The sequence below is a fragment of the Enterococcus sp. AZ163 genome, assembly GCF_050498925.1.
GTDB lineage: Bacteria > Bacillota > Bacilli > Lactobacillales > Enterococcaceae > Enterococcus_A > Enterococcus_A ferrettii.
The window spans coordinates 2298014-2355497 of record NZ_JBIPAO010000001.1 but is presented as its reverse complement, the minus strand read 5'-3'; the positions used below and the strand labels follow the sequence as shown (position 1 = coordinate 2355497).

Genomic DNA, 57484 nt, shown 5'->3' with positions numbered 1-57484 from the left:
GTAGTGATATCGCCATTTTCCCGGTAGCCATGAATATGGATGTTGTGATTGCTGCGATCAAAGAAGATGTCACGAACCATTCCTTCATACCCGTGGAAAGCAAAGACAATTGGTTTATCAGTCGTAAACAAAGCATCAAATTCATCATCGCTTAACCCACGAGGGTCTACATCTGGGTGACGCAGCTTCAAAATATCGACAATGTTGATGAAGCGGATTTTTAACTCAGGGAACTGCTTGTTCAAAATTGACACGGCAGCTAAAGCTTCTAAGTTTGGTTCTGTACCAGCTGCAGCGATAACTAAGTCAGGTTCGCCGCCATTATCAGTACTTGCCCAATCAATCACCTTCAAGCCCTTTTCCACTAATTCTTCCGCTTCATCAATTGAATAAAATTGCGGACGTGGATGTTTGCTGGAAACAATCAAGTTAATGACTTGTTCGTCTTGCATTGCTTTATCCATAACCGCCATCAGGCTGTTAGCATCTGCTGGTAGGTATTCACGAATAAATTCAGGTTTCTTTTCTGCTAAGTGAGTTAACACACCTGGATCTTGGTGTGTGTATCCGTTATGGTCTTGCTGGAAAACAGTTGAAGTAGCAATAACATTCAAGGCTGGATACTTTTTACGCCAAGCATGGGCACTAGCTTTACGCATCCATTTGAAATGCTGTGTCAACATTGAATCAACTACACGCAAGAAAGATTCGTAGCTGGCGAAGAAACCATGACGTCCTGTTAGTACATAGCCTTCCAAGAATCCTTCAGCTTGATGCTCTGATAATTGACCATCGATTACCCGACCGACAGAAGATTGCCATTCGTCGGTGCTGTTTTTAGGTTCTAGCCATTGGCGATCAGTGACTTCAAAGACTTTATTCAAACGATTAGATTTAGTTTCATCTGGACCAAAAATACGGAAGTTATCAGGATTTTCAGTAATCATATCACGAGCTTGTTGACCAAAGATAATCATATCTTGAGCCATTACCGCACCTGGAGTTGTCGTATCGATTGCATATTGTTTCCAATCTGGCATCTTCATCGGTTTTGGATCAATACCGCCGTTAGTAATCGGGTTGGTCGACATACGTTTGTCACCTTTAGGAGAAATTGCTTTTAGTTCCTCAACAATTTTGCCATTTTCATCAAATAATTCTTCAGGACGGTAAGATTTCAACCATTCTACGAATTTGTCAATGTGTTCCATATGTTCAGAATCCACTGGGATTGGTACTTGGTGAGCTCTGAAGGTACCGGCAATTTGTTCGCCATCCCAAGTTTCAGGGCCAGTCCAGCCTTTTGGTGTGCGGAAAATGATCACTGGCCATTTTGGCATATCAGCATCCTTAGCGTCACCTTTACGTGCTTCCGCTTGGATCGCTTTAATTTCTTCAATCACGGCATCCAAAGTTTCTGCCATCATTGGGTGAACTTTTTCCGGATCAGTTCCTTCCACAAAATATGGCTTCCAGCCCATTCCTGCAAAGTATTGGGTTAATTCCTCATTGGTTTTACGAGAAAGAATCGTTGGATTTGAGATTTTTCCACCGTTTAAGTAAAGAATCGGTAAAACAGCGCCATCGTTAACTGGATTAATAAATACATTCGAAAACCAGCCAGCTACTAATGGACCAGTTTCAGCTTCGCCATCGCCGACTACTGTAGCTGCAATTACATCAGGGTTATCTAAAATAGCGCCGGTTGCGTGTGACAATGCATAACCTAGTTCGCCACCTTCATGGATGGAACCGGGTGTTTCAGGAGCAGCATGTGAAGCAATACCTCCTGGAAAAGAGAAAACTTTACATAACTGTTTCAAACCAGCTTCATCTTCTGTGATCTCAGGATAAATTTCTGTGTAGCTTCCGTCAATATATGAGTTCGAAACCATTACTTGCCCGCCATGTCCAGGCCCTTCGATATAAAACATATTTAGATCAAATTTATTAATTGCTCGATTTAAATGCGCGTACAAAAAGTTTTGTCCAGCAATCGTGCCCCAGTGTCCAATTGGATGAGTCTTCACGTCTTCTTTTTGGATCGGTTTTCTTAGTAAAGGGTTATCTTTTAGATACATCTGAGCTACTGAAATGTAGTTTGCTGCCCGCCACCAAGCATCAACTTTTGCTAAATAATCTTCTGAATCAAATTGGGTTGTCATATAAAAACTCCTTTTTAAATTTTTATTACCAGATGACTATATCGTGAAAATATGAACAAGTAAAGGGGTTTTTGGTATTTTTTACATATTTAATCGATTCAAACGTTTTCAAATTGTTTTTTATCGAAATTGATATATATCAATCAATATCCGGTTTTTTTAGGCTTCGTTCAACAGCAAGAGCAATTGTTTGTTATTGATTCCGATATATAACGATAGTCGAAATTCTTTCTAAAAAAATCCCAAAAGGTATAATTGAAAACTGAATAATCCGTTTACAATTTATATTCCTTAATAAACAATGATGCTGCTCAAAAAGATTGGTTATTGTTTTCCCATCCTTGAAATATTTTGGTAGCAACCTACATAGCATTTCGGTATTTTGTTATTAAAATTCAGCAACACGCTTTCTTTTAGATTAATAGGATACTCGGCTTCTTTGACCGCCGACGCTATTGTCCGACATCTGTTCTCGGAGAAATAAACTTCGAATCGCAGTGTCTCACGACAAAAAAGAAGAGACCAATCGCCTCTCCTTAATTGATAGATATTTATATTTACAAAACAGTGGTTTATCGCTCAAAAGAACGAAGGCGTCATTTCGACTTTCTACCCAACAAGAACAATAGATTTTTTGCCGTGATTGCAGCTTTTTCTAAATTACTGTGAGCCTGTGAAAGAGCAGTTTCTAAGGTGGTTATTTTAGAAATGATCGAAACTACAGCATCGATACCAGCTTCCTTGAATAAACTTAAATCGCCATCAAACATTCCGACAAAAGCAACTACAGGAGTGCTTCGCTGTTTTGCAAGCATACTGATTCCGACAGGAACTTTGCCTTGTAAACTTTGTGCGTCCATTTTCCCTTCACCGGTTATCACTAAATCTGCGTTTTCCAATTCTTTCGTAAGCCCAGAATACTCAGAGATGATTTTAAAACCCGATAAAACTTCAGCATTGAGTAATACACGCAACCCAATTCCAAGACCACCAGCTGCGCCATCTCCGGCAACTTTACCTTTGCCACTACTTCTTAAAAGTATTTTCTCATAGTGACTCATCATTGCTTCGTAAGAATCTTGCTCGTTCACATGAATGCCTTTTTGCTTGCCAAACATTTTTACAGCACCAGAATCACCGGTCAGGTAACTATTAACGTCAGTTGCTAGCAGGAACTCTACACCATTTATTAGAGGACTAACTCCCGCATAAGATATTTCAGCTACCTTACCAATATTCTTTCCTATTGGTTCAAGATGTTGCCCATCAGAATCAATAAAAATTACACCTAGAGCAGCCATCGCGCCGATTCCGCCATCAACGGTTCCAGTTCCACCTAACCCAATGATTACTTTTTTAGCACCTTTATGCAAAGCTGCTAAAATGGTTTCGCCAACGCCAAAAGTATTCGTATTGCTCGGATGTGTGGTGCTTTCCTCCGTCAAAAACTGGATGCCCGCAGTGTCAGCAGATTCAATAACAGCCAGCTTCTCACTCGCTATCCATACGTAAGAAGCCGTTAGCTCATTTCCAGATAAATCATGGGCAGGTATTTGCTCTAGCTTTCCCTTGTAGTTCTCCAGAAATGCTGCTAATGTTCCTTCGCCGCCATCAGCAATCGCAATCTTTTTTACCTCAGTGTTTTCATCAGCAAAAACCTTTTCAATAATGTTATTCGCCTCAATACTCGTCATCGACCCTTTCATTGAGTCAATCGCAGTTACAATTTTCACTTTTCACCCCTTAGTGGAAACTATATATGGCTACTCGTTGCCAGCTTCCTAGTTTACTGATTCAAAAATGAACAAATAGCTCCGTAAGAATCTTTTGCATGCTGTTCTCCAGAAATTGTTTTTGAAGTAATTTCTTTAAACTCTGAATCTGGAATATATTCATGCAGCAGTTCAGCATAGCTATAAGGATGTAATGGATCTAAATGACTACCCAAAATTAGCGTTGGCATAGAAAGCTTGCGCCACTCATTCCTATCAGTATTTGGAGAATCTCCAGGCATACAGATTAATTTTGGCGATGCCTCGCTAGCGTAAGCATAATCAAATTGGCTTAACAGGGTCTCACCAGCATAGCTAGATAAATTGTTCATTTTTTGATAGATGCCGCTTTTCTTGTACTCAGCCTTCTTATCCTTTATTTCCGGGTTATTTAACAGCTGATAAATCACTTTAAATGCCTCACGAATATCTGCTGGCTGGGGACAATCTTCCCAAGCTGGTCGCGAAAGAACGAGACGCTTCACTCTTTCTGGATATCTTAGAGCGAAGTTTAACGAAACTCCAGCTCCCGTTGAGATTCCTCCCAAAAAGAACTGATCTAGCTTTAGATAATCAGCTAACGCTTTGACATCATCAGCAAATTGATTGAAGCTAAGCAGCGACTCGTCACCAAAATATCTGGTTTTACCATGACCTCTGAAATCCATCACAATTCTTCTGATGCCGGCTATTTTCTTCATTAATCCAGATGTTTGCCCCGTATCGCCACCTAATCCGTGTAAAAAGATAAAAGGAGTCCCTGAATTCGCATCGTCTTCAAAGTAAAAATCAATGTCGTCTTTTTTAAAAAAAGCCATTTTACTCCTCCTATAACTCTCCTGAAACAGAATCAACATAGACCTTTTGGCCAGTTTTTACAGACTCTTGCACTGCTTGCATCACTTTCATTGCTTCGATTCCATCCTTAACAGTTGCGCCTCTACCGGCTTTTCCTGTCAAAATAGCCTGAGCGAAATCTTCAATTTGACGACGATAAAAATGTCCATCTACTGCAATTGGGCGGTGGAAACTATCGTCAGCAACTTTGAAAATCTCTACATCGCTACTTCTGAAGGTCCAAGGATTATACGTTTTAGCCAATATTGATCCATTTTCTCCATAGACTTCAAAGCCTTCGTGCCAATCCATTCTAACCTGCAATGTTAAATCTAACTGCGCAACAAAACCATTTTCAAATTCTGCCGTAACAAACCAAGAATAAGAACCGTATTTTTCAGTTAGCCAAGCCGTTACAGCTATAATGTTTCCGCCAAGATATCTTGCCGTATCAAACAAATGACTTCCGTGACCTCTCATATAATAGCGACGCTTATCCGCTTTTGGATCTCCAGCAGGTTTTTTCGCATTAGGACCTGTAAGAATCACTGGTTGGACATTGTCAGTAGTTGTGTAGCGATACGTATTATCACAGTACCAAGCTTTTAATGCCAGCATTTCTCCCATTTCATTGTCAATAAAGTCTTTTGCTGCTTCAATACCTGGATCAAAGCGTTTCATGTTTCCTACCTGTACATGAACCTTTGCTTGCTCTACAATTTTACCAAGGTTTTCCACTTCTTCAATAGACATGCCTAAAGGTTTTTCAACTAATACGTGCTTTCCAGCTTCGATTGCTTTGATTGACATTGGCACGTGGAAATTATCTGCGATCCCAATAACCACTGCGTCAACTTCTGGATCTTTTAGCATTTCATCAAAGTCTCTGTACAATTTCGTTGGGTGATAGATACTATTCATTTCATTCAGTAAGTACTCATCTACATCACAGATTGCATACAATTCAGCATTTTTAGATCGTCTAATTGAATCAAAGTGGGCAGCCTGTGAAATTTGTCCCGCTCCAAGTACCCCAATTTTCACTAATTTGTCATCTTTTTTTATATTTGTCATCTTACTTTTCCTCCATTAATCCTAAATTTTCTAGTGCATATTCAATGTCTTCTTCTTCTAATCCATGCATAATAATTGGCCCGTCATAAAACTTAGTTAGTTTCCTTAAGTATTCCACCAATGGAATGGTACCTTTTCCAACGGGAGCAAATTTGATTTCTTTATCAGTCACAAGAGCGTCTTTGCAGTGAGCTAGCGAGATTACATCTTTGAGTTGCTCAAGTGTACGTTCTATTTTTTCTAATTGATTGTCAGCATCTTTTATTGTCACGATGTTAGCCGGATCATACAGCACTCTTAGATGTTTAGAGTCGAATAGATTAATCAAGCGCAAAGAATCTTCTGCTGAGCTAACGACATTTGCCTGCTCTGGTTCAAAAACGATGGTGACGTTGTTTTCTTCAGCTACTTTGAGCATAGCTTCGATAGACTTGCTAAGTACCTCCCAAGCTTTCTCAGTATGATTATCAGGATGAGGACTCCAAAAGTCTTCTTGATTAAAGCTACCTGTTGATATAGAAACAAAAGGAACGCCTAGCATTTTTGCAGATTTTACAACCGTTTCAAATCCAGCTAAATTTTCTTTCCTTTTGGTCTCATCTAACTCTAAAGTGTTAAACGTACCGGATATGACGGCAATATCAACCCCATTTTTTTCACAAGAGTCCTTAATATTCTCTAAAATATGTTTCTCTACAGACTGTGGTAAACTAGGTAGACCAACATTAGCAAAATTAAATTGAATGCTCTCAAAACCCAAACCAGCAATTTTCTTCAAAGCGTCGTCCAACGGGTACTTCAGAAAAACTTTTGAAAATATTCCAAACTTCATAACTGCATCATCCTCCAAGTTGATTTCTTTTAAGCGCTAACATTAGGTGTACAACAAAAGAAATATGGATTAAAATAGCACGTGTCAGTAATTAATCGATTTCTTTATGCTATCATTATACAATGGAAAACGATAAAAATCAATAAATTTCGATTAAAGGAGAAAATAATGTTAAAAAGCGAACGCCACAAATATATTTTGAGCAAAATAGAGGCAGAAGGTAAAGTTTTAGTAAACGATCTCACCAAAGAATTAGAGGTAACGGAAGATACAATTCGAAAAGATCTTCAAGAACTAGCTAAGCTTGGACTTGTCCAACGCGTTCACGGTGGCGCGCTAAGATTGGATAACACCAACCTGCCATTTGAGCACCGAATTGATCAACACTCAGTCAGCAAAAAAATGCTAGCCAAAAAAGCAGCATCACTAATTGATGGAAAAAAAGTAATCTACATTGATAGTGGTACAACGAATCTTTTTTTCGCAGAGAACATTCCTAACGATTATAGTGGGATAGTTATCACCAATAGCCCTACGATTGCATTAGCATTATGCGATCATGAGCATATTACCATCAATTTGTTGCCTGGTGAGTTGGATAAACATTCTAAAGTATTAAAAGGCTCTGCTACATTAAAAGCAATTGAAGGTATCAATATCGAGCTGTGTATACTGGGTATCTCTTCAATCGATATTGAAAAAGGGATCACTGTCCCATCATTTGAAGAAGCTGCAATAAAAAAACAATTGCTTCAACAAAGTTCTCATAAAATCGGTATTGTAACGAAAGAAAAAATTGGCACAACTTCAACTTTCTTTGTTGATAGTGCTACTTCTTTAGATACTATTGTTACGGAAAAAGGAATTAATAATGCTATCTTGGAACCTTATTACAATCTAGATCTAGACATTCATCAAGTATAAAACAAAAATGATTAAAACCCGTTTATCGTTTTTAATCGTTTTTTGTTTTACTGATTTTCAAAAGTATGTTGACGAACAAATCAAAGAAATGTATTATTAAAAACAATTAAATAAAGATGCAGGGGGACGCACAAGCGTTGAGAAGGTTAAAAACCTGACCCTTTGAACCTGTTGGTTAAGACCAGCGTAGGGAGCATGTCAAAAAAAAGAATCATTTTTGGTTATTTTAGGCATTTTCTCTATTGGGGAAAATGCCTTTTTATTTTAATTAATTTCAAGAAAAGAGGAAGAAAAATGGAAGCAGGTATCGCAATTCAAGTACTACCAAAAGTAGAAGGTGAATCAGAAGTTGTTCGTGTTGTTGATGAAGTAATCGCTTATATAGCAAGCACAGGATTGACTTATCAGGTTGGGGCGTTTGAAACAAGTATTGAGGGAAATTATGATGAATTGATGGAGATCGTCAAAAACTGTCAACTGATTGCAATTAAAGCGGGATCTCAAGGCGTATCTGCTTATGTAAAAATCACTTACAAACCTGAAGGAGATGTGTTTGGGATTGAAGAAAAGACGAAAAAGCACCAGCATTAACCTCTACTCTGGTGTTTCGGTACTCGTCCTTCTTATGGTGTGGCAAGGTGTTAGTTCGTTAGGATGGATTCCAACGTTCATGCTCCCTTCTCCTTTACAGGTTGGTCAGGCCTTTATCAATGATTTTGATTTACTATTGTTCCATTCCAGAATCACATTGATCGAAGCGTTATTAGGTTTATTTTTAGGAATGTCACTGGGGATCGCAGTTGCAATTTTTATGGATAACTTCGAAAGAGTGAAAAAAGCTATCTATCCCCTGCTGATTTTAACGCAAACTGTTCCCACTGTTGCTATTGCACCCTTATTGACAATCTGGTTTGGTTTTGGCGTTTTACCAAAGGTTGTTTTGATTGTCATCACTGTGTTTTTCCCAGTATCCGTTGCTATGTTGAATGGCTTTTCTTCTGTTGATCAGGATGAATTGCGGCTATTACGTTCGATGGGAGCAAATCGCAGACAAATTTTCTGGCATATCAAGATTCCCGCAAGTCTTGGTGATTTTTTTTCTGCTCTAAAAATCGCTGTGACTTATGCAGTAATTGGTGCGGTTATCTCAGAATGGCTGGGCGGCTTTGAAGGATTAGGTGTCTATATGACACGAGTACGAAAATCTTATGATTTTGACAAGATGTTTGCAGTAATTTTTTTGATTTCATTAATTAGTTTATTACTGATGGCATTGGTCAATTTGGCAGAAAAATTGGCTATGCCCTGGAAAAAAGAAGTATAGGAGGAGTAAAAATGAAGGTAAAGTGGAGAGCATTAGTTGCTTTGAGTAGTTTATTGGTTCTAGGAGCATGTAGCAATGAGCAAAGCGCAACAGAAAACAAAGAGTTGGAAAAAATTACGTTTGTGTTAGATTGGACACCTAATACCAACCATACAGGACTATACGTAGCACAACAAAAAGGTTATTTTGAAGAAGAAGGATTGGATGTTGAAATTGTGCAACCCTCTGATGGAGATGCCTCCGCAATCGTAGCGAGTGGCAAAGCTCAATTTGGAATTAGCGCTCAAGATTCGCTAGCACCGAGCTATGCTTCAGATGATTCACTACCAATCACAGCTGTAGCGACTATTTTACAGCATAATACGTCTGGTATCATGTCTCTTAAGGGTGAAGGTATTGACCGACCTAAAGGATTGGAAGGCAAAACCTATGCTACATGGGATTCACCTGTTGAGCAAGCCACTATCGCCAACGTAATGGAAAAAGACGGCGGTGATTTTGAAAAAGTTAATTTGATTCCGAATAATATTGTGGATGAACCGATGGCATTGAAGGAAAAACAAGCGGATGCTATCTGGGTTTTCTACGGCTGGGGTGGCGTTTCTGCTGAAAGCGAAGGTGTCCCAATTGATTACTTTTATTTTAAGGATTTGAATCCGGTGTTTGACTATTATACGCCTGTAATTATCTCAAACGACAACTTCTTAAAGGAGCATGGAGATGTGGCGAAGAAATTCCTAAAAGCCGCTGAAAAAGGTTACGAGTTCGCCATTGAGTCGCCCGAGGAAGCTGCCGATATTTTAGTCGAAGAGGCACCTGAGTTGAACAAAGACCTAGTTCTGGCAAGTCAAAAATGGTTGTCCGAACAATATCGTGCCGACGAAGATAGATGGGGATATATTGATTCGCAGCGCTGGAATGATTTTTATACCTGGTTAGGAAAAAACCAACTAATTGATAAAGAAATTCCTGAAAATACAGGATTTACCAATGATTATCTACCGAGTGAGCAGAATGATTAAGCTAGAAGTCAAAGATGTGTCAAAATATTTTTCAGAAAAACTAGTCTTGCACCATTTGAATCTCCATGTGCTCGATCATGAAATCATCAGTATCATCGGTCCGAGCGGAGTTGGAAAGTCAACGCTTTTTAACATTATTGCCGGTCTTTTAACCCCCAGTAGCGGTGAGGTCTTGTTAGATGGAGAATCCGTCATTGATATGCCAGGAAAGGTTTCCTATATGCTCCAAAAAGATTTACTTCTTCCATACAAAACAATCGAAGAAAACATCACTTTGCCATTGATTTTACAGGGAGTCAAAAAGAAGGAAGCCCTTCAAAGGGCCAACCAACTTCTGGAAGAATTTAACATGGCAAGTGTGAGTAAATCTTATCCGAAAGATCTTTCCGGTGGAATGCGTCAGCGAATCGCTTTACTAAGAACCTATTTATTTTCGTCTAATTTGATTTTACTAGATGAACCGTTTAGTGCCTTAGATAGCTTTACTAAATCTGAAATTCATGAGTGGTACCTCAATATCCACAAAAAATTATCATTAACGACACTATTTATTACCCATGATATTGATGAAGCTATTAAATTGTCTGATCGAATCTATATCTTGAAAAATCAGAGCGATGACCAGCTAGACATGATCGAGTTGAGCAAAGAAAAAAATGCGGATTTTCAGCTTACAAAAGAATTTCTTGATTATAAAAAGCAAGTAATCGAGAATCTGAATACTAAGTTTGAGCCCTAAGTCACCACCATATAGTATATGGTTTCCAATACAAAAAAAGCATCACGTCTGCTAGGTGAACAATTTACATCTCAGCAAAATATGCCAATTTCTACCTGAGAGTTTTAATCAGCATTTTCAGCAGAATTCTTTTTCGTAAGTCTTAACATCAACGATAAATTTGGTCTAATACAACAAATTAATAATGTTTTTAAGAAGGAAGAAATCGCCGAATCAACTTTTTGCTAGCATACTTTCAACCGATAAAAAGCCTTGTCATTGCTTTAAGACACTGTGGTGATTCCACACTCGGCACATCTTAAAGCGGCTAAGATAAAAACTGCGGTAAGCCTTAAATTGGACTAGGTCATCGATAAAAATGCTCAGACTGTTTTGCCATTAGCGATCAACGATCATGATCATACCCAATCCTTCAGCATTAAAGAAGCGAGTATCTCTTTGTTTGACAACGTCAATATATCTCAAGAACTACTGGGGATGAAAATCTTTGAAGAATTCCTCTAGTGTGTTTTTGCGAAATTCTCCACCTACTAAAAACTCCCCATACATCCTGCGAAACAAGGTTGTATGGGGAGCATTTTGCTTGGTCAACTTTTGTTTCCTGGAGATAACATCACAATAAGGATAAAGGAACAAAGCAATAAAGCGATTTTCGAAAGGGTAAAGTTAGGAGTGACAATCGCAAATAAGGCAAGCGCTATTATTATAAGATACAACCAAACAAATGTGCGTGCATTTTTTACCAAAGGTCTCACCTCCTTGATTTTCACTGTAGTAAGTACTAACTAGTCGATGATTTTCCATTTTATAACTTTCGTCCGATGAATGGAAGTTTTTATAAAAAAATTCGAAAAAAGACATCAGCTGGTAACGATAAAATCAACTATGGCCTAGCGTATACAAATTAAAGTCTTATCACAAAAAAATAACTGATCGAACTCAATTCACTTTATAATAAACCTCAAAATGATAAACGATCCGATACAAAAAACAAGTGAAAGAAACAGAATTAATCCGTTTACCAGTAACCATAATAATGTACTTTTAGTTCTTTTCATTATCTTATAAAGGACAAAATCGATAATCCCGACTAGTAGCCATCCGATACAAAAAGAAATAGTCATCTTTTAATCACTCCTTTGTTTTCTTTCTATTTTATCAGGACTAAAATAAGTTGTAAGCCTAAATCCCATCTAAAATAACCCAATTCTTTTGATTCTTTTTCAAGACTAACTCATAATCAAAAACTAGTGTAGCCTTTGTATCGGGTGACAAGTAGGAAACGGCCGTTTTCACTTTCACGCCCTCTTCATCCTCAAAATAGTTGATTGACTTAAGTTCAGAGAAGATATAGTTCTTGTTGATTCCATGAATCGTTGTATTTTCAACATAATAAAGTAACTCCGTTTCACTAGCAGACGGATAAGCAGTAAAGAAAGTGGTCAGGAATGTTTTGATCTCTTCTTTTGTTTCTTGCGTGGTGGTTGAATCATCTTGTAATGGATCATTTTTGACTTCTAATTTTGATGGAAGAGAAGCCATTACTGGGTTTGTAAGTAAGGATAATTGATCTTGTTTATTGATTCGTACCGTTACTGAAAATGCTGATTCAACTGTGCGGTTTTCAACAGCTTCTCCGATGCTTTCTTCAATCACTTGGTTCACGGAATACAAAACTTTATAATCTGATTCGTTGATTGGTTCCACTTCCCAAATTTGAACGTTGCTTACATTAGACTTCGTAGGAATATCGGAACGAATCATGTCTTGATTCATTTGTTGTAGGTTTTCTGGTAAATAGTTTTTCAATCGTTCCATTCGAGCATCTAACTGCTCCTGATTCGGTTCCCAAGTGTAAAAATCTTGCGCAAAGTTTTGGACAAAACTTTCAATTTTGTTGGTGTCCACTAGCTTCATTTCAATGACTTTTTCTTCATGAACAGTATGTTGATCAATCGCGGTAAAATTCTTGTAGACACCAAAAAGGACACTACCGATTAGGAGTGTCCATAGAACGATCGTTGTATTCTTTCTTAAACCAATATGTTTTGCTTTTTCTTTCATCGTATTCATTTCCTCTCAAATTTATTGTACTCTTCCAGCACCAATTAAATGTGCTTGCCAATAGGCATCCGTTAAGTCTGTGTACCCAATGGGATCTCCGGCATGGTACATTCGATTATTTCCAACATAGATACCAATATGTGTCACGTAATCTGAAGTAGCGTAGGTGGAATGGAAAAAAACTAAGTCACCAGGTTTTGCTTCACTTAATGAGATGTGTTGCGTTACGCCGTACTGTGCTTGAGCCGTCCGTGGTAAGTTGATACCTGCTTTGGCAAAACACCATTGCGTAAGTCCGCTACAGTCAAAAGAGGTTTGGGGATTGCTGCCACCGAATACATACGGGTAACCTTGGTATTTTAATGCTTCATCCATGATCATTTGAACGGTTGCGTCATCGAACGTGGCGCTGATTAAATATTGTTCCACTAATTTCACGTAAAATTGATTGCCATAGTTGTAGCGCCAACCGCCATTGATCGGTATGGCAATCGGGTTGGTATACGTCACACGTTGCCCACCCGATTTTTCATTTGAAAAACTTTCAGCCAGTTCATAGCTGTAGTTTTTTCCTCGTGTAGCCACATACCCAATAAAACCTCCGCCGTAATTATAAGACTGGATGGCTGTATTCAAATCGCATCCTTGTGCTTCGATGCTACGGATTAATTCAGAAAAGTATTTGCATCCTTGCCGAATCGACTCTTCTGTACTCAATGAGTTCGGTGGCAATCCTAAACTTTCGGAACTTTGCATCACATCTTCGGTTTTGCCACCACTTTCGACCTGCATGATGGCAAGAATGGTCTTGACGTGATCGGGTATACTAAACTCCTGACAGTATTTCTCAACGAGTGATTGGTAGCGCAAAACTTCTGGCGATAGGTTCAAGCCAATTTCTCCAGAAGAAGATGAGTTACTATCTTCTTCCCCCATAACGATGACGGCAAAAAGCAGAAAGAAAAAGAGACAAAAGAATCCCAATAATGGAGCCGTGAACTTTAAGATGTTCTTCATCGGCGTTTCGTTCCTTTGCCACTTAATTTCTTGGTTTCTTTTCCTTTGCTAGTCACTGTTGTCTTTTGCTTTGAAGTCAACACTCGCTGATGCGCACGTCCTCTTGGTACCGATTGGTTTTGTGGTCCTTTCTTAGTTACAGGCGATGGATTTTGACGTTTCACTGTCTTAGATTGATTCAAGTCAGATGGTACTCGTTGGAACTTTTTATTGTTATTGACTGCTTTATTGGACGAATCAGCTAACACCTTGTTTGTTGGTACCGCTTTACGATTCGGTGCCGCAAGACTTCGTGCTTTTGCCATCCTGCGTTGCGATTGCTTTTGGTTTTCTCGTTGTTTTTTGGTTAAGGGTTGCGTATTGTTTCTTCTTTGCTTTTTAACTGGATTGGACTCTGGTCCTTTTCTGTTTTTCGAATTTGCCTGTTTTTGTTGTGGCTCTTTACCTACAGGATCATTGATTGTTCTTCGGACTGGGAGGCCTTTTTTCTGTTTCGTTTGTTCCGTCTGATTTTGCGTATTGGTTCGAGTATTATTCCGCTGCTGGTTCGAACTATTCCGATTAGAACGATTTTCGGAATTCTCCTTGTTTTCAGGATTATTGGTTGCCTTGTTCTTCTTCTCGTTTCGCATAGAACCTAATCCTTTTAATGCTAATCCACCAACAGCCAATTTCCGAAGGGCTCTTCTTGCGGTTTGTTTTGGTCGACGCATGACGCGACTACCCGTTCCTTGCGAATCTGCACTATTCAAGGCCATCATGCCCATCAAATCATTTAGTTTGAAGTAGATACCGGCAAAGATGACAATCTGCATAAAAGCGACAATGAAGAACGGTTGAGAAGCCGTTAGGGAATAAACCATTGAGGATAGTGAAAAGGCAACGGTTAAAACAAGTGTGATTCCAGCTCGCATCATGATCACATTAAACAAACGCATGATAGTCGTCTTCATCAAATGATTGAAGCTTGGGATCATGGATAATAAGAAGCTGATAGGAAGAAAAACCGCAAAGATGATAAACAACAGCTGCGAGAAAATCATGATCCCCGTTAAGATGAAGACAAAAACCGATATCAAGAGATTGAAGAAAAAGATAAAGACCGTGACACCTAAACGATTCACTGTTTTGGTGATGGTCATATTGTCATTTTCCAACTCATTGATCTCGGTTTTGATAATCTCAGTACGATCTTTCCCTTTGTTTTGAAAGGGACTAGTGGCTTCTAATTCCGCGACACGATCCTCACCCACTGTTTCAAGATTGGAATCCCCATATTGTAAAATCATCCAAGGCTGTTTCACTTGGATCTCAAACAAAGAATCACGAATCGCATCGACACTGCTTTTGCCAGATGCGTTGGTACTTGGTGTCGTCATTCTTGAACCCACATCCAATGCCGCATTACTGATATCGGCACTGAATTCATTGATTCGTGCAATGTAACTGCTTGAGTAGGCAATAAAAGAAGCCGACAAAACGAAGATGGTCAAGAAGCTCACCAATGCACCCGCTGCTCGTGTCGTTTCTCGCTTGATCAATCCGGTATAAGTCACATAAATTCCCATAATCAGAATTAATAACAGGATCAATCCAGGATAAAAACCGGTTGCCATAAAACCATTTTCATTGATTCCTGCTAAGGTTTGAATGTTTCGCCCAATCGCTTCGGTTGTATCGCTGATAAAATCTAACGAATAGGCTTCACCGACTAAGTATCCTGTAGCGTTTGATAAGTAGATACTGATCAGCCAAACAAAATTAGTCAACGAATAAAGTCCAAACATGACGGACTTTCCAATCCCATCACCCCAGTTCCACGGTAGCCAATCCCAACTAGAATCCACAAAGTAATCCAACTGGTAATTGTCGATGGGATAACGAGAGTAGTTGTTTGCCGTATCAATCGTGTCATCAATCAATCCAGTGGCTTGAGCTGAAATGGAAAGAACAGCCAAAAGAAAGAAGACACCGATGATTCCAATCAGTATCTTCACGAATCGTTTCTTCTTCACTTACTCACCCCCAGTGACAGATGGTCTTGTATCGAAGGCTTCAAAGAGATGTTCAAAGATATAGTCAAATTGAATCACACCTGTATGTCCCCAAATATCTTGGAACAATGCTTGACCATTTTCGAGGTTACGCAAACGGTTCTGGTTGCCTTCATCTTCTTTGTCCAAACTGAAAAACTCCAAGGTATTCTTAATCTCATTGATATCCGTTGAACGAAAGGCAAACTTCATGCCGATATTGTTCTTCATTTTTTCATCCAGTAAGTCATTGGCATTTTGGGTGACAAAATAAACGCCGGCGTTCATTGCCCGACCTTCACGTACTAATTTCATCGATAAAGTCTTCCCTTGTGCCACTTGCAAGAAACTCCAAGCTTCATCCAAATCGACAATCTTAAAAATGGAAGTATCAGAATGAATAAAATCCAATGCAAAGGTACTGATGACCATTAACATCGAGACACTTAACATTTCCATGGTGGTGTACTCCTCCATGGTTGTATTGGCATCCGGTAAGACCAAATCGGCAACTTGGATGACGTTTAGTAGTTTGTCTAAGCTAATGGTATTCTCAACTTTTCCATCACTAAACAAAAGTTGGGCAAAATCATAATCGACAAAGGATTCGATATGATCCGCAATCCCATTGGCAATCATTGAATCCTCATTTCTCAATTCATCAATGACACAAAGCAACCCGCGTTGTTCCGATTGTGCCACCGTCCGAATTGCTTTACGTAGTGTTGGGAATCGCTCACCATCTCGTGAAGAAATACCGGTTAAAAAGGTCAAGGTATCAATGGCTAGACTTTCAGAGTCTTTCACGTTTTCTAGAATGACAAAGGGATCGAGTAAACCACGGTTTTTCTCCTCACTAGTCAGGTTGATGATGTTGACTTCATCGGCAATATGCACTAAGTCGTCTTTCCAATTGCCACGTTCTGATTTTGGATCAAGAATGACGGCTTTGCCCCCAAACAATACAGCATAGTAAACGAGTAAATTATTGGAGAAGGATTTCCCACCACCAAGACTTCCTAAAAAAGCCGCAGCTAATGCATTAGTCGTTGTCCCCTTGATCCCTTGTGCGGCCAAGTCGGGTTTGATAAAGACATTTCGTCCAGTATCGACATTGAAGCCGACATAAATTCCTTCTCGTTCTCCTAAACTTTGGGTCGCACCAAAACCCAAAGAAGAAATGAAATCACTGGTGACATATTGGATATAGTCATTCATGAAGCGTTTAGCAGACGGAATGAATTCTCCGTGTAGTCCCAGCATATCGCCAAAAGGACGAACCAACTTCACATTAAAGTCATCATAAAAATCCCGCACTTCATTGCAACGTTTCTTCAACTCATCCAAAGTAGGAGCTGAAACACGGATCACGTAGCTTAGTTTGTACATAGATTCTTTGGTTTGGTCTAAGGTGTTTTCTAGCTCATTGACGGAGTCCAAGGCTTCCACCACATTATTAGCTGTTTCATTGTCACTTTCCCAGGCGTGGTTATCTAAATCTTTTAATTCTTTCTTCTTATTACGAACCGTAGACAAGGCTTTCCGATTCGGCACTACTTCAATATTCATGGAGGTATCGATGGGAAAAGAGAATTGTTGTTGCTGGTAGTAAAACAGTTCGCTATGTGGAAAGTCTAACTCACCAACAATCGAATTGATGGTAAAGTATGAAACAAAAAGTTCTGTATCTTCATTCGTTAGTTTCAAATACCGTTGTTTTTGTTCAATCAGGCAGCGAGTGGGTTTGATTAAGTCATAACGCTTGATTCTTTTCTGTCCATCGACTTCTTCGCTAGGTAGATGATAACTATATTCCTCATAAGCTACACCATCGTTCCCATGCAAGTGTTCTAAAATATAGCCAAAGTCATCTTTGTCTAACGGACGAAACTGAAATCGACGCAACAATTTGTTTTCCAATAGTTGTTCAAGCTTTTGGAAACGTGCCACTTCATTTGCCGGCATCTGGACAAAGTCACCCATCAATTGATGATTGACCCCATGAACAAAATCTTGGATACCTAACACAAACTCATTCCAGATATTTTTCAGATTGACTTCTTGATCCGTTAAGATCAACTTGAAGCCAATAAAGAAGCGGTAATCGACTTGATGTTCCCCGATCAAATCAATCAACGCTTCCGTTTGCCCATCAATATGTTGCAGAGCCGCCTCTTTTAGTTTGCCTTTTACCACCGCCTTCGAGCGTTCTTGCACTTCTTTGATACTGGATTCCGCACTGAGTTGTAATGCGTGGATTTTTCCTTCTCGATACTGGGCAACTAATTGGCGGAAATTGTCGTTTACTTTGTATTTTTCATCGGGACTTAGAAAAGAATAGTTAAAAGGAATCAGCTCATAGTAAGCAAAGCATTCCCCGTCTTCATTAAAGACCAAGTTATTTTCTAAGTATTTAATTGGAAAGCTCAATCGCTTCACTCCTTACATACGTAATGCTTTCTTGAATCGTTACCGTTTGTTTTTTGACTTTCTTCTCTGCAAAGGTAACTTTTGGTGCGGAATAATAACGGAAAATGGATCGGATAAATCCCACTGGTTTCTTGCCGTCAAAGGATTTTTGTGACATGAACCAAGCCACAAATCCAGGAATTCCAAGATATTTCAACAGCGCACCCTCAATCCACATCAAAGGCGGTAACTTCGCAAAGAAAATGACAAAGAATAACGTGAGGACAAACCAAGTCATTTGGTTAAAGGTAATCGGAAACGGTAGCTTCAAATCATTGACGGCATAAATGACTTTTTCGACATTCCAAATACTCGTATAGCTACGAATCTTTTTCATGATACGCCTCCTATTCTAATGTGATAAGAATCTCTTGACGGTTATCCGCTAAGACACAGCGATAAATGACAAAAGTGTCGTAGCGTGCGATGTTCTTTTTAAACTCCGGATAGTTGACCGTGTGAAACCAGACACCATATTCCTTTTCTTCAAACAACTTTTCAGGTGTTAAGTAATCACAATTTTCTTTGGCATCTGAAACAATGGTTTCAAAGAGTTTCTGCTTGATTTGTTCTTTCAATAACGGGAAAGAAAGCAGATTGACGATTTCTTCGGTCAATCGTTCTTTGTTCAGTATTTTGTATTGATACATGTTGTCCTCCTTATAAAAACGGCAGACCGATAGTCGATCTGTCTAGTGTTTAATTATTGTATTCAAATATGCCATGAGAGGTAACGAGATAGTTGCCCTCAATTTCCATATCTCGACCCAGTGCTTGGTAGTCGAAATAATAGCGCAAATTTTCAGGCAAGGCACTCAGTGCACCCGTTTCTTCGATGTAGTGCTGCGCCAGCTCACTCATGGAATCACAATCGGCATAGTGAATGATATCGTCGCTATGCTCAACCAATTCATCAATGTCTGAGAACCAGCTACGTTGAATTTCTGTTAATTCCTCATAGATGGGTGTGCCTTCAATCTCTTGGAGCTTTTCATAAAGTTGGTTCAAGCGATCAATCGAGGCGTAGTCATTAACGGGAAACGGCAATTCGTAATCATGAATCGCATATTCTTCGTATTCCGCGTTCAGGCCAATTTTTTCTTGAACTTCTTCTTCATCAATGGGAAAGGAGAACCAGGCGCCAACCAGTTCTCCTTCGTTGTATTTGCCAAGATTGGCAATGTAGACTTTCATTTCATCGGTACTGATTGCCATATTAACCACCAATCACCGTGTTAAAGATGTTTAATAAGACATCCTTTACACCAGCCGTATTGAATACTAACCCTACGGCAATCGCAGCGACAATCAAAAAGCCAATCAGTTTTGAGAATTCACGTTTGAATCCTAAGTACACACCAATCACGGCAATTGCTAGTAATACCAATGATTGGGCGTTCGTAGCAAACCAGTTAAATAAATTTTGACCAAAATTCATCTTGTTCCTTCTTTCATCAATTTTTTGTGTTTGTTTTCCTTTCCCAGAGTTTGATTTTTCTGCTCAGGTAAACCAATGACCTGTCTTGCTTTTGTTGTCTTTCAGATACAAGGCGTAAGACTCAACACGCCGGACAACCGTGAGGACATCCACATGATCACAATAGACTTTGAAGCTCGATTTTCCATTGGGAAAAGCACGCATTTTGTAGAAGCTGTAGAGAATCTTTTTGGTAGCAGTATCTTTCTCACCTTCGACATAAAGCGTCGTGAAATGACCGATGGTACGGTAATAAACATAGCTTTCAATCCCACACAAGAAACCGCATTTCCTTAATCGACGTGTTAAGTTACTTTCACGCACGATTGTGCCACTTTCGAATCGGTATATTCTCAGCCTGCGCTACCTCACTCAAATAGCCGCGATAAAACTTGAATCGCGGATGATCTTTGAGGAGTGGTTTTCCATGAATATCTAGTAAGCTGCCAAAACCTGTTTGGGTTTGTCGCCAATTAAAGTAATCAGTTGGTGTACCATAGGGCATCATTTCTGATAGTTGTCGGTACTTGGGATCTTCTTCGATACCGATCAATGCGCCTTGGTAAAAGTAGATATTGAATACATAAGGATTATCCTTTTCTTCAAACCTTCTAAGAAGCAGGTCAATCACCTTCCTTCGTGACGAGTTCTTGAATCAAGGTGGTGTGCTGTTCAATCAGTTTTTCATGCTTTTTTGATAAGCTGGTCGTATTCAATAAGTCATTGATCTTGTTTGTCGCATTTTCATGATCGATCAGTAACAGCATCTTCAAAGTAGGAGCGACTTGGCGTTGTAGCCAAAGCATGGTTCGGCTAAGTTCGACAGGTTTTGGTTGTGTCGTTAGCTTGATTTTCTCTCGGTTCTTCCCGATGAAAACTTGCCAAGAAGTATCTATCGGCCAGTTAGATTTCTTTTTTGTTTTGTTCGGTTCTAGAAACGTGAGATAGGAAGTAATGATATTAAAAATGGTTCGCTCACAATCTCGATAAATGAGTAAATCTTGCATAGCGTGATAGGCACGATCATTTTTTAAGCGAATCTCGTATCGATTTTTTATCACTGCTTCTTCGATTGGCGCCCCACGTTTAATCATTTGTTCGATATCTTTTTCGTAAAAACAAAAGTAGATATCACTTTTCAATGAACCAAGATACAGCGTATTCCCAACAAAGGAGGGTTCATCCTCACTCGCAAATTTTCCTGAACCCAACGCTTGAAAGGAACGGAATTTGGACGTCATTTCCCGTCGCTTACACTTTTCAGCTAGATAAGGAATCGAGAGGAGTCCAACTCGATCATTAATCGCTAAATCAATTCGTTTGTAGTGCACTTTTTCTTTTTCGCAACGCATGAAGAAATCAAACCAAGAACGATTTTGCGCCAAAAGAAGGCTCTCGAATTCACGACAGCCCTGACCTTTTAATTCAATTAATGTTCCTTTGTCATCTTCTTCGGGAGAGATCATCACTTGAATATGACCAAAAACGTACTTGGCAATATATCCATAAAAGGCATAATCTTCATACAGCATATAGTTCATTTTGATTTTTAGTACATTCTCGATGATATGTTTCTCATCATGCGTATCAAAGCGTAAGCGAACATAGTCGAAAACTAAGGATAGTTCGTTGTCAGGGTTTAATTGTTCCAATGCTTGAAGCAACACTTTTTTCGTTGTATCAGACGGTTCTTTTTGACCGGTTTCAATCATACTGATATAGCGTCTTGATTTTTGACTAGCCACCGCTAAACGTTGTTGGGAGACCTCATAAAGTTCTCGTTTCTCACGTAAATAATTTCCAAAGTTCACTATTTTCCTCCAAATAAAAAAGATGAGAAATAAATGACGTTATTTCCCATCTGTAAAAAGCAGCTGAAAGTCTTGGTAATCCTAACTTTCAAGCGATTATTCAATTGTTTGTATTGTCTTTACTACCCCCCTAGTTAGATACTGGGGGTTTTTACTTTGCGGCGCGCGAGCGCGCCACAAAGGCAAGCTTCCAGCTCGCCGCTTGGCACTGGGGTGCAGCGGCGGCTGTTGCTTGGTTTTAATTGCAGTTTAAAGAACGAACGTTCTTTAAATTTGGTATAATAGAAGAAAATGGATAAGGATGATGAATTTGAGTTTTACTACAATCAATGATTTTTTAGGATTCTTAGGTAACATTATTGGTATTGGAGGCTTTCTCTATACCGTAATTAAATTAGTAAGAAAGAAAGTTTCTACTGAAGAAGTAGATATTGAGCGCTCTAATAATTCCACAACTACAAAATGGTATAGGAAAAAAACTACTGTTAGAAAAAGAACTACCCGAACAACGACTTCATCAAGTAACGAGCAAATGATTATGCAATTAATTCTATACACAATAATTTTTGTTATTTCCTTTGCTATATACTCTCAAACATACAATCTAATCCCTACACTATGCGCAATAGCATTAATAGCAAATATCATTGCTGTTGGGAATAAAAAAATTGTGTCAAAGCAAGCTAAAAAAGCTCTACTTGTTGAGTATTTCAGTTATCTAATAATTCTTTATTTTGTGTTGGAAATTCCTGTTATTATCCAAGACTTATTAAACAAAGTACCTGTCATAAATATTTCTTCTTGGTCGAATTTTCAAGTGTGGTTTGGTTCAGTTATTGACGTTTTGAAGGGAATTCCTATTGTTGAGGAGCACTCCACATTTCCCTTAACATTTGCTACCCTCACGTTTAGAATCGCAGGCTCTTATATCTTCGTTTTTTTACTAATGAACAAGTTGTGGAAAAATACTAAAAAGGGTTACATTGATAAAAGTTTTACTCAAAGCAAAATCGCGTCAACAATACAAGTAGTTCTATTTTTTGTTTTTCTTAATCTAAATGAGTTTGTAAAACTATTGACTCCTCTGAAAAATTTCATTTGCTCTTGGTTTTCATCTTGAGGATTTTTCAAACTTATATTCTCTGAAAATTACTTCCCTTAAGAGGTGTGCAGTATCCTGTTTCTGTTGCACACCTCTTTTGAATTAAAGGAGAAAATAGAAATTACATTATACTAGTTAATAAAATTTCCCGAAATAACCGTCAATCCCCTGAGAGGCCAGCGTGTCCGTTAAGTCTTTGATTGAAATCTTATCCACTAAGTCTTTTGCTTGTTCAATCAGCTCCTCTAATTGACGTAGTAATTCTTTAAAATGTATTTCTTCATTTGGATCTTCGCTTTCGTCACGAATACCACACTTTTTAACAGTCCAACCTAAGTCAAGTAAAGCACTTTGCAATTCTTCATCCTTTGTCTCTCTCGCCAGTTGATAAAGGGAGCTAATCAGTTCTTCATATTCCAATAGTCACACCTTCTTTCTATTAATGAAATGCAACCAGGGCAATCTGATAAACAACTTCCTGTGCAACACTATTACCCGCTTGTTTGTATAATTGACTTGCAGAGACAACTTTTTCTGCTCGTTCAAAAGCCCAATCTGGAAAACTTTGCAGTCGCCAACATTCCCGGGGTGTTAATTTCCGTATTCGCATTTCCTCCGTCACCACACCTTGTGAATCACTTGTGACAATGGTGTTGGCAAGCTGCTTACCAACCCGACCACGACGGTTCTTAGATGTTGGAAAAGCGATGTTGATGCTATCACCAGGATGCGCTTCTGCGTAACCCTTCTTAGTTGCCTCTTTGACAAAAAGAGACTGCCTCTCTTTTGATGACAAGGCAGTCTCTACTTTTGGATGATTATTCAATTTTTTCAAATTATCTGAGGATAAAAGAATCTTAGGCCCCTCTCCTGTTCCAGCGGTGAGGGTGGGGCTAAGGCCCTCACTACGATAAACTTTCCCACTCATTCCGCGTTCGCTAGGATTGAGGTTCCCAACCACTAGTATTTTTGGCTCTTCTCGGGTCGTAAGGGTCGGAGAAATACCCGAAACATCATAAAATCGTTTTGTCGTGTCATAGCCAGGAAGCTCTTTTGCTTTCTCGGCAGTATTCATTCGTTTTATATCGTTCGTAACAGCTGCTGAGTCTTTTCGTTGGACAGGAAATATTTCGGATCGACCACTTCCTCTAAGACGTGCGATAATGAAGGTACGTTCTCGATTTTGCGGAATTCCAAACCACTTATTGTTACATACACACCATTCGACATCATACCCCAGTTCATCAAGCGTGGAGAGGATTGTACGAAAGGTGTTCCCTTTGTCGTGATTGAGTAACCCCTTGACGTTTTCAAGGAACAGAAATTGTGGTTGGATTTGTTGGGCGGCACGGGCAATCTCGAAAAACATTGTTCCTCGAGTGTCCTCAAATCCTTTTCGTTTTCCGGCGATACTAAATGCCTGACACGGGAAGCCTCCGCAGATGATATCAACTCTTCCATGTAATTCCTTCCATTCTTCATTTGTAATTTTAGTGATGTCATGTCGCGTCCATTCATCTTTGACTTGATGGATCGCTTCATAACTTTTCCGGGCAAATTTGTCCCATTCTACATAACCAACACAAGTGTGCCCGGCGCGCTCCATCCCAAAGCGAAACCCACCGACACCTGCAAATAAATCAATAAATCTTATGGTTTGTTCTCCTGTTCTTCATGTCGAAACATGAGGGTATTTTGTTGTTCGTAAATTGTTTGGATTGTTTGAATAAAGTCATGATCCTTTGGTACTAAAGGTGTGTAAAACTCACTAATGACACTATTGCCAGAATCCACATAACCGCGACCTCGGATTCGTTTTTGAAAGAAGTCCTTGTTGGTCTCACCAAACATCATGCCGTAGCCCAGCTCACTCATTCGTCCCAATGCGACGCGGAACATAAATTGATCACGAATCCCATCACCTAGATACTTCGCATCGGGACGCTGACAAGACAGGATGATAAAGAAGCCCATTTGCCTACCGAGCATTACGATTTGTTTGATTTTGTTCATGACTTCATTGCTTTCGCGACCCAACATATCCATAAAAGCCACGTATTCATCAAAGATAAGAAAATGTGGCTGAAGACCTAAATAGGCATAGTTTTCACCTGTCTTATAGCCTTCCATTTGTTTCATCGTTTCTGTTCGAGCCATCATCTTTTCGTAAAATTCATTGAGAGCTGAAAGCATCTCCTCTTTGCGATAATAAACATGTGGTAAAACAATCGAGAGATCAGCTAAATCGGAATTCTTCGGGTCCAAAATATACAACTTCGCATTCGTTTGTAAGAGTGTCTCAATGAGGGTAAGGATGAAATAGGATTTCCCTCCACCCGTACCACCTGCAATCAACATATGCGGTAATTGATCATAGCCCCAATAAACATTCTTCATTAGACGCAAGCGACCATTCGCCGCTTTGACCTCATCAATACTGATGCGATTGGCAATCGTGTCATAAAGTAAGGTATACACAACAAAAGATTCTTCCAGTTCCTTATCCACCAGTTCGCAATACAGACCACTTTCCAACTTCTTTTCTAAATGAAGTAATTGGTCTTGATAGCTGTTCAAGGAAATCTCAACTGAGATAATCAAATAGCCGTTCTTCATCTGGTAGAAGATTTTAGGAAAGTAAGTAATCTTTTCTTTGCTTTTTGTTGAGGAGAGGTCTTTAAAGAACCCTTCCTGCTGCACCGTTTCGACTTCGTACCAATGATTTTGTAGAATCATTCGAGCAAGCTTTTGTCGATGCTTCAATTGTCGGTACCAGTCTGGAAATAAGATGAATAGAAAATAGGCGGCTAATAGACAACTCGTTACAGCAAAACCACTTACTAGAAGTAGTTTTTGCCAATGGACTTGTTGGATCGCTTCATTGATTCGCTCAAATAACGGCAACGCACTATTGATAAATTGAAGCACTTGTTTTTGATAAACAAGGAATAGTTCCCCAACAAATAGGGGTCCTAAGATACTGATAAATGTGGAGAAAACTAGGCTCTTATCTCTGGGGCGAATTCTTTTTCCACGATTTTTTATATAAAGAAATGGATTGATCCATTTTAGCCATTTAGACATCAATCCAACCGTCATACTGCATAGCGTCTTGTTGGTCATCTTTGACAAGGTAAAAACGAAACATCCGAGCTTGACCATCTACGCTTAGTTCTTCAGCAACTGAAAGGACGAAAAATTCAACTTTATCATCTAGCTCACTGAACTTTTCTAAAATCTCTGTTTCACTTTTTTGATATTCTGGCCTAGTGTAGCGCCTGTAGGCATCTAAAAATTGATCAAACCAAATAATAGTTACTTGTCTCATAAATCACGCAAAAAGAGCGTAGATTTTACACTACGCTCAGGGTCCTTTCTTTTATGCATTTTTTTGATTCGGTTGTTGATTCGATTGTTGGTTAGGTTTCTTTGCTGGGACAATATTTGCACTCTTGATATACCAATCAACATCAGCTCCTCGAAATGTAGGATTTGCTACCGTATCGATAATAGGATCGACAAGGACAACTTCATCATTGTAAGCAAACTCCTTTAATGGAATATCGGCTGGCACGCTGGCTTGAATCATTTGCTTTTGACCCGAACTTTTCAAGTCATACGTTCGTTCTTTGACTTGTTCGGTGACTTCACCATCTGATCCTCGTTCAAATACTTCTCGACGTAGAGCGGAAAATTTCAACGTACCAAATGTTTTTTCGTTATCGACAATAATTCCTTCTGCTAATCTCATTCTATTTCCTTCTTTCTTTTAGGCTTTCACAATATTTTCGGCGGTCAAAACATAATTCGTAAAGGCACTCTCACCAATTTTATAGCCGACCGCTGAAATCTTTGGTTCAACTAGTCGTACCTTGGTTTCATAATCAAAATCGATCTCTCCGGCAATCGCTGGAATAGTGACCGTCACTTGATCCGCTTTTTGTACCGATGAGTACAGGTGGTAAGTGCGAGATAAGACTTTTAAGCGCCCGTCTTCTCGGCGACTTTCGACAGAAGCTTCACCCGCAAATTCTAACGTACCGAATGTTTTTTCCATGTTTGGGATAATTTGTTTTAGTTCCATAGTAATCTCCTCGTTTTATAATTGATTCAAATCGAACCATTGTTTCGATTGTTCATATGTGGGTTGGACCACTAAAATCATCTTGTTCTTTCGATAATAGCGTTGCTTGACTAAGAAACTTCGAAAGGCAGTTCGCTGATTCTTGGTTTTGTCTGGGGAATAATAGGCCCACAGTAAATCATTTTCTTGCACTTGAATGACTTGATGTTCTTTGAAAATATGATTGGTTAATCGCCGCCGTTCCTGAACTTGATAGGCAGCGATTAGCAGCGCTTTTCTTGTTTCCTGAATGACATCAATGGAATTTTCTAGTAAGCTCGCTAGTTCTTGTTGCACACTAGCTTCATCAATGAATTGAATTTCATAGAGTTTGGTCACGGGCTTTCCTCCCAGTTAAAGCAACTTTTCGATGATAATCCACTATGACTATTTCTAATAAACGCTGGTAGAAGTTTTGTTGTATAGGATGCACCACACGTAGATTATTCGTTGTTGGAAATTGCAAGAAGTATCTGTCATATTTGGAGCGACACAAAGCCACTTCTTTGATGACTAATTGATGATCCAATACCAATTCTCCCATCATCAAGACAGGAGAATCGTCAATTTCCACTAAGCGCATGGATAATTGTGTAACTTCCATACTAATTAGTTTTGGCTTTTTTCTTGTAGCGATACAACGTTCCAGCAATAGCTAGTGTACCCAAGCCAAGAAGTACAAGGAGGATTGATTGTTTTTCACCGGTTTGTGGTAATGTTTTCTCTGGTTTAATTTTTTGATTGGTTAGTCCTGCTTTCACGATTTCACCGTCCTCTTTGATTTCAAATTCATGAAGTGACTCATCTAGTTGATAACCTTCTGGTGCATCGAACTCTCTAAAGTGATAAGTTCCTTTCGGCAAGTTCTCGAAAGTGAAGACGCCTTGTTCATTGGTTCGACCTTCCGTAATGATTCTTTGATCTTTATCTAGAATTTGAATACCTGTATTTGGTAATAGATCACCCGTACTCACATCCTTTTTCGTCAATTCCAACGTTCCTTTGACAAGATGGTTTTTCACTTCAAATAGCAAATTATTCTCTGAATCAGTCGGTAATGATGCACCTTCTTCATCAAATGCTTGGACACCGTCTTTGGTGGAAACCAAGCGAATTACTTGATCAGAAAGGACAAAAGAATCACTGGAAGCTTGTTTCTCTTTTAAATAGAAAGTACCAACGGGTAGATTCTTCACGGTTCCAATAGAGTCCTGGTCGATGGTGATGGTTTGAAGGAGTGCACCTTCTTCATCTTCCAATGTGAATACTGCTCCTTCGGCAGAATCAGCATACTCAAACAGGTAGCCATGTTTCTCTTCTAAGGTGGCTTTTTCATTCACTTTCTTAAATTGGAACTCGTTCAAATGTAACTGGTTGAGAATCGCTGTACGAGTGATTTTCGTATTCATTTGTTTTTGACCGTAAAATACTCGGTCTTTCCAAATCTCGATTTCTTGAACCGATTGGTTATCCTTGGCTGTAAAAGTAAAATCATATTCTGTTTCATCTAGTACATGATGTTCACCAGCATCTAGTTCTTTTGCATAGTAGTTTCCTTCAGGTAGTTGTACATCAAAGGTAGCCACACCTTTTTCAACTGTAGCAAAGCCAACTAGCGCATTGGCAGGTACAGAGATGGTGTCGCCCAGGACTTTTTCTTCACGAGTGAAAAGTCCAAAGACCTGATTATGACCATCTTCCAAACTAATTTCTGGTTTATTCTCATCCCAAGAATCAATCGATTCTTGGCTCTTATAGAGTTTGATTAGTAGTGATTGAAATTCATTGTAAGCAGTGATAGTCGTAGAGGTCAGGTCCACCTGTTGACCAGCATAGGTCAATTCAAAAGGAATCGGCGTTGCATCAATCACCAGTCCATTTGGAGCAGCTTTCTCAATCGCTTGGTATTTCCCTAAATAAAGAAGTGGTGTGGTTAGTTCACCCTTTTCATCCGTCGCTAATGTAGCGACTACTTCGCCTTTTTTCGCACGAACAGTCCCGTCATTGGTGATAATATCCTCGGCAGCTTCAATATCAAAAGTGACACCTGCTGCTAGTTGATCATCAAAAACAAAGGAGTATAGATCACCAAAATCCGAATCCGTTTTTTCAACGCCTAATGGGGTTTTAGCATGTTTCGTTAAAATGGCTACCCCTTTTTGTGAGTTGTCTTTAAATTGGATTTCAATCAAGCCATTATGAGAACCATCAACTTTAAACGGAAGTGGGTCTTTTGCTAGAATATAGCCGTTCGGTGCTTGAACCTCAATCAGTTCATAATCGCCATAGGATAAGGCTTCAGAAAGAATCAAAAAGCCTTTCTCATTGGTAAAGAACGTATCCGTCACGCCTTCATCATTGAGATTTGGCATCATCACAAAGTCATTGGTTTGTTTATTTTTGATTTTGAATCCTGCATCGCTACGAGGAATGGTTTTGCCTGTTTCAGCATCCACCTTTACAACTTTGAGTTTCTCTTCGATGACTTTGTTTTCTAGTGCATAGTGATGGGTTTCATTTTGTGTACGAATCGTTACCTTAAAAGGCTCAATCGGTTCATAGCCTTCAGGCGTTTTGGTTTCTTTTACGGTATAGGTGTCATAAGGGAGGTCTGTAAACTTCAGATAGCCTTCCTTATCTGTTTTACCAGTGGCAACAACTTTTTTAGTGGTGTCGCTTGTAACCGAAAATTCTACGTTTTCTAAAGGTTTGATTTTCCCTTTTTTATCTTTCCAATCATAGTTCCCAAATTTGATAAGGTCGAACCCACCTGTGATGACTTTTTCTTTCGCCGTAACAGTTTCTGTGGTAGTTTCTACCGTTTGACCAGCATAAGTTAATTGGAAAGGAAGTTTTGTTTTGTCTAATTGATAGCCTTCTGGAGCTGTTTTTTCCATCCAGTAGTAATCGTCTAGCAGCAAATTATCTACTTTCGCTTGTCCATTTTTGATTGTGACTGTTGCGATTCGTTCATCATTCGACGCACGATAAAGTTCATAAACCGCGCCATCTAATGAAGCAGCACCCTGTGGTTTTGCGCCAGTTTTTTCATCTTCTTTTTTCAAGATGGCTGACCCTTTTTGTTCTTGGTCCGTCGCATTGATGTCTGTATGAGTGATTTCAACAGTTTGACCCGCATAGGTTAATTCGAAAGGAATTTTTTCTTCATTCAGTAAGTAACCTTCCGGTGCTTTTTCTTCTACTGCATAATAAGAGCCTAACTTTAAGTTGCCAAGTTGGGCTTTTCCGACAGTATCAGTCGTCATCGTACCAACCTTGGCGCCATCCTTCGTATAGACACCATATATCGCGCCATCTAAGCGATAATACTGATTAAACATAGAAGAACCGAATTCACGTCCCACCTTGCTTAGGTTGACTTGGCCGAGTTGTTCTTTGTTGTTCAGAATGACTTCAAGGGTTTGATTTGGCTTAATGATCACTTCTTTGAATTCACCCTTGTTCACATAACCGTTTGGCGCAGTGACTTCGGTGATTTTGACTTTTGTACCCGCTTTAATGTCATTCAATTGCGCAAGACCATCATCGCCAGTGGTGACTTCTTTGGACTGACCGTTGTATTCAAACTTCAGTTTGGCATTAGGTAGGGCAGCACCTGTATCTTGATCAATCTTTTTAGCTCTAACGTTTCCGTTGAGATTTACTTTGATGTTCAGGCTGAAGGTTCCACCATTCGCCAACTTGAAGGTAGCGACTTTTTGTTGACCGGCCTTATTATAGACAAAGCTTTGACCGATATTTTCACTACTAGCAATCGCATACTCTAACTTCCCAGTTTCTTGCGAATTCTCTTGAGCTGTTAGTTTTAAAGTATTGCCATTTTTTTCTACTTTTAGGTTCGCAGAATTCTCTACTAAGTTGCGGTAATTACTTAACACACCGGCATTATCAGTGAGCGTAATAGAATCACCAACGTTGAGTTCAACTGTTTGCCCATTGAAGGTTGGTTTGAGATTGTGTCGGTTGACCTTCGCTAGCACTTCGTTTTTTCTTGCTTCATAATTTGGTAAGTTTGTCGAGATGAGTTGATCCCCAAGCTCTTGCCAAACCATAAATTGTGTCATTCCATAATTGTCATTTGTTGGATTCTGTTGATAGCCGTAATAAGCAATTAGTGACAAACGATCCTTTTCAGCAATTGTCAATTCTGATGGTTGAAAGTCTGAACCAGGTGTCAGACTCACTCCATGCTCAATACAAAAAGCTGGCACGCCATCGACTCGTTTCATCCAAACAGATTCATCTGTCCAATGCAGGCCACCAAAACGACTGAGATACCAAGAAGAGGAATAATTTGCGACGGGTTGATCGGTGACAGTAGCAGCGAGCGTCAATACTGGATTAATAAAAAAAACAACCACGATTGTTGTTAGGGTGAACAACGTGGTTGCTTTGCGTGCGATTTTATTCATATTTTTTCTCCATTCTTTTGAGCTTTACAAAAATAGTATATTGATTTTTGTAGGACTTCTAATTTTTATTCTCTCCACTCTCCAATGAATTTTTATGACTTGGATTGTTACTTAGACAAAAAAAGAATCAAAAAGTATTTACACTTCTTGATTCTTGTAGAATGCTATGGAATTTAAAAATGTTATAACGAAATTTCTGTTTTAGACTATGAACAAGGAAAGCTCATTTGATTTGTCACTTTTCTTGATTAATGATTAATTATTTTTTTGACACTTTCTCATGTAAAGAATCTACTAAACTGTCATCGTCTAATAATTTAATATCCTGATCAATAATTAAGTCTTTCAAAACATTAAACCTAACATTTCTATTAATTAGTTTATTAACTCCTTCAGAGGAAGCCTGTTTGTATCTTCTGAAATAATCAAATAATTCTTTTTCAGAATCGCTAAGATTTAATTTTTCTGAGTCCTCGTTTTTAAACTCTAAATATATTTTAATGAAGTTTTCAAATCTATGTTTATGGATTTGTGTCCAAACCAAGTCTTTTCTCAGTAGATAAAATATTAGAGAAAAAACCGTGTAATTTTGGACTTTTCTTTTCAAAAAAAGCATATTTTCCTTAGGCATTTCTTCTATCAATTCTAGAAAATAATCTATACCTTTTTCAATTCTTTCCTTATCTTCATCAATTTCAGGGTAACTATCTTTATACGCTTCGTATGCTTCATTTATTGGCTGATTAATTTTGGCTTGGTCAACAATACCTCTTTTTGACAAGATGATAATATTGGCACAATAAGTTACATCTTGCATTCTCTTAACATCTGTAGCACTAAAAATCTTAATTTTTTCCCAGAAAGCATTATTCGATAACTCAGTAGCAAATTCATGAAAAAGACCTTTGCTGGCATGTCTTCTCTCTTGAGCATTCAGATTGTATTCAGTGAGATTTAATCTAGTAAACATGTTAATGACGTCTTCTTCAGCAGCATTTTTGTCAATTTCAATCACAGAAATACTATAATTCCAAATTTTTTCTTTATCATGATCATCCAAATCAGAAAATAATTTATTGTCATATTTCTCTTTGCATGTTTCGTCCAATAAATATTCTTTCTTTAACTTTAGTTGTCCATTTAAGAACTCTGATATTGCTGTTATACGCTGCTGTCCATCAACAATATCAATTTTTGCTTGACCTGTATCTGGATCAATATCACTTTGCCACCAATAAACTGAAGGAACGACATAATTCAATAGTATCGTTTCAATTAGTCTTACTTTGTCACTTTCAGTCCAAATCGCTCTTCTCTGGTATGAATGATCAACATCAAGTATGCCATCTTTTAATAGGCGATTAATCTCCGTTATCGTTTTAGTATTATCCTTAAATTTGAATTCCATATAGCTCACCCCTTACATTTAATTATTCCGCTTTTAGTATATTTTTCTAAGTCTGACCAAGAGTTATAAAATCTGTAATTAACTTGTTCTATTATTCCCAAATCGTCTTGCATACTCGTGTTGCATTTGTCTATTTTATCTTTCAAACTAGTCTGTAAAGATATTTGTGCTGCGATATATTTGTCATTTAGAAATCCTTTGAAAATACTAGAACTCACAGTAGGATAATAATTGACATGTGTTCTATATGTCAGTTCTTTGAACGCTTCCCACAAATCAGCGAACAATCTGTCAGACACAATAGCAATATCTATATCAGACTCACCATGACTTTCAATTAGTTGTCCAAACTCTCTAAAATTTTTTCTGGGTGACAAACTGAATCCAATCTTTGCACTCCCAACAATCAAGTAATCCTCGTCCGATATGTCAAAATGCTCTGAAATAATGGAAGATGCAATTTCCATATGTCTCTCAGGTGATTTTCGCCTAGATAATTGATTATTAAAATACCAGACCTCTTGTGTTTTAAAGTACATTTCATAGAAATCATTCACATCCATAGAATACAAATCTTCTATTATCTCATCTTTTTCTTTCCCGCAATAACTCATTTTTTTCTCCTACAAAGACCAGTTTTATTTTTTCAGCAATTCCTCTTGCCATAAGAAACGGTACAGCATTCCCTACTGCCTTAAACTTATCAGTTAGAGTGAAGTGAGCAGGCAATTCAAACTCTCTAGGTGCGGATTGAATGGCTAAAGCCTCTGCTACACTTAATCGTCTTGCAAAATACGGATGTAAATGTACTTCATTGTTCCCATATGCCGCAGTAGGTGAGTACCTCCATCGATGAATTCGTTTGAATGATTTTTTTGATATATCACCTTCAGCTATGGTTTCGAATTTGAGTAGAGATTTAGGTGTAAAGAAATCATTAGCGTTAGGATGATTGTAGACATTATTTTTCTCAAACCAATATTCAACAGTGAGCTCTTCATCAATTTCTTCAGGTATTAATCTCATCTGTTTTTCTTCGAAATTATCAATAACTGGCCATCTATAAGCAGTTTTTTTGTTAAGCTCAGATCTAAGTGAATCAAATATGTTAAAAGTAAATTGACCTTTGCTATAAGGACTTGATTGGCTTAACCCAAAAATGAAAAACCTTTCTCTGTCTTGGGGTACACCAAAATCTAAAGAGTTCATTATATCGAATGTAATCTCATATTCTGATAGCTTCATTTCTTCCATCTTTTGTTCAATATAAAATCTATTCTTCTTTGTCTTCCATATCCCCTTAACATTTTCAAATAAGAAAAAATCTGGATTATATTTTTTTATTAATTCAAAATATATAGTACTCAATCGACCATTATCGCCCTCTGCACCTTTGTTTTTTCCAGCAACAGAAAAATCTGGACAAGGAGGTCCTCCTATAAAACCAACTACTCCGTCTTTTTTCTCATTATTCACTTTACGCTCGAAGTCTTCGTCGCTAAGCAAATTTTCGACATCTAACAAACTATATCCATATTTGGGCAATTGACACTCTAGCTTTTCTCTAGAATATTTGTACATCTCCAAAAATTCTTCCTTTTTTTCAAATACTTCAACTATTTCAAATCCTGATTTTTCAAATCCCAAGTCTAATAATCCAAGACCGGAAAAAAAAGAAAAAATTTTAATCTTCAACTGTAATTCCTCATTTCACTAATAAATACCAATTTCGGGTTTCAGCAACTATTATACTCTATTTTTGTGATTTAGTGTTATAGAGTTTACCATAAAATTTGTGAGTACGATATGTTTGTATACCATAACAAAGAGCAATTTCTTTTTGTTAACAGAAACAATTTGGCTATTGTTCAAGCAAAAAAGGGCATGAGGAACTTGGTATGCTAAATGTTGAAAATCCTGTTGCAAGTCTGTATAGTTTCGATAATCCCCAAAATCTAAGCGATTAGATATTCGAATCGCATACTGATCAGCAATGAAAACATTTCGTTCAAAATATATAGTAACCTTACATCTGCAGTTTCAGGTCCAATATCAATAATACTCAATAGCTCTTTTCGCAGGGCTTATGTTTTATAGTTGCCGAATTTCTCAAGCTCCTTACTGTGAGAGACAAAATGAACAAGCAAATCATTTATAGACTTACTTTTTTGATGATGAAATCCTGCTGGTTGAATCGTTTCTTGTAATTCATCCAGAGGTAATTTTTGTAGCTTATCAAGTGAAAGGCAAGGTTCCAGATTAGAAAATACCTTCTTAACATTTACTTTAGGGGTCTGTTGGATTAAGATCAATATTTGTTTATTATTTTCATAGTGCCCACCAAAAAGAGAACGAACTTAAGAAAGCTAGCACTTATTCTTAAAGACTCGGCGAATTAATAGTGAAGTTTATTAACGCAAAAAAAGGACTAGATAGTTTCATCTAGCCCCAATAAAAATCATTTCTTATTCTGTTTTAGGTTCTTTGTTAATCGCTCGGCCTTTATTTTTCGATAATTGAATCCAATCTCTTCCATTAATTCTTCCCAAGTCTTTCCAGTTCTTCGGATGATGGTAGAAGGAGATGGTATAAGTGAGCGATTATATTTTTTTTCAAATTCAGTTCTTGATAGAGAAGCTTCTAAATCAAGTCGCTTAATCTCTGACTTTAGCAAGCTTAGCATTTCAAAACTATTCATGGTTTCAGATTTTTTAGTAACAAAGAAAAACTTCACGTCTCCAAATCGTTTTTTTAAAGTCGATAGTGAGGGTACATTTTGACCAACACTCTTTTCTTCGTACTTACGTTGAGAGCGAAGGTTGTTCGTTTTGATGAAGTCTTTAACGATTTTTTTTAGCTCTTTATCAGAGTAGTTGTTCCATTTGTATCGTTCATAAGGCTTCCTACCCAGAGTCAAAAGCATCTTGTCCCACGAACCAAACCGGTCATTTATTAACCATAAACTAGGTGCTTTACCAGGATTCATTAGTAGCATTTCTTGGTAGTCTCTTACTGTGTCAATTTTATGTGTATCAATAAACCCACTAATCAAAACTAGTAATTCTAAATCGTTTTTGTCTTTCCAAATGATTCTTTTATCGGTCGTTTTCATCTAAAACATCCTCTCGAAGTTTTATAGAAACTGCACCAATCGCTCTTTTGTTCGCCAGTAGTAAGTGCATTGTCTTTTTTTACCAACGAGTGCAAACCCCGCCTCAAGGCTGCACAATTCGGTTATCGTTTTGGTGCTTTCCGGATGAAAAATGTCGTCAGTGACGCATCGTAATTTTCACCAGTTTTGACTACACGGGTAGTCAAAGTGGGAAAATCAAGGAAAAACTAGGGAAAAAAGCACTCAAAAGCGATTACATCGTCAAAAGAGCAAAAGAAAAAGCCCTTGATAGACAAGGACTTTCGCAGTTTTTTACTTCGGTAAAGAATCTCAGAAAACCTATCTCCGAATTTCTTTGATACGAGCTGCTTTTCCGTGTAATGCACGTAGGTAGTACAATTTTGCACGACGTACTTTACCATAACGAACTACTTCGATTTTAGCAACACGTGGTGTGTGCAATGGGAAGGTACGTTCCACACCGACACCGTTAGAGATTTTACGTACTGTATAAGTTTCGCTAATACCAGCTCCACGACGCTTGATTACTACGCCTTCGAACAACTGAATACGTTCGCGAGTACCTTCGACAACTTTCGCGTGAACACGAACTGTGTCCCCAGGACGAAATGCCGGAATATCTTGACGTAATTGGTCTTGTGTTAGTTCTTGAATCAATGGATTCATTTTTATCATTCTCCTTATTCCCAAACATTCTTAAGGCCTATGCCCCAGCGGAACATCGTAATAGTTGAGAGCTTTACACTCACCAAGACATTGTAGCACAAATAAATTCTATCTGTAAAGATAATTTTCTTGTCATCTTCGTTTTTTTACATTGATCTTAGTATCACCAAAATTTTCCGACTAAATCTATCCAAAAATATATTGATTTCACCTTAACATTAACTGGTAAAATAGTTAGCAAATGCCAAACCAATAAAAAAAGAGATCATAATGGAGTATTTCTTAAAATGCTCACTTTTACTTGTAATATTCTTACTTATTACTAGATACAGTAATACACAGATATCACAAAACAAGAGCGGACAAACCGTCCAAATAGAAAGACAGGAGAGCAACAATAAGGAATCTTCAAAAGAAGATCGTCAAATTCGCCTTAAAACGACGGAAACAGAAATCATTTTTGAAATAAACAACAGTATCGCCGCAACTGAATCATCTCGGCAATTACCCTTAATTGTTGAATTAAAAAAATTCGGCAGTAATGAAAAAAATCTTTTACCCATCGCACAAACTAAATACCTCTCATACACCTAGAGCCAAAAGTGAAATTGGAAAATTAGCTTATTATGAACCTTGGGAAGATGTAGTCATTTTTTTTTGATATCTTTTCATCTTCTGGAAGTCTCTATGGTTTAGGTGAAGCGATTACTGGAATAGGACAGCTAGCTGACTTGTCAGGAACTGCTAGAATTGGAGCTGCAGAATAAATAGATAGATGATTTCACATAAAAAAAGATCAAATGACTAATCGCTAGTCATCTAATCTTTTTGATTCTTCCACTTTTATTTCGGCTAACAACTTGCTCATTTCATCATTCATTTCCAATGTTTCCAACATATCAGGACGTCGCAAATAGGTGCGCCTTAAGGACTCCTTTAGCTGCCACTTCTCAATTAAGCGATGATTCCCATTCATTAAAACCTCTGGTACTTGCATACCGTTAAATTCCGCTGGCCGCGTATATTGGGGATGTTCCAATAAACCAGTCGAATGAGAATCCGTTTTCGCTGAAGATTGATTACCTAAAACTTCCGGTAGTAAACGAACTGTTGCATCAATCATTACCATAGCGCCTAGTTCTCCACCCGTTAGAACATAGTCTCCCAACGAAACTTCATCTGTTACCATCGAACGAATCCGCTCATCATAGCCTTCGTAATGACCACAAATAAAGACCAGCTGATCCTCATTCGCAAATTCTTCTGCCATTTTTTGATTAAAAGGTTTGCCCGCCGGATCTAGCAAAATTACTCGTTTCTCTTGATTGCCAGCTGCTCCTTCGATGGCTTTCAAATTATCATAAATTGGTTGAACCTTCAGAAGCATGCCGGCTCCACCACCATAAGGATAGTCGTCTACCTGCTGATGCTTGTTTTCTGAGTAATCACGAAAATTATGAACGTTGATTTCCAACAAATTCTTCTCTACAGCTTTACCGATGATTGATTCACTCATAGGACCTTCAAACATACGAGGAAAAAGCGTTAATACATCAATCCGCATCGTCCAACAGCCCTTCTGGAATTTCGACATACACCTTGCCATCTTCTAGATTGATTTCTTTGACAACTGATTCAATGTAAGGAATCAACGCGTCTTTTTTTCCTTTACGCTTAACTACCCAAACATCATTGGCACCTGTAGTGAGAATTTCAGTGATTTCTCCTAACGCACGATTATTGTCATCAATCACAGTTAGACCAATAATTTCATGATAATAGTACTCGTCATCATCCAGTTCACTCATTTGGTATTCAGATACCTTTAATGTCCCATCACGGAAAGGTTCTACCATATTGATATTGTAATATCCTTCAAAGGTCAACAAATCAAAATTTTTGTGTTTGCGGTGGCTAGCTACCGTCAGCTTTACTGGCGATTTCCCTTCTTGAAATAAATACAATGTTGCTCCTACTTGGTAACGTTCTTCAGGAAAGTCAGTTTGAGAAATCACACGAACTTCGCCTTGAATTCCGTGAGTATTTACGATCTTTCCCACTTTATAATAATTTGTCACTTCGGTTCCTCATCTTTCTTATTTTTTCATGGAAACAGCCATTTGTAAACTACTCAATGCGTCAGTGTGCATCGTTTTATATGCAGTGTTATTTACTTGCCAAGCTACTACGTTACTTTCAAAACCTCCGCCGGTTACTGACAAACTAATTTGACCAGCATCTTTAGGAATTGGTAAAAAGGCGGTTTCTAAATATTCCACAATTTCTTGAGCTAAAGGTACTGGGTCTTCCCCATTTATGTTAATCGCTTGAACGGTTAGGTTCCAATTACCTTCCTGCCAGCTTAAATAGCTTGAACCGGCTCCAGATTGCTGATAACCAGTAATATTATAGCCTAGATCAATTGCTTGTCCCCCACCATCAAAGGAGGGTGCTACAGCATCTCGCGCTTCTTCAGGTGAATCATAAGTAATTCGTTGAAATTGAGCAACAGGTGTTTGATTTTCTAATTGCGGGTCGTTCAACGGTAATTTACTTTCTGTATTATAGTAAGAAATCGTTAACGTGTTATTCGCTTCTCTGGCAGCAATTGAAATTGCTTGAGCATTTCCTACCGATGAAACAGCGGGTGTCTGTTCATTTGGATATGCTTGCTGCAGTTCATTGTCTCCTGTTGCTTCCTGAGAGTTCGTGGTTGTCGAACTGCTAGTCGATTGCTTGGTTGATTCTGACTGCTTGCTAGATTCTTTTACTTTGCTAGTGCTGCTTGAAACGATGTTACTGCTCTCTTGTGATGACGATGAATCATCAGAGGCAGTGTTTCCTCCACAGGCAGCCAAAAAGAGTAAGGCACTGGCTAACACTAAATATTTTTTCATGTTATGATCCTCCTTTGGTTTCTTCTATCGTACTACAAAAAGAAAAAACACTCGAATCCTAAGACACGAGTGTTGTGTAAATTATTTGCCATCTACAATATTGAGACGAACTTTTTTGGGTCCCTCAGTCCGAACACTATAAACGATTGTTCGAATCGCTTTAGCTACTCGGCCTTGTTTCCCAATAATGCGACCGATATCTTCAGGAGCAACAGCTAAGTTGTACTCAAAGAAATCTTTCGACTCGTTGATTTCTAATTTCACTTCATCTGGTTTGGTAACCAAAGGACGAACAATGGTTAACACAAGTTTTGACAAATCTTGCATAATTGTCCACCTTATTTCTTAGTGAATTTAGCTTCATGATGTTTTTGCATGATTCCTTCTTTAGAAAGAATGTTGCGAACTGTATCAGAAGGTTGAGCACCTTTTTGTAACCAGCTTAAAACATCTTCTTCTTTCAAAACGACTTCTGCAGGATCTTTCAAAGGATTGTAAGTACCTACAGTTTCGATAAAACGTCCATCACGAGGAGAACGAGAATCAGCAACAACGATACGGTAAAAAGGTTTCTTTTTAGAACCCATACGTTTCAAGCGAATTTTAACTGCCATTTATTTGTTACACCTCCATATAATTAATCACAAGACGTAGTTTATCACGCTTTTGACTACCTGTAAAGAGTTTTTTCTTTACAGACTAAAAAGGCATTATTACTGGGGCCAAATTTAGAAACTCTATCAGATAATTTTATATAAATTGCTCCTTATCTACTCAAAGACTAATTAATGCTTGTAAATTCAATTTGTGAATACAGACCGTTAAATCCTTGCTACCAAGACTTATTACCTTGTGAATGATGCAATTAGTCTATTTAAAAAATCTTAAAACATATTATTTGCTAGTTTTACTTATTTTTTGTAAGATAATCTTGTAACCAAATAAAGGAGGATTTATTTATGACAAAAAAAATCGGTATTTTAGTGGGTAGTTTGCGGAAAGATTCTTACAACAAAATGATTGCCAAAAAATTTGCAGAATTATTACCAGAAGGCTATGAGGCAGTATTTTTAAAAATTGATGATCTACCATTGTACAATGAAGACTTGGACGTCGAAGGTCAAGTTCCTAACGAATGGGCTCGCTTTCGTAATGAAATGAATGACGTGGATGGCGTTTATTTTGTAACTCCTGAATACAATCGTTCTGTACCAGCTGCATTGAAAAATGCGTTAGATGTTGGCTCCCGTCCAATGGGCAGCAGCGTCTGGGGCGGCAAGCCTGGTTTAGTCGTGACTGCATCACCTGGTGGTCCTGGCGGATTTGGTGCTAACCATCATTTGCGTCAATCACTAGTCTTTTTAGATGTACCTACGTTGCAACAACCAGAAGCTTATATTGGCGGCGTAATGAATTTAGTGGACAACGATGGCAATGTGGTTGATGACACTGTTAAGTTCTTCCAATTAATCACTGATAAATATATTGAGTTTTTTGAAAAACTAGCTAACTAATTTTTTCATAAGCCAGATTGCGATAAGTCATCGTATTCTGGTTTTTTTCTTGTATAATAGAAGATAACTAGGAGGGATTCTATGAACGGAGTTATATTTGATTTTAACGGAACATTATTTCGGGATTCTGCCTATCATGAAACAGCTTGGCATACCTTTATCGCCCAAGAAACTGACCGAGTGGTTGCTAAAGAAGAATTTGAGCACCACGTTCACGGTGTAAACAACCATGAAGCTTTAGAGTATATTTTTAAAAAGAAATTAGGCAAAGAAACGGCAGATGAATTAGCGGAACGTAAAGAAAAAATTTATCGTGAGATGATTTTAGCTCTAGACAGTGGGAATCAGCTTGTGGCTGGCGCTGAAGAATATTTAGATTTCTTAAAGGAACGCAACATTCCTATAACCATCGCTACGGCTTCTATGAAGAACAATGTTGATTTCTATTTTGACTTCTTTCGTCTGGATCGCTGGTTTGACTACGATAAGGTTATCTATAATGACGGCAACATTCCCAGCAAACCAGCACCTGATTTTTATCTAAAAGCTGCCGAAGAGATTCAATGTCCACCCGCTGAAGTCATTGTTTTTGAAGATTCTGTTTCAGGTATTCGCTCAGCCTTTAATGCTAAAGCTGGAGCTATTTGGGGTGTTTCCACTGAAGGAAACAATCAAATGCTGTTGCAAAGCGGTGTCTTGACGGGTGTAATTGATGACTACCTTGATTCTCGTATCTATGAACAATTTTAGGCATTGATCAAGTGATCAATGCCCTTTTTTTACTTGCTCATACCGAAAACAAGTCATCTGGTGATCGTTAAACATTCCGACGGCCTGCATAAAAGCATAAATAGTCGTACTACCAACGAACTTGAAACCTCGTTTTTTTAAATCCTTAGCTACAGCATCTGACAATTCGTTGTTTGCTGGAATCTCCTCAGCGTTTTTTCGCTGACCATCAACCGGCTTTCCGTCAACAAAACTCCATAAGTAATTTGAAAAACTACCCTTTTCCTCCTGAATCTTCAATACCTGCTGAGCATTTACAATTGCCGCTTCAATTTTACGGCGATTTCGAATAATTCCAACATCTTCCACTAAAACTTCGATTTTCTCCTGATCAAAAGCAGCGACTTTTTGAATATCGAAGTTTTCATAGGCTTGGTCAAAAGCGTCTGACTTATTCAAAATAGTTTGCCAGCTAAGTCCTGCCTGGTTAATATCCAGCATAAGCTTGCGGAATAATCGCTGATCATCATATTCAGGAACCCCCCATACAGTATCATGATACACTTGCATTCGCTCATTTGATTGTGCCCATAAGCAACGTTCCATTTTCTCACCTCATTTTGTTTAGTGTATCAGAAAACACTGAAAAAAGATTGCATTTTCAAAGTGTACTATGTATACTAGTACACACAGAATATGCTAGGGAGGTTCCTTATGGTTACAATTAATAAAAGTGGTAATAAGGCTTATTATGAACAGCTTGTTTTAAGCATTAAAGAAGATATTCTGCAAGGAATACTACAACCTGGCGACCGCATCCCTTCTGTACGAGAGATGGCAAAGCTATTACTGATGAACCCTAATACCGTAAGCAAAGCCTACAAGGTATTAGAAGCTGAACAAGTCTTAGTTACTGTTAAAGGGAAAGGCACTTTTGTACGCGAAAGCGGTGAGCTTCCTCGTAATGAGTTAAAAATTCAACAACTCAGAGAACAGTTAAATGATTTGGTGGTAGAAGCCAGACACTTACAAGTCACCTCAGATGAACTAATCAGCTGGGTACATTCTGCAGAAAAAAAGCTAGGAGGTCAGAATAAATGATCGTACAAGGATTAACCAAAACAATTGACCAGCAAACTGTCTTAGAAGATATCACCTTCGAACTGGTGAAAAATGAGATTATTGGTCTAATTGGGCGCAATGGCTCAGGAAAAACCAGTTTGTTCCGAATAATAGCTGGTCATTATCTGCCTGATGCGGGAGATATTTTGATTGAAGACCAATCGATTTATCAGCATAGTGCGATCAAGGAACAAATTTTCTTTATTGATGAGAAGGAAAATTTCTTAAAAAGCTATTCCCTGAAAAAGATTAATGCTTTCTACCAATTAAACTATTCAGCCTTTGATCAAGATTTATTTTTACAATTAATGCAACAACATGAACTGAACTTACAAGCAAGTTACCGTCAGTTGTCTAAAGGAATGCAAGGTTTGTTTCAAATGATTTTAGCGATTTCTTCAAATGCTACTTACTTATTACTGGATGAACCCTTTGATGGGTTGGATGTGATTGTTCGCAAACAGGTCATTGGGTTATTACTGGAGCATTTAAGTGAAAACAACCGCACAGCTCTAATTGCTTCACATAATCTCAATGAACTGGAAAGTTTAATTGATCGTGCTTTGTTGCTAAAGGATAACAAAATCAACAAGGATTATCGTTTGGAAAGTATGCGGGAGAATGCAAAGAAGATACAGCTAGTATTTAAAACTAAAAAAATTCCAGCAATTGTTAAAGAAAATTCTAAATTGATTGATTTCCAAGGTCGCGTAATTACAGCAGTTTTTGAAAACTTTACCCCAGAGCTGGCCGCCAAAATTCAAGAACATAACCCGCTCGTTTTTGAAGAACTACCTTTATCCTTGGAAGATTTATTTGAAGCAAATTTAAAACAAAAACGAAAAATACTGTAGAAAGGAATTGATCCAATGATTAAGGCTATTTATTTTGAACGCTACAAAAAACCACTGATTGCTTTTTGTCTGCTGATCATCGGAATCTGTCTACTAAATGCAAAATTCCAGAGCGAATCCTGGCATCAGATCGCTTCTTACTACCAAGAGGATGAAATTGGAAGAGAGAATTTTGAGAAAAACAAAAAAGATTACATGTACTGGGATGATGCTTCACAAGAGAATAAATCCTATAAAAATTATCAAGAATACACGGATGTCAATCTATATGTCTATCAAACATTATTTGCGTCTTCAAATCCTGAACTCATTCCAAAAACCAAAGAGTATAATCAAAAGGAAACCTATATTACAACTAACTCAGATTATTCTTTAGTGTTGCTTCTATTGGTTCCTTTAGCAGGCTTTTTGCTCTTTTTCATTGATGCAAAAACTGGTTTTAACCAATTTCTGTTTTCTTTGCCAGTAACTAAAAAAGAACTATTTACAAAAAAGCTCTTTTATATTGGTGGACCAATCTTATTTACAGTTTTGATTGGTCAGGCATTGTATGCTACCCTTTTTCACAGCTTAATTCCTGCAACTTATATGAATGCAACCTTAGGTCAGATGTTTGTTTCGATTATCAATTACTTTTTCTTAGTAGTATTGATGTTTAGTGCAAGTGCTTTTGTTGGTTCGATGGTTGGCAATCTAATCTTTGGCCCATTAACGTGGTTTGTTTTCTGGATTTTCATGCTGTTTGTTCCAAGCTCTATTTATACCACTTTAGAAATTAGCGGTTTTAAAGAAAAGAATGCTACATCTATTCTTCATAATCTATTCATTACTAGTATTGGAAAAACGGGTGGACATTGGTGGATGAGTCTGATCTTTGTCTTGCTTAGTGCTATTTTACTATTTTGGGCTTATAAAAAATATCAGTCCATCAGTTTGGAAAATGATGGCCAGTACTTGCTGAACAAAGAATCTCGTTGGCCAGTATGGGCTCTTATGACCAGCTTCTCCTCATTGATATTGGGAACATACTTTTTTAGACCTTGGTATATCTATTACATGAACCTCTCTGTTAAAGGATCACCCTCAATTTGGGAGCCCATTAGCGAAAGCCTACTTATTCTATTTTTTGTCGCAGCCATCTGTTATGTGTTAGTTTTCTTTTCAGCCATCAAGAAAAGATTGAGTCGAAGAAATACACAGAATGATCCTAATCAAATTTAGGAGGAAACCTATATGGTCTTACAAGTATTTTTTACCTTATACCAGGTACTTTGTGTCTTTCTTCCTTGTCTAATTTATCAATGGTTCAATTTAAGAAGAAAAACAGAACATATTCCTTTATCTAATTTAGTTTGGCGTTTTTTGTTCATTTTGTACCTTTACATGGTTATTTATGTCACCGGTGTCGGAACACTTTGGGATATTTTCAGCTATCCAGAAATCATTCGTTTAGAGGAAATTAGTTTAATTCCTTTTCAGGCAGGCAGCTTTCTCACAAACCTGTTAAATACGTTTATGTTTATTCCTTTTGGTTTTTTACTACCGTTAATTTGGAGAAAATACCGCAATTTTTCCTCCACTGTACTTTTAGGAGCTGGTTTCTCTATGATGATTGAATTGTTGCAGCTATTCAATCGAAGAGTAAGCGATATCGATGATTTTATGATGAATACATTAGGTGCCTTCTTGGGCTTTCTAGTTTGGCGTTCGTGGCAATTACTGGTAAGAAAAGATAGCAAAGAAATTGTTGCTTTAGGAAAAAACGAAGCGGTCTGTTACGTTTTACTTAGTCTAGGTGGTACTTTCTTTTTTTACAATTGGCGTTTTTTCCTGCGATTCTTATAAAAGGGGTTAAAGCTCATGAAAACTCAAAAGAGAGCATATTTTTTGTTGGTGATCTATTTATTGATACTCATTTGGATTTTACTGTTCAAAGTCACCCTGTCATTAAGTGATTTGGCCCATTCGTTAAATCTGAGCAGAAGTATTAATTTAATCCCTTTTCAAGCTTCTACAATCATTAACGGAAAAATCGGTTTGATGGAAATCGTTTATAACTTCTTGATCTTTGTTCCATTTGGCGGCTTGCTAGCAATTGCTAATAAAGAAAACTCGTTTTTAATAAAGGGATTATTTATTGCCAGCTTTAGCTTAGGTATTGAAATTTTTCAGTTTATTTTAGGTGTGGGTGCTTCGGATATTACTGACTTACTGATGAACACAGCTGGTGGAATGACTGGTTTGCTTGTTTATCATTTACTGAGAAAAGCAGTGACTGAAAAGAAACTGGATAAATTTCTGACTATTTTAGGAGGGATTTTATTAATCGTTTGTTTGAGTTTTGTCGTATTTTTACTGATTTACAATAGATAAAAAAAATAGCGTCACATCCTTTTTTTCGGATGCGGCGCTATTTTTAATTTTATTTGCGGCGCTTTTTCTTGCGATTCTTAGTTTTCTTCATCATGCGGTTCATGGCCATTTTGCCCATTTTCCCTTTGATGCCATTGCCAAACATTTGATCCATTCCAGCTGGCATAGATCCTTTACTCATTTGTTGCATCATTTTACGAGATTCCTTAAATTGTTTGATCATGCGATTTACTTCAACCACTGAGTTGCCAGAACCAGCCGCAATCCGACGACGACGACTAGGATTCAATAAGTCTGGATCTTCTCGTTCAGCAGGTGTCATCGAATAAACCATCGCTTTTTTACGTTCCACATCTTTCGGATCGACTTTAACGTTTTCAATACCTGGAACCTGACTCATCCCTGGAATCATTTTTAGGAGATCTTCAAGTGGTCCCATTCCCATTACTTGATCCAACTGTTCAATAAAGTCATTGAAGTCAAAAGAATTTTCCTTCATCTTACGAGCCAGCTCTTCAGCTTTTTGCTCATCGTAATCCTGCTGTGCCTTTTCAATTAGCGTCAGCATATCCCCCATGCCTAAAATTCGGCTGGACATCCGATCTGGATGGAATACTTCTAAATCAGTTAGTTTTTCTCCTGTACCAGTAAACTTAATTGGTGCTCCGGTAACTTGTCGAATGGACAACGCTGCACCACCACGGGTATCCCCATCAAGTTTAGTGATGATTACCCCAGTAATTCCTAGCTGGTCATTGAAGCTTTGGGCTACATTGACTGCATCTTGACCAGTCATGGCATCCACAACCAATAGAATTTCATTTGGTTGAGCGATTTCCTTGATCTGAGACAATTCCTCCATCAAGCCTTCATCAATGTGCAAACGACCAGCCGTATCAATCAGAACATAGTCATTCTTCTTCTCACGGGCAACTTCCATCCCTTGACGAACAATTTCTACTGGACTAACATCTGTTCCCATATCAAAGACAGGAACGTCTAATTGTTGACCTAATACCTTCAATTGATCAATCGCAGCTGGACGATAAACATCTCCTGCAATCATCATTGGACGAGCTTTTTCTGTTTTGATTAGGTGGTTGGCCAATTTACCAGCAAAGGTCGTTTTACCGGCCCCTTGCAAACCAACCATCATAATAACCGTAGGAATTTTGGGTGATTTTTCAATGCCAACTGTTTCAGAGCCTAAGGTTTTCGTCAGCTCTTCGTCAACAATTTTTACAATTTGTTGTGCAGGTGATAAGCTGTCAAGAACCTCTGTTCCTAATGCACGTTCTCGAACTTGCTTAGTAAAATGCTTCACCACTTGCAGGTTAACGTCGGCTTCCAACAAGGCCAATCGGATCTCCCGCATCATTTCAGTCACATCAGCTTCGGTAATTTTTCCCTTTTTACGTAATTTACTCATTGCCGCCTGAAGGCGTTCTGTTAAGCTTTCAAATGCCATGTTTGTCTATTCGTCCCTTTCCTATTCATCTAGATCTTGCAATTCTTTAATTGTTGAAGCAAGCGCCTCATCTTTTGGGTAGTGTTCTTTGACATAGTGCTCTAATTTTTCCAATTGTTCTTCTCGGACAATATAGTCGGAAACTAAATGCAGTTTACGTTCGTACTCTTCCAAAATTTTTTCGGTTCGCTTTATATTATCATAAACGGCTTGGCGACTCACATTATATTCTTCCGCAATTTCTCCCAATGAAAAATCGTCTGCATAATAAAGTTCCATATAGTTCATTTGTTTTTCAGTTAAGAGTGTCGCATAAAATTCAAACAATGCGTTCATACGATTCGTTTTTTCAATCTCCATGCGTTCCCTCCTCTGCTTGCCAATTCTCTTCAGAAAATACCGTAATTCCTTGATTGATGAAATAAGCGGTCGCTACTCCCACACCTGCTATTCGAGTACCTGAAAAGCTGCCATCATAAATTAGTTGGCTGCCGCAGGACGGGCTGCGTTCTTTTAAAATCAATTGGGTCACATCTAATTTTTTAAATTCCTGATAAGCGTTTATGGCTCCTTGTTTAAACAGCTCAGTCACATTTTCCCCAGTCTGATCCACAACAATTGCCTGTTCCTGCCAAACATCAAAACCATCCCCACCAACAATTTCAGCCGGAGTACGAGGAGTTGGCAGTCCACCTAAAACTTCTGGACAGACAATTACTGCTTTCTTTTGTTCTACTAATTGCTTCAGCGGATCGATCTGATTATGGTTGCCGTCATAGCGACAACAGACACCAGCTAAGCATGCACTGATCCCTATCATGTAACAATCTCCATTTCTTTGTAAAAAACAAGTGACAAAACTGCTTTCCCATTATACCATTTATTTATAGTTGGAAATAGTCCAACTATCTAGTTAATTACGAATAAAAGGAGAAGCTTATGAAGCGAGTGCTCGTTGTAGATGATGAACCATCAATTGTTACATTATTGACCTTTAATTTAGAAAAGGAAGGGTATGCTGTTACCTCAGCAGCAGACGGTAAAGAAGGGTACGAATTGGCCTTAAGCGATTCTTACGATTTTATTATTTTAGATGTCATGCTGCCCTCTATGGATGGGTTGGACATTGCAAAAAAACTTCGCCAGGAAAAGGTAGAGACCCCGATTCTTATGCTGACTGCAAAAGACGATGCCATTGATCGTATTCTGGGTTTGGAAATTGGTGCGGATGATTATCTGACTAAACCTTTTTCTCCTAGAGAAGTACTTGCAAGAATGAAAGCCATTTTCCGTCGGATTGAACCTCGCAAGGAGGAAACAGTGCATGAAATATTAACCACTGGAGAAATTGTGGCTGATTTGACTAACTATCAGGTTTCCGTTCGTGGCAAAGCAATTGAACTAACGCCAAAAGAATTTGAATTACTAGTCTATTTCATGAAACGCAAAGATCGAGTGATTGATCGTGACACATTATTAGATCGAATTTGGCATTATGATTTTTCTGTTCAAAGTCGAATCGTTGATGTCCATGTATCACATTTGCGGGAAAAAATCGAAATGGATCCGAAGCATCCAAAATATTTATTAACTGTTCGAGGATTTGGTTATAAGTTTCAGGTGCCTAATCAATGAGAAAGCCGAAATTCGATTACCTCTTGCTATTTATCGTCGTTGCCGGATTGTTTTTTGGAACATGGCGTTTAGCTGATTACTTCTATAACAAGGAGTTGATCAACCAGCAGGAAGAATTTCTTACTGACAACGGAAAATTACTTTTAAGCCAGCTTGATCTAAGCGATCTGGGAGCAAAAAATAATTTAGAAATTATGCAGCAATATGGAGAAGAATTGGATGAGCGGATTACTATCATGGACAATGAAGGCTCCGTTCTTTATGATTCCGTTTATCCTCATTTAGCAGGCAGCCGTGATAATCGGCCCGAAGTCAAAACTGTACTAAGTAGTAATACGGTTGGCACTTCGGTTCGTTATAGTGACACCTTAAAGGAAGAATTGCTATATACTGCGCAACCAATTCAGCAAGAGACACGATTAATCGGCGTGCTGCGTATTGCCAAAAGTACTGCAGCCTTTGCACAGCAAACGACGAATTTTAGAAGGTCTATGTTCGTTGTCCTGCTTTTATTCTATTTAGTATTATATGGGAGCATTGCTTATCTCATTTATCAGCGAAACCGTCCTTTAGAAACTGTACTACCCGTCTTGAAGAGGATGGTTGCCGAGCCTGAGAAAAGCAACTATGTCGTTCAGAATTCTAACAGCTGGCAAGAACTGTATGTAACAATTAATCAGCTAAGCGAGCAATTAAATCAGACCTATGCTGCCTTTATTGCCACAGAAGAGCAATTTAAAACACTCTTTCATGAATTAATGATTGGTGTCTTTATTATTGATGAACAAGGAAAATTTTTTATGATTAATCCTACTATGGAGGAAATTTTGCAGGTTGGTGCTGCTAATCAGCATTATTATTGGGAAGTCATTGAGGATCATAAGTTAATTCAATTGATTCAACAAATTATGTTAGAGAAAAACCAAGTTCATCAGGAAATCGGTTTGAAGCAGCCAGATAAGCGCGATTTGGATGTGCGTTTGCGTTATTTGGAAAATACTGCAACTGGCGATCAGGTAATGGGAACAGTCTATGACTTGACTCATGTTCGTCATTTAGAGAAAATTCAACGGGATTTTGTAGGTAATGTTTCTCATGAACTAAAGACGCCAGTCACATCCTTAATCGGCTTCACTGAAACCCTACTAGATGGTGCCAAGGAAGATCCAGCGTTAACAACTGAATTTTTGACAATAATGCAAAAGGACGCTTTACGATTACAGCGATTAATTCAAGATATTATCGAGCTTTCCAAGGACAGTGAACATATTCCTGAAGAGCTTCAAACAATTGAATTGTCTGATTTCATTCACCAACAAATTGAGATGTATCAGCATTTGTTGGATAAAAAGCAATTAGAGGTCAGAATTCATGGGCCCGAGAACAGTTTCTTCCTTACTCGGATAATTTTCTTCCAGCCAGTTATTAAAAATCTACTGGAAAATGCTATTCAGTATTCGCCCGAAAAAGGAACGATCACAATTAATTATCAAATGGATAATCAAAATTTGATTTTTTCAGTTACAGATGTTGGTATTGGTATTGCAAAAGACGATCAGGAAAGAATTTTTGAGCGCTTTTATCGGGTGGATCGTGCACGCAGTCGTCATTCTGGAGGCACTGGACTTGGTTTGGCGATTGTCCGTGAGTATAGCCAAATTTTAGGCGGTACTGTCACGGTAGAAAGCCATCCTCAGTTAGGTTCGACTTTCACTCTGACTCTGCCACTTCAATAACACAATTTTTGCACGACAAAAAGCATTCGTATCAAAAATTTTCCGATACGAATGCTTTTTTGTCTATTTTACGTTTCCTTCTGCATCTCGTTCAATTTTCATTGAAGTAATTGGTAGATAACCTAATTCCTTAACCGGACCTGATTGAACGTCTTCAGAAACCATGTATTCTAAGAATTTCGCTAATTCGCCCTTAGGTTCGCCATTCGTGTACATATGTTCATACGACCAGATTGGCCAGTCATTATTAGCAATAGTTTTCTCGTTTGCTTCCACACCATCCAATTTCAACGCCTGTAAGCTGTCATCCAAGTAAGAAAGTGCTAAATAACTGACCGCTCCAGGTGTATCCGCAACAATCTTCTTCACTGTTCCTGAAGAATCCTGCTCTTGTGATTGTACTGGTTCAGAACCATCCAAGCCCCATTTTTCAAAAGTTGCTCGTGTTCCGCTTCCGCTGGCACGATTCACTACTGCTATCTCTTGGTCTTTACCACCAACATCTTTCCAGTTAGTAATTTTACCAGTGAAAATATCAACCAGCTGTTCTTTGGTAATGTCCTTCACACCAACATCCTTATTAACAACTGGTGCAAAGCCAACAACTGCTACACGATGATCAACTAATTTTTCAGCATCAATTCCATCTTTCTCTTCCGCAAAGACATCGGAGTTACCAATCTCAACTGCGCCTCCTGATACTTGACTTAAACCAGTTCCGCTTCCACCACCTTGGACAGAAATTTGAACTGTAGGATTTTCTTGTGTAAAGCTTTCTTGGGCTGCATCCACTAAAGGCTGCAAAGCAGTAGAACCAACTGCTGTAATTTTTGCACCATCTGAAGCACTTGAACCACTTTCTGATGATTCATTAGTATTTCCGCCTGAACCGCAGCCGGCTAATAAAATGCTGGATACAAATAATGCTGCTAATAATTTTTTCATTTCACACGCTCCTTTGTTTTTGGTACATTTCGACTTTAACAAGTGAACGTTAAGGCAAGATGGAGTTCGTGTAAATGAATTGTTAAGGACTGTAAATTTTTAGTAAAGCAGATGAATTTCTGTTTCCCAACTTTTGACGAAAAACTTCAGCGGCATAAAGAAATTGTTGACTATTCCTTATCACAGCAACGAGCAAATCAATTAAAACTCTTCTCAAGATCCTAAAGCCTTTTTGACTGCTCAATTAATAGAAATTCCTGATTTGCCTCATTTGGAATAAGCTTGGTTGGACGACAAAAAGATTTCGTTGACTTTTTCTACCATCGCTGGTATTTATACCTACTTAATATAATAGAAAAAGAGACTTCCGTAGCAAACTCCTACTACAGAAGCCTCTTTCTTAGAAAGATGAATTGGGTTCTTTTAGAAAGGACAACTCTTCTTGCGTCGAAGGACGATTCAGCACAGCATTTCGATGAGGATAACGGCCAAAGCGTTCAATAATATCACGATGACGTTTTTCAAAATCTAAACTATTTTCCATTCCCGTTTCTGAGAATAATATCATCGCTTGGTCATGAATGGCTAGTGACTCTGAATGCATAAAAGGCATATAAACAAACGAGCGCTCTTCAATAGTCAACTCTATTAGTTCCTCTTTAACGATTGCTTCTTGTGCTAATACTAGAGCCATGCCATCGTAAGCAAAAGCTCGGGGATCCTCACGGAACAAGTTTCGTGAAAATTGATCTAAAACCAGAATTTCAGCTAATCTTCCTTGAATAGTTTCGCGCCAGAATGCCTTCTCACCTTGCGATACCTGTCTATGCAAGAGTGCAAAACGTTCACAAATCTTTTGATCAAAGCTTTCATCTTTAGCAAACCATTGCTTCGGCATTGACTCTGTAAACCAAAAATCTAATACTGCTTGACTTTCCAATAGTGTCGTCCCCTTTATTTAAGTGAAAAAAGAAGCAGGGAAACCCTGCTTCTACTTACCTTCTACATAAGCCCTTAATCGCTTCGTCGCTTCTTCTAAGTCTTCTAAAGAAGCAGCATAGCTAAGACGAATATATCCCTCACCTTCTTCGCCAAAGGCAATACCAGGAATAACCGCTAGCTGGTTCTTTTCTGCCAAATCTAAACAGAAGGCCATTGAATCTGTGCCAAATTGTTCCGGAATTTTAGCAAAAAGATAGAAAGCTCCCGATGGACGAGCAACTTGAAAGCCCAGATCCGTCATTTCTTTGTATAAGTAATCCCGACGCTTGCGATATTCTTCCCGCATCACTTCTCCGTCAGACATTCCTTGAATCAAGGCGCGTACTGCAGCCTTTTGAGAAATAGTAGAGGCTGCAGTTACTAGATATTGATGAACTTTGATAATCTGTGCCGTTAAACTTTCCGGAGCAAAGATAAATCCAATTCTCCAGCCAGTCATCGCATGTGATTTTGATAAACCGTTGATTAAAATGGTTTGTTCTCTTAAGTATTTGGCAAAGGATATATGTTTCATCTCATAATTTAATTCACTGTATATTTCATCACTAATAACAAACACATCATATTTAGCCAAAGTGTCAGCCAATGCTTCAACTTCTGTTTCATTATAAGCTACACCTGTAGGATTTGATGGGGAAGTAATGATAATTGCCTTAACAGCATCACCATGCTCCTCCATTGCTTGGTCCACTTGTTCTGGTGTTAATACAAAATCACTGTCCCGTGTGTCAATATATACTGGCTCAGCGTCTGCTAACAGAATTAAAGGCTCGTAGCCAGGATAAGTAGGCGCCGGCAATAGAACCTTGTCTCCAGGTTCTAAAATCGCTAATAGACTCGCTGAAATGGCTTCAGTGGCTCCTACTGTGACTAAAACCTCAGTTTGACTGTTGTAAGCTACATCGTATTTTTGAGCAACAAACTGACTAGCCGCATCACGAACATCTAGTAAACCAGACATACCTGTATAGTGACTATAATTTTCTTTAATAGCTTCTTCACCCGCGGTCTTTATATGCTCAGGTGTATTGAAATCCGGTTCTCCCAAAGTCAATTTCAGCACATTTGGAATACCAGAAACCTGCTCGTCAAATTGACGTATCAAAGAGACCGCAATCTTGTATACATTTGGATTAAATCGTTTGTCTAATTTGTTCATACTACCCCTCCATTTCTAATCATATTATCATAATAAGAAATTTAGTAAAGTCCTATACTGATTTATTTCTTAGACAAATATTGAACGTAAAGTATAAAACCACCGAAATTACTAAAGAAAACAACGCTATCATATAACTTGGTTCAATCGATAAAAGCAGTGCTTTTAAGTAAAAATCAACATCACTCATTCCGGATTGAGCGAGACCAGTTGGTCCGATTATTATACGCGGCAACATAAAAAAAATTGTTGAAAACATAATTTGAAGTCCAATGATAACTACTTGAAGAACATCATTCTTTTGGAAAAATTCTGAAACCAACATCGCGGCCAGTAATAAAAAATAGAAAACAGCTAATGTTCCAAAATTTTTAGCTACAAGAATACCCGTTCCATCTATTGGTCGAAAGATTTCAACATCTTGAACAATCGAGCTGAACCACTGAAACGGAGACACGACTAACGGAACTAACCAAAATAATAAATAGAGACGCGATAAGTTCTTTTTCATTGTGGCATACTTCCTTCTAATTCATGGAATTGTGGTACTGTTTGAATTTTCTCACAAACTGCTTACGTTTTCTTGATAACTAGCTAAATTATTTTTCATTATAGTACAAAAAAGAAGAAATAGCATTGAAATAACGCTGAAAAAAACATAAAATAACCAAACATACTATAAAAGGAGCTACTCTATGAACAATTGCTACATACAAAAAATTCCTTTCCTTTATTTACTGCTTCCTTACGTCCACCTATCACTAATTGTTGATTATTACTTGGATTCTCTGACTGGAATTATCGTATCAGTTATGATAACTGCTTTCTTGGGATTTTATTCCATAAATACTAGGCAGCTTCCAGTTTTAGTTATCTCAAATCTTTTAAATTTTGTCATCTCTTTTGTACTGACTAGAGTAAAAGGACTGTTTCAAACACCACACACCCTCCACTCGCCTTACTTAACTATTACCTTGCTCTTATTTCTTTTCTTATTAGCACAAGGTATTGGAATTTTTTGGGGAAGTTTCTTCTTTAAGAAATAGTTAGCCTCAATGAATTAAGTCTCATGCTGCCTTTCATTATTGATTCAAAAAAGAACCTCCCTGAGAGCAGGAAGGTTCTTTAAGCATTGATAATTCAATACTTTTGGTTTTTGTCTTATTCTCCAGCGTTTGCGTCTTTGAGACCGTATTTCTTGTTGAAACGGTCGACACGTCCATCTGCTTGAGTAAATTTTTGACGTCCAGTGTAGAATGGATGAGAGTCAGAAGTAACTTCGACACGGATTACTGGATATGTGTTTCCATCTTCCCACTCAACTGTTTCTTGAGAGTTCTTAGTAGAACCTGACAAGAATTTGAAACCAGTTGTTGAATCCATAAATACTACTGGATGGTAATTTGGATGAATTTCTTGTTTCATAGTTTTTTTCGCTCCTTTGCCCTGAAACATTTGCTGAATCAGAGTTTGTTTGCAATAAGCAACAGATATATACTATCATGAAAGATTCATGAATGCAATTATCTTTTTAGATTTTTTCGCGGTGTCCGATTACCAAATGACACATCTTTGAAAGCATCGAAAAAGGCTTGGTTGTTTTTGGATTTTTTCAAGAAGGTAATAAACTGATTAGTGTATTCCAGAGAGTCTCCCACCATGTTCTTACGTATTTTCCAAATTTCTTCCAATTTTTCAGGTGCCATTAGTAATTCTTCTTTTCGTGTTCCTGATTTCTTGATGTCAATAGCCGGGAAGACGCGACGTTCAGACAGTTCCCGAGAAAGCTGAAGCTCTAGATTACCTGTTCCTTTGAACTCTTCGTAAATTACATCGTCCATACGACTACCTGTATCGACTAAGGCAGTTGCTAAAATCGTCAGACTTCCACCTTCTTCAATATTTCGAGCTGCACCAAAAAATTTCTTCGGTTTATACAAAGCGGCAGGATCAATACCACCACTTAACGTACGTCCGCTTGGTGGAACCACCAAATTGTAGGCACGTGCTAAGCGGGTGATACTATCCATCAAAATAACTACATCGCGTTTATCTTCCACTAGTCGCATCGCGCGTTCTAAAACAAGTTCAGACACTCTAGTATGATTTTGTGGTTGTTGATCAAATGTTGAATACACAACATCCCCTTTAACACTACGTTCAAGATCTGTTACTTCCTCTGGTCTTTCATCAACCAAAAGAACGATTAATTCTACATCAGGGTAATTATCAGTAATTCCGTTGGCAATTTCTTTAATAATGGAAGTTTTACCGGCCTTCGGAGGTGCAACAATCAATCCACGTTGGCCAAAACCGACAGGAGAAAAAATGTCGATCATTCGTGTTGAGAGACGTCCTGGAGTAGTTTCTAAGGTTATTTGTCTATCAGGATATAAAGCTGTTAGCGCTGGAAAATGCGGGCGTTCCTTGGCCTCTTCTGGATCTTTACCATTAACGCTTTCCACATGCATTAGTCCATAATAACGTTCAGACTCTTTAGGTGGTCGTGCCTTACCAGCAACTTTGTCCCCATTACGTAAACCGAAGCGACGAATCTGAGAGGATGAAATATAAATGTCCTCAGCACTTGAACCGTAGTTAATCGGACGTAAGAAGCCATAACCATCTTGACCGACAATGTCCAAGACCCCTTCCATAATAAAGAAGCCTTGCTTTTCTGCCTGCGCACGGATTACCGCTAGCGCCAATTCCTTTTTGTTCATTTGGCTGTAGTAAGGAATCTTGAAGCCTCGCGCATAAGTGTAAATTTCCTTAAGCGTTTTGTTTTCAAGCTCAGCCATTGTTAAGTAATCGCTCATTATTTTTCCTCTTCCTCAATCATTTCAATCGTAGCTCCAAGTGAAGTTAACTTATCAATAATATGATCATAACCACGCAAAATATATTCAACGTTATAAATAGTAGTGGTTCCTTCTGCCATTAATCCAGCAATCACTAAACAAGCCCCAGCCCGCAAATCCGAAGCAACCACTTCTGCACCATGTAATTTGCTAGGTCCGTTTAGGACAATCATATTTCCTTCGACAGTCGCGTCTGCGCCCATTCTAACAAGCTCCGGAATATGATTGATCCGTTTTGAATAAATTGTATCAATTATTTCAGCAGTACCTCCAGTTGTTAATAGCAAAGGAGTAATTGGCTGCTGTAAATCAGTCGCAAAACCTGGATATGGTGATGTAGTAATATCAACGGCTCTTAAACCTTCTGATGGAAGTACATCAATACTGTCTTCAGAAATATTCATCTTAACACCCATCTCTTCTAGTTTAGCAATAAAGCTCTCAATATGCTCATAAATGACATTATTGATTTTTATGCCTTGTCCCAAAGATGCTGCCAATGACAAATAAGTTCCAGCTTCAATCCGGTCAGGAATAATCGAATGAATACAGCCATGTAATTCATCGACTCCCTCGATTCGAATTTCATCTGTACCAGCTCCACGAATCTTCGCACCCATGTTGTTCAGTAAAGTAGCGACATCAATAATTTCAGGTTCACGCGCTGCATTTTCAATAATCGTTCTACCTTTGGCTTTTACTGCTGCCAACATAACGTTTATTGTAGCACCTATGGATACTACATCCATAAAGATACGATCGCC

General features: G+C 38.3%; 64 protein-coding genes and 1 riboswitch (2 of these 65 cut by a window edge). Of the genes, 18 read left to right on the top strand and 46 right to left on the bottom strand.

Annotation, left to right across the window (positions count from 1 at the left end):
- From IGI46_RS11200 to IGI46_RS11180, 5 genes are all read right to left on the bottom strand, one after another.
- Positions 1–2165, bottom strand: the 5' portion of a protein-coding gene (locus IGI46_RS11200; RefSeq protein WP_429973456.1) for a phosphoketolase family protein. The gene continues 217 nt to the left of window position 1, outside the view; 2165 of the gene's 2382 nt are visible here — the first part of the coding sequence; it begins with the start codon at positions 2163–2165; its stop codon lies off the left edge, out of view.
- 596 nt (positions 2166–2761) lie between these two features.
- Entirely contained in the window at positions 2762–3898 is a 1137-nt protein-coding gene (locus IGI46_RS11195; RefSeq protein WP_270660502.1) for a glycerate kinase family protein, read from the bottom strand.
- A gap of 53 nt (positions 3899–3951) precedes the next feature.
- A complete protein-coding gene (locus IGI46_RS11190; protein ID WP_429973455.1) occupies positions 3952–4755 on the bottom strand; it encodes an alpha/beta fold hydrolase in 804 nt (267 codons plus the stop codon).
- 10 nt (positions 4756–4765) lie between these two features.
- Positions 4766–5848: a Gfo/Idh/MocA family protein gene (locus tag IGI46_RS11185; RefSeq protein WP_270660500.1), complete on the bottom strand. Its 1083-nt coding sequence runs from the start codon at positions 5846–5848 to the stop codon at positions 4766–4768.
- A 1-nt stretch (position 5849) separates the two neighbouring features.
- The gene (locus IGI46_RS11180; RefSeq protein ID WP_429963227.1) at positions 5850–6680 is read right to left on the bottom strand and encodes a sugar phosphate isomerase/epimerase family protein; all 831 of its coding nucleotides are present in this window, start codon (positions 6678–6680) and stop codon (positions 5850–5852) included.
- 168 nt (positions 6681–6848) lie between these two features.
- Here IGI46_RS11180 and IGI46_RS11175 point away from each other — a divergent pair, with 168 nt between their 5' ends.
- The 5 genes from IGI46_RS11175 (at position 6849) to IGI46_RS11155 (ending at position 10689) form a co-directional block, all read left to right on the top strand.
- A complete protein-coding gene (locus IGI46_RS11175; RefSeq protein WP_270660498.1) occupies positions 6849–7604 on the top strand; it encodes a DeoR/GlpR family DNA-binding transcription regulator in 756 nt (251 codons plus the stop codon).
- Between the two features lie 110 nt (positions 7605–7714).
- Positions 7715–7814, top strand: a riboswitch (TPP riboswitch).
- The gene (locus IGI46_RS11170; protein ID WP_429973454.1) at positions 7800–8195 is read left to right on the top strand and encodes a thiamine-binding protein; all 396 of its coding nucleotides are present in this window, start codon (positions 7800–7802) and stop codon (positions 8193–8195) included. It overlaps the preceding riboswitch by 15 nt.
- Complete coding sequence (locus tag IGI46_RS11165) at positions 8164–8928, top strand: ABC transporter permease (protein WP_333560022.1); 765 nt, start codon at positions 8164–8166, stop codon at positions 8926–8928. Before IGI46_RS11170 ends, IGI46_RS11165 begins: the two co-directional genes overlap by 32 nt.
- A gap of 11 nt (positions 8929–8939) precedes the next feature.
- On the top strand, positions 8940–9950 hold the full coding sequence (locus tag IGI46_RS11160) for an ABC transporter substrate-binding protein (RefSeq protein ID WP_429973453.1): 1011 nt from the start codon (positions 8940–8942) through the stop codon (positions 9948–9950).
- Positions 9943–10689 carry an ABC transporter ATP-binding protein gene (locus IGI46_RS11155; protein WP_270660493.1) on the top strand — a complete coding sequence of 249 codons (747 nt, stop codon included), beginning with the start codon at positions 9943–9945 and terminating at the stop codon, positions 10687–10689. The genes IGI46_RS11160 and IGI46_RS11155 overlap by 8 nt, the downstream gene beginning before the upstream one ends.
- 1182 nt (positions 10690–11871) lie before the next feature.
- Here the strand turns inward: IGI46_RS11155 and IGI46_RS11150 are convergent.
- From IGI46_RS11150 to IGI46_RS11115, 8 genes are read right to left on the bottom strand one after another with little or no spacing between them, the layout of a single operon-like run.
- Entirely contained in the window at positions 11872–12753 is an 882-nt protein-coding gene (locus tag IGI46_RS11150; protein WP_429973452.1) for a conjugal transfer protein, read from the bottom strand.
- A 21-nt stretch (positions 12754–12774) separates the two neighbouring features.
- The gene (locus IGI46_RS11145) at positions 12775–13770 is read right to left on the bottom strand and encodes a lysozyme family protein (protein ID WP_429973451.1); all 996 of its coding nucleotides are present in this window, start codon (positions 13768–13770) and stop codon (positions 12775–12777) included.
- Positions 13767–15785 (bottom strand): CD3337/EF1877 family mobilome membrane protein, encoded by a 2019-nt coding sequence (locus IGI46_RS11140; protein WP_429973450.1) that lies wholly within the window; start codon positions 15783–15785, stop codon positions 13767–13769. Before IGI46_RS11140 ends, IGI46_RS11145 begins: the two co-directional genes overlap by 4 nt.
- The gene (locus IGI46_RS11135) at positions 15786–18233 is read right to left on the bottom strand and encodes an ATP-binding protein (protein ID WP_429973449.1); all 2448 of its coding nucleotides are present in this window, start codon (positions 18231–18233) and stop codon (positions 15786–15788) included. It abuts the gene before it with no gap.
- Complete coding sequence (locus IGI46_RS11130; protein ID WP_429973448.1) at positions 18217–18609, bottom strand: conjugal transfer protein; 393 nt, start codon at positions 18607–18609, stop codon at positions 18217–18219. Before IGI46_RS11130 ends, IGI46_RS11135 begins: the two co-directional genes overlap by 17 nt.
- A 10-nt stretch (positions 18610–18619) precedes the next feature.
- Positions 18620–18922 carry a hypothetical protein gene (locus IGI46_RS11125; RefSeq protein ID WP_429973447.1) on the bottom strand — a complete coding sequence of 101 codons (303 nt, stop codon included), beginning with the start codon at positions 18920–18922 and terminating at the stop codon, positions 18620–18622.
- Positions 18923–18971: 49 nt separating this feature from the next.
- A complete protein-coding gene (locus IGI46_RS11120; protein ID WP_429973446.1) occupies positions 18972–19487 on the bottom strand; it encodes an antirestriction protein ArdA in 516 nt (171 codons plus the stop codon).
- 1 nt (position 19488) lies between these two features.
- Positions 19489–19710 (bottom strand): hypothetical protein, encoded by a 222-nt coding sequence (locus IGI46_RS11115; protein WP_174127516.1) that lies wholly within the window; start codon positions 19708–19710, stop codon positions 19489–19491.
- A 153-nt stretch (positions 19711–19863) separates the two neighbouring features.
- On the opposite strand from IGI46_RS11115, the gene IGI46_RS11110 reads away from it, so the two are divergent.
- Positions 19864–20046 carry a hypothetical protein gene (locus IGI46_RS11110; RefSeq protein ID WP_429973445.1) on the top strand — a complete coding sequence of 61 codons (183 nt, stop codon included), beginning with the start codon at positions 19864–19866 and terminating at the stop codon, positions 20044–20046.
- 19 nt (positions 20047–20065) lie between these two features.
- Here the strand turns inward: IGI46_RS11110 and IGI46_RS11105 are convergent, their stop codons facing one another.
- A complete protein-coding gene (locus IGI46_RS11105) occupies positions 20066–20380 on the bottom strand; it encodes a hypothetical protein (RefSeq protein ID WP_429973444.1) in 315 nt (104 codons plus the stop codon).
- Complete coding sequence (locus IGI46_RS11100; RefSeq protein WP_429973443.1) at positions 20373–21560, bottom strand: replication initiation factor domain-containing protein; 1188 nt, start codon at positions 21558–21560, stop codon at positions 20373–20375. The genes IGI46_RS11105 and IGI46_RS11100 overlap by 8 nt, the downstream gene beginning before the upstream one ends.
- A gap of 310 nt (positions 21561–21870) precedes the next feature.
- On the opposite strand from IGI46_RS11100, the gene IGI46_RS11095 reads away from it, so the two are divergent.
- Positions 21871–22680, top strand: coding sequence for a hypothetical protein (locus IGI46_RS11095; RefSeq protein ID WP_429973442.1), 810 nt, complete (start codon positions 21871–21873; stop codon positions 22678–22680).
- Between the two features lie 117 nt (positions 22681–22797).
- Here IGI46_RS11095 and IGI46_RS11090 read toward each other — a convergent pair whose 3' ends face one another.
- From IGI46_RS11090 to rplS, 15 genes are all read right to left on the bottom strand, one after another.
- Positions 22798–23082, bottom strand: a complete 285-nt coding sequence (locus IGI46_RS11090) for a hypothetical protein (RefSeq protein WP_429973441.1) — start codon at positions 23080–23082, stop codon at positions 22798–22800.
- 19 nt (positions 23083–23101) lie between these two features.
- Complete coding sequence (locus IGI46_RS11085; protein ID WP_429973968.1) at positions 23102–24316, bottom strand: DNA cytosine methyltransferase; 1215 nt, start codon at positions 24314–24316, stop codon at positions 23102–23104.
- Positions 24313–25707, bottom strand: coding sequence for an FtsK/SpoIIIE domain-containing protein (locus IGI46_RS11080; RefSeq protein ID WP_429973967.1), 1395 nt, complete (start codon positions 25705–25707; stop codon positions 24313–24315). Before IGI46_RS11080 ends, IGI46_RS11085 begins: the two co-directional genes overlap by 4 nt.
- A gap of 31 nt (positions 25708–25738) precedes the next feature.
- The gene (locus IGI46_RS11075) at positions 25739–25990 is read right to left on the bottom strand and encodes a hypothetical protein (protein WP_429973440.1); all 252 of its coding nucleotides are present in this window, start codon (positions 25988–25990) and stop codon (positions 25739–25741) included.
- Positions 25991–26041: 51 nt separating this feature from the next.
- Positions 26042–26413: a YdcP family protein gene (locus IGI46_RS11070; RefSeq protein ID WP_429973439.1), complete on the bottom strand. Its 372-nt coding sequence runs from the start codon at positions 26411–26413 to the stop codon at positions 26042–26044.
- Positions 26414–26431: 18 nt separating this feature from the next.
- A complete protein-coding gene (locus tag IGI46_RS11065) occupies positions 26432–26746 on the bottom strand; it encodes a DUF961 family protein (protein WP_174127509.1) in 315 nt (104 codons plus the stop codon).
- A 15-nt stretch (positions 26747–26761) separates the two neighbouring features.
- Positions 26762–27124 carry a hypothetical protein gene (locus tag IGI46_RS11060; RefSeq protein ID WP_429973438.1) on the bottom strand — a complete coding sequence of 121 codons (363 nt, stop codon included), beginning with the start codon at positions 27122–27124 and terminating at the stop codon, positions 26762–26764.
- Complete coding sequence (locus IGI46_RS11055; RefSeq protein WP_429973437.1) at positions 27108–27389, bottom strand: hypothetical protein; 282 nt, start codon at positions 27387–27389, stop codon at positions 27108–27110. The genes IGI46_RS11060 and IGI46_RS11055 overlap by 17 nt, the downstream gene beginning before the upstream one ends.
- 1 nt (position 27390) lies before the next feature.
- Entirely contained in the window at positions 27391–31218 is a 3828-nt protein-coding gene (locus IGI46_RS11050) for a SpaA isopeptide-forming pilin-related protein (RefSeq protein WP_429973436.1), read from the bottom strand.
- Between the two features lie 259 nt (positions 31219–31477).
- The gene (locus tag IGI46_RS11045) at positions 31478–32626 is read right to left on the bottom strand and encodes a DUF262 domain-containing protein (RefSeq protein WP_429973435.1); all 1149 of its coding nucleotides are present in this window, start codon (positions 32624–32626) and stop codon (positions 31478–31480) included.
- 5 nt (positions 32627–32631) lie between these two features.
- A complete protein-coding gene (locus IGI46_RS11040; protein ID WP_429973434.1) occupies positions 32632–33240 on the bottom strand; it encodes a hypothetical protein in 609 nt (202 codons plus the stop codon).
- The gene (locus IGI46_RS11035) at positions 33212–34321 is read right to left on the bottom strand and encodes a DNA cytosine methyltransferase (protein ID WP_429973433.1); all 1110 of its coding nucleotides are present in this window, start codon (positions 34319–34321) and stop codon (positions 33212–33214) included. Before IGI46_RS11035 ends, IGI46_RS11040 begins: the two co-directional genes overlap by 29 nt.
- Before the next feature lie 389 nt (positions 34322–34710).
- Complete coding sequence (locus tag IGI46_RS11030) at positions 34711–34938, bottom strand: hypothetical protein (RefSeq protein ID WP_429973432.1); 228 nt, start codon at positions 34936–34938, stop codon at positions 34711–34713.
- Positions 34939–35084: 146 nt separating this feature from the next.
- Positions 35085–35738, bottom strand: a complete 654-nt coding sequence (locus tag IGI46_RS11025) for a hypothetical protein (protein WP_429973431.1) — start codon at positions 35736–35738, stop codon at positions 35085–35087.
- Between the two features lie 339 nt (positions 35739–36077).
- Positions 36078–36425 carry a 50S ribosomal protein L19 gene (gene rplS, locus IGI46_RS11020; protein ID WP_010756017.1) on the bottom strand — a complete coding sequence of 116 codons (348 nt, stop codon included), beginning with the start codon at positions 36423–36425 and terminating at the stop codon, positions 36078–36080.
- Positions 36426–36695: 270 nt separating this feature from the next.
- Between rplS and IGI46_RS11015 the strand changes: the two genes are divergently transcribed.
- On the top strand, positions 36696–37019 hold the full coding sequence (locus tag IGI46_RS11015) for a hypothetical protein (RefSeq protein ID WP_429973981.1): 324 nt from the start codon (positions 36696–36698) through the stop codon (positions 37017–37019).
- The gene (locus IGI46_RS11010; RefSeq protein ID WP_429973430.1) at positions 36967–37086 is read left to right on the top strand and encodes a cyclophilin-like fold protein; all 120 of its coding nucleotides are present in this window, start codon (positions 36967–36969) and stop codon (positions 37084–37086) included. Before IGI46_RS11015 ends, IGI46_RS11010 begins: the two co-directional genes overlap by 53 nt.
- A gap of 150 nt (positions 37087–37236) precedes the next feature.
- Here the strand turns inward: IGI46_RS11010 and trmD are convergent, their stop codons facing one another.
- The 5 genes from trmD to rpsP all read right to left on the bottom strand — a co-directional run bounded on the left by trmD (position 37237) and on the right by rpsP (position 39936).
- Positions 37237–37989: a tRNA (guanosine(37)-N1)-methyltransferase TrmD gene (trmD, locus tag IGI46_RS11005; protein WP_429973966.1), complete on the bottom strand. Its 753-nt coding sequence runs from the start codon at positions 37987–37989 to the stop codon at positions 37237–37239.
- Positions 37979–38503 (bottom strand): ribosome maturation factor RimM, encoded by a 525-nt coding sequence (gene rimM / locus IGI46_RS11000; protein WP_429973429.1) that lies wholly within the window; start codon positions 38501–38503, stop codon positions 37979–37981. The genes trmD and rimM overlap by 11 nt, the downstream gene beginning before the upstream one ends.
- 18 nt (positions 38504–38521) lie before the next feature.
- Positions 38522–39322: a hypothetical protein gene (locus IGI46_RS10995; protein WP_429973428.1), complete on the bottom strand. Its 801-nt coding sequence runs from the start codon at positions 39320–39322 to the stop codon at positions 38522–38524.
- Positions 39323–39403: 81 nt separating this feature from the next.
- Entirely contained in the window at positions 39404–39649 is a 246-nt protein-coding gene (locus IGI46_RS10990) for a KH domain-containing protein (RefSeq protein WP_429963199.1), read from the bottom strand.
- An 11-nt stretch (positions 39650–39660) separates the two neighbouring features.
- Complete coding sequence (gene rpsP, locus IGI46_RS10985; RefSeq protein ID WP_207703482.1) at positions 39661–39936, bottom strand: 30S ribosomal protein S16; 276 nt, start codon at positions 39934–39936, stop codon at positions 39661–39663.
- Between the two features lie 345 nt (positions 39937–40281).
- Here rpsP and IGI46_RS10980 point away from each other — a divergent pair, with 345 nt between their 5' ends.
- Together IGI46_RS10980 and IGI46_RS10975 are read left to right on the top strand one after the other, a co-directional pair.
- Positions 40282–40836: an NADPH-dependent FMN reductase gene (locus IGI46_RS10980; protein WP_429963198.1), complete on the top strand. Its 555-nt coding sequence runs from the start codon at positions 40282–40284 to the stop codon at positions 40834–40836.
- Positions 40837–40917: 81 nt separating this feature from the next.
- Entirely contained in the window at positions 40918–41586 is a 669-nt protein-coding gene (locus IGI46_RS10975; protein WP_429963197.1) for an HAD family hydrolase, read from the top strand.
- A 15-nt stretch (positions 41587–41601) separates the two neighbouring features.
- Here the strand turns inward: IGI46_RS10975 and IGI46_RS10970 are convergent, their stop codons facing one another.
- Positions 41602–42171 carry a DNA-3-methyladenine glycosylase I gene (locus IGI46_RS10970; RefSeq protein WP_429963196.1) on the bottom strand — a complete coding sequence of 190 codons (570 nt, stop codon included), beginning with the start codon at positions 42169–42171 and terminating at the stop codon, positions 41602–41604.
- Positions 42172–42279: 108 nt separating this feature from the next.
- Here IGI46_RS10970 and IGI46_RS10965 point away from each other — a divergent pair, with 108 nt between their 5' ends.
- From IGI46_RS10965 to IGI46_RS10945, 5 genes are read left to right on the top strand one after another with little or no spacing between them, the layout of a single operon-like run.
- Positions 42280–42666, top strand: a complete 387-nt coding sequence (locus tag IGI46_RS10965) for a GntR family transcriptional regulator (RefSeq protein WP_429963195.1) — start codon at positions 42280–42282, stop codon at positions 42664–42666.
- A complete protein-coding gene (locus tag IGI46_RS10960) occupies positions 42663–43541 on the top strand; it encodes an ATP-binding cassette domain-containing protein (protein ID WP_429963194.1) in 879 nt (292 codons plus the stop codon). Before IGI46_RS10965 ends, IGI46_RS10960 begins: the two co-directional genes overlap by 4 nt.
- A gap of 15 nt (positions 43542–43556) precedes the next feature.
- The gene (locus IGI46_RS10955) at positions 43557–44762 is read left to right on the top strand and encodes an ABC transporter permease (RefSeq protein ID WP_429973427.1); all 1206 of its coding nucleotides are present in this window, start codon (positions 43557–43559) and stop codon (positions 44760–44762) included.
- 12 nt (positions 44763–44774) lie between these two features.
- Positions 44775–45386, top strand: a complete 612-nt coding sequence (locus IGI46_RS10950) for a VanZ family protein (protein ID WP_429963192.1) — start codon at positions 44775–44777, stop codon at positions 45384–45386.
- Positions 45387–45401: 15 nt separating this feature from the next.
- Positions 45402–45914 carry a VanZ family protein gene (locus tag IGI46_RS10945; RefSeq protein ID WP_429963191.1) on the top strand — a complete coding sequence of 171 codons (513 nt, stop codon included), beginning with the start codon at positions 45402–45404 and terminating at the stop codon, positions 45912–45914.
- A gap of 49 nt (positions 45915–45963) precedes the next feature.
- Here IGI46_RS10945 and ffh read toward each other — a convergent pair whose 3' ends face one another.
- Genes ffh through IGI46_RS10930 form a run of 3 tightly spaced genes read right to left on the bottom strand, consistent with a single transcriptional unit; the run spans position 45964 to position 48202 of the window.
- Positions 45964–47382, bottom strand: a complete 1419-nt coding sequence (ffh, locus tag IGI46_RS10940; RefSeq protein ID WP_207703473.1) for a signal recognition particle protein — start codon at positions 47380–47382, stop codon at positions 45964–45966.
- A 21-nt stretch (positions 47383–47403) separates the two neighbouring features.
- On the bottom strand, positions 47404–47742 hold the full coding sequence (locus IGI46_RS10935) for a putative DNA-binding protein (RefSeq protein WP_429963190.1): 339 nt from the start codon (positions 47740–47742) through the stop codon (positions 47404–47406).
- Positions 47732–48202: a DUF523 domain-containing protein gene (locus IGI46_RS10930; protein WP_207703471.1), complete on the bottom strand. Its 471-nt coding sequence runs from the start codon at positions 48200–48202 to the stop codon at positions 47732–47734. The genes IGI46_RS10935 and IGI46_RS10930 overlap by 11 nt, the downstream gene beginning before the upstream one ends.
- 119 nt (positions 48203–48321) lie before the next feature.
- Here IGI46_RS10930 and IGI46_RS10925 point away from each other — a divergent pair, with 119 nt between their 5' ends.
- Entirely contained in the window at positions 48322–49017 is a 696-nt protein-coding gene (locus IGI46_RS10925; RefSeq protein ID WP_207703470.1) for a response regulator transcription factor, read from the top strand.
- Entirely contained in the window at positions 49014–50753 is a 1740-nt protein-coding gene (gene pnpS / locus IGI46_RS10920; RefSeq protein WP_429963189.1) for a two-component system histidine kinase PnpS, read from the top strand. The genes IGI46_RS10925 and pnpS overlap by 4 nt, the downstream gene beginning before the upstream one ends.
- A 63-nt stretch (positions 50754–50816) precedes the next feature.
- Here the strand turns inward: pnpS and IGI46_RS10915 are convergent, their stop codons facing one another.
- From IGI46_RS10915 to IGI46_RS10885, 7 genes are all read right to left on the bottom strand, one after another.
- Positions 50817–51698 (bottom strand): phosphate ABC transporter substrate-binding protein PstS family protein, encoded by an 882-nt coding sequence (locus IGI46_RS10915; RefSeq protein ID WP_429973426.1) that lies wholly within the window; start codon positions 51696–51698, stop codon positions 50817–50819.
- A gap of 400 nt (positions 51699–52098) precedes the next feature.
- Positions 52099–52638, bottom strand: a complete 540-nt coding sequence (locus IGI46_RS10910; RefSeq protein ID WP_429963188.1) for a DUF924 family protein — start codon at positions 52636–52638, stop codon at positions 52099–52101.
- 51 nt (positions 52639–52689) lie between these two features.
- Positions 52690–53859, bottom strand: a complete 1170-nt coding sequence (locus IGI46_RS10905) for a pyridoxal phosphate-dependent aminotransferase (protein ID WP_429963187.1) — start codon at positions 53857–53859, stop codon at positions 52690–52692.
- Between the two features lie 52 nt (positions 53860–53911).
- Complete coding sequence (locus IGI46_RS10900) at positions 53912–54370, bottom strand: hypothetical protein (RefSeq protein WP_429963186.1); 459 nt, start codon at positions 54368–54370, stop codon at positions 53912–53914.
- Between the two features lie 650 nt (positions 54371–55020).
- The gene (locus tag IGI46_RS10895) at positions 55021–55284 is read right to left on the bottom strand and encodes a type B 50S ribosomal protein L31 (RefSeq protein ID WP_429963185.1); all 264 of its coding nucleotides are present in this window, start codon (positions 55282–55284) and stop codon (positions 55021–55023) included.
- Between the two features lie 98 nt (positions 55285–55382).
- Positions 55383–56678 carry a transcription termination factor Rho gene (gene rho / locus IGI46_RS10890; protein WP_207703464.1) on the bottom strand — a complete coding sequence of 432 codons (1296 nt, stop codon included), beginning with the start codon at positions 56676–56678 and terminating at the stop codon, positions 55383–55385.
- Positions 56678–57484 carry the 3' portion of a UDP-N-acetylglucosamine 1-carboxyvinyltransferase gene (locus tag IGI46_RS10885; protein ID WP_207703463.1) on the bottom strand. Its footprint extends 462 nt past the window's final position, so only the last 807 of its 1269 coding nucleotides appear in the window; the start codon falls outside the window, past its right edge; its stop codon occupies positions 56678–56680. Before IGI46_RS10885 ends, rho begins: the two co-directional genes overlap by 1 nt.

Excerpts from the sequence above, each read along its gene's own strand:
- IGI46_RS11175 (WP_270660498.1), top strand. The coding sequence starts at position 6,849 with ATGTTAAAAAGCGAACGCCACAAATATATTTTGAGCAAAATAGAGGCA.
- IGI46_RS10945 (WP_429963191.1), top strand. The coding sequence starts at position 45,402 with ATGAAAACTCAAAAGAGAGCATATTTTTTGTTGGTGATCTATTTATTG.
- IGI46_RS10955 (WP_429973427.1), top strand. The coding sequence starts at position 43,557 with ATGATTAAGGCTATTTATTTTGAACGCTACAAAAAACCACTGATTGCT.
- IGI46_RS10990 (WP_429963199.1), bottom strand. The coding sequence starts at position 39,649 with ATGCAAGATTTGTCAAAACTTGTGTTAACCATTGTTCGTCCTTTGGTT.
- IGI46_RS10905 (WP_429963187.1), bottom strand. The coding sequence starts at position 53,859 with ATGAACAAATTAGACAAACGATTTAATCCAAATGTATACAAGATTGCG.
- IGI46_RS11155 (WP_270660493.1), top strand. The coding sequence starts at position 9,943 with ATGATTAAGCTAGAAGTCAAAGATGTGTCAAAATATTTTTCAGAAAAA.
- IGI46_RS11185 (WP_270660500.1), bottom strand. The coding sequence starts at position 5,848 with ATGACAAATATAAAAAAAGATGACAAATTAGTGAAAATTGGGGTACTT.
- IGI46_RS11010 (WP_429973430.1), top strand. The coding sequence starts at position 36,967 with ATGAAAAAAATCTTTTACCCATCGCACAAACTAAATACCTCTCATACA.
- IGI46_RS11115 (WP_174127516.1), bottom strand. The coding sequence starts at position 19,710 with ATGAATTTTGGTCAAAATTTATTTAACTGGTTTGCTACGAACGCCCAA.
- trmD (WP_429973966.1), bottom strand. The coding sequence starts at position 37,989 with ATGCGGATTGATGTATTAACGCTTTTTCCTCGTATGTTTGAAGGTCCT.
- IGI46_RS10935 (WP_429963190.1), bottom strand. The coding sequence starts at position 47,742 with ATGGAGATTGAAAAAACGAATCGTATGAACGCATTGTTTGAATTTTAT.
- IGI46_RS11075 (WP_429973440.1), bottom strand. The coding sequence starts at position 25,990 with ATGAGACAAGTAACTATTATTTGGTTTGATCAATTTTTAGATGCCTAC.
- IGI46_RS10925 (WP_207703470.1), top strand. The coding sequence starts at position 48,322 with ATGAAGCGAGTGCTCGTTGTAGATGATGAACCATCAATTGTTACATTA.
- IGI46_RS10960 (WP_429963194.1), top strand. The coding sequence starts at position 42,663 with ATGATCGTACAAGGATTAACCAAAACAATTGACCAGCAAACTGTCTTA.
- IGI46_RS10980 (WP_429963198.1), top strand. The coding sequence starts at position 40,282 with ATGACAAAAAAAATCGGTATTTTAGTGGGTAGTTTGCGGAAAGATTCT.
- IGI46_RS10915 (WP_429973426.1), bottom strand. The coding sequence starts at position 51,698 with ATGAAAAAATTATTAGCAGCATTATTTGTATCCAGCATTTTATTAGCC.
- IGI46_RS10950 (WP_429963192.1), top strand. The coding sequence starts at position 44,775 with ATGGTCTTACAAGTATTTTTTACCTTATACCAGGTACTTTGTGTCTTT.
- IGI46_RS11045 (WP_429973435.1), bottom strand. The coding sequence starts at position 32,626 with ATGGAATTCAAATTTAAGGATAATACTAAAACGATAACGGAGATTAAT.
- IGI46_RS11065 (WP_174127509.1), bottom strand. The coding sequence starts at position 26,746 with ATGGAACTAAAACAAATTATCCCAAACATGGAAAAAACATTCGGTACG.
- rpsP (WP_207703482.1), bottom strand. The coding sequence starts at position 39,936 with ATGGCAGTTAAAATTCGCTTGAAACGTATGGGTTCTAAAAAGAAACCT.
- rplS (WP_010756017.1), bottom strand. The coding sequence starts at position 36,425 with ATGAATCCATTGATTCAAGAACTAACACAAGACCAATTACGTCAAGAT.
- IGI46_RS11050 (WP_429973436.1), bottom strand. The coding sequence starts at position 31,218 with ATGAATAAAATCGCACGCAAAGCAACCACGTTGTTCACCCTAACAACA.
- IGI46_RS11150 (WP_429973452.1), bottom strand. The coding sequence starts at position 12,753 with ATGAAAGAAAAAGCAAAACATATTGGTTTAAGAAAGAATACAACGATC.
- IGI46_RS11160 (WP_429973453.1), top strand. The coding sequence starts at position 8,940 with ATGAAGGTAAAGTGGAGAGCATTAGTTGCTTTGAGTAGTTTATTGGTT.
- IGI46_RS11170 (WP_429973454.1), top strand. The coding sequence starts at position 7,800 with ATGTCAAAAAAAAGAATCATTTTTGGTTATTTTAGGCATTTTCTCTAT.
- IGI46_RS10900 (WP_429963186.1), bottom strand. The coding sequence starts at position 54,370 with ATGAAAAAGAACTTATCGCGTCTCTATTTATTATTTTGGTTAGTTCCG.
- IGI46_RS11130 (WP_429973448.1), bottom strand. The coding sequence starts at position 18,609 with ATGAAAAAGATTCGTAGCTATACGAGTATTTGGAATGTCGAAAAAGTC.
- rho (WP_207703464.1), bottom strand. The coding sequence starts at position 56,678 with ATGAGCGATTACTTAACAATGGCTGAGCTTGAAAACAAAACGCTTAAG.
- IGI46_RS11145 (WP_429973451.1), bottom strand. The coding sequence starts at position 13,770 with ATGAAGAACATCTTAAAGTTCACGGCTCCATTATTGGGATTCTTTTGT.
- IGI46_RS11180 (WP_429963227.1), bottom strand. The coding sequence starts at position 6,680 with ATGAAGTTTGGAATATTTTCAAAAGTTTTTCTGAAGTACCCGTTGGAC.
- ffh (WP_207703473.1), bottom strand. The coding sequence starts at position 47,382 with ATGGCATTTGAAAGCTTAACAGAACGCCTTCAGGCGGCAATGAGTAAA.
- pnpS (WP_429963189.1), top strand. The coding sequence starts at position 49,014 with ATGAGAAAGCCGAAATTCGATTACCTCTTGCTATTTATCGTCGTTGCC.
- IGI46_RS11120 (WP_429973446.1), bottom strand. The coding sequence starts at position 19,487 with ATGGCAATCAGTACCGATGAAATGAAAGTCTACATTGCCAATCTTGGC.
- IGI46_RS11125 (WP_429973447.1), bottom strand. The coding sequence starts at position 18,922 with ATGTATCAATACAAAATACTGAACAAAGAACGATTGACCGAAGAAATC.
- IGI46_RS10975 (WP_429963197.1), top strand. The coding sequence starts at position 40,918 with ATGAACGGAGTTATATTTGATTTTAACGGAACATTATTTCGGGATTCT.
- IGI46_RS11015 (WP_429973981.1), top strand. The coding sequence starts at position 36,696 with ATGGAGTATTTCTTAAAATGCTCACTTTTACTTGTAATATTCTTACTT.
- IGI46_RS11055 (WP_429973437.1), bottom strand. The coding sequence starts at position 27,389 with ATGGAAGTTACACAATTATCCATGCGCTTAGTGGAAATTGACGATTCT.
- IGI46_RS11110 (WP_429973445.1), top strand. The coding sequence starts at position 19,864 with ATGATCACAATAGACTTTGAAGCTCGATTTTCCATTGGGAAAAGCACG.
- IGI46_RS11025 (WP_429973431.1), bottom strand. The coding sequence starts at position 35,738 with ATGAAAACGACCGATAAAAGAATCATTTGGAAAGACAAAAACGATTTA.
- IGI46_RS10970 (WP_429963196.1), bottom strand. The coding sequence starts at position 42,171 with ATGGAACGTTGCTTATGGGCACAATCAAATGAGCGAATGCAAGTGTAT.
- IGI46_RS11040 (WP_429973434.1), bottom strand. The coding sequence starts at position 33,240 with ATGAGTTATTGCGGGAAAGAAAAAGATGAGATAATAGAAGATTTGTAT.
- IGI46_RS10995 (WP_429973428.1), bottom strand. The coding sequence starts at position 39,322 with ATGAAAAAATATTTAGTGTTAGCCAGTGCCTTACTCTTTTTGGCTGCC.
- IGI46_RS11190 (WP_429973455.1), bottom strand. The coding sequence starts at position 4,755 with ATGGCTTTTTTTAAAAAAGACGACATTGATTTTTACTTTGAAGACGAT.
- IGI46_RS10930 (WP_207703471.1), bottom strand. The coding sequence starts at position 48,202 with ATGATAGGGATCAGTGCATGCTTAGCTGGTGTCTGTTGTCGCTATGAC.
- IGI46_RS10965 (WP_429963195.1), top strand. The coding sequence starts at position 42,280 with ATGGTTACAATTAATAAAAGTGGTAATAAGGCTTATTATGAACAGCTT.
- IGI46_RS10895 (WP_429963185.1), bottom strand. The coding sequence starts at position 55,284 with ATGAAACAAGAAATTCATCCAAATTACCATCCAGTAGTATTTATGGAT.
- IGI46_RS11070 (WP_429973439.1), bottom strand. The coding sequence starts at position 26,413 with ATGAGATTAGCAGAAGGAATTATTGTCGATAACGAAAAAACATTTGGT.